Source organism: Ectopseudomonas composti (genome assembly GCF_001567565.1).
GTDB classification, from domain to species: Bacteria; Pseudomonadota; Gammaproteobacteria; order Pseudomonadales; family Pseudomonadaceae; genus Aquipseudomonas; species Aquipseudomonas composti_A.
Window position 1 is genome coordinate 54,431 of sequence record NZ_LSSW01000026.1, and the last position, 55,338, is coordinate 109,768.

Below are 55,338 nucleotides of genomic sequence, written 5' to 3' on the forward strand. Positions count from 1 at the left end.
CATCAGCAATGCAGCAATTGTCCGCTCAGTCGTGAGCAGTTCAGCCATTGTCCGGCGGCAGTCGACCTGCATCGGGTGATCGAAGACTTTCATGGCCTGCCAGCATTCAAGAAAGCCAGTGTCTGGGTGCGCACGCCCGAGCGCGAATACACCAAGCATGTCGGTCTGGAAGAAGGCCTGCGTGCGCTGCTTGGGGTGATCATGGCCACCAGTGCCTGTCCGGTGCTGGCGCGTCTGAAACCCATGGCGCAGAACCATCTGCCTTTTGCCAGCAACCAGGAGTTCATCCTGCGCGCGGTATCGCTGTACCTGGCGCGGCAGTACTTCAACATGCGTGAGGGGCGTCTGGCCGATTGGGAGTTGAAGGGGCTGGTGCGCCTGTTCCAGCAGTTGAAGCTGGTCAATCAGGCCTTCTGGCAGCGCATCCATGACACCTGCGAGGGCGACTCCAACCTCAAGGCCTTCCTCACCTTCTTTTCGATGTCGTCGAGCATGACGGTCTCGCTGGAGACCCAGCTGCAGAAGATCCGCCCGCTGGTCATGAGCGCGGGCGAGTCGTTCGAATAGGGCCGAAGGCCGCTGAAGCGCCTCCCGCGGACAGAGCCAACGTGGCTACTGTGCGGGAGGGGCTTTAGCCGCGCCGCTATCTCAAGCGCTTTTATCCGCCTTTTTCAGGCGCACGGCGAGCACATCGCAGGGCGCGCCGTGCAGCACGTCATTGGCGGTGGAGCCCAGCAGCAGCGCCAGACCGTGGCGGCCATGGCTGCCGACCACGATCAGGTCGCAACCTTGCTCTTCGGCGAGGCGGTGGATTTCCTGGCGGGGTTGGCCATAAGCCAGGTGGCGTTGGTCTGCGGTCAGCTCCGGGTATTTGCCGGTGAAGCTGTCCAGGCGCTCGCGGGCCTGTTCGAACTGCTGCTGTTGCAGCATCGACAGATCCATCGGCACGTCACCGCCAAAGGCCATGGCCATCGGTTCGACGATATGCACCAGGGACATCTTGGCACCGCTGGCCTGAGCCAGCTTCTGCGCGCGTACCACTACGGGGTCGCATTCCTCGGTCAGGTCGACAGCGACCAGAATGTGCTGGTAGGGCATGGTGAACTCCTCCTCAAGGGGGCAAATGGCTCTGTACCAAGTATGGCCCCATTGTGCGGGATAGGGCGACTGGTCATGAATGGGCAAAGAAAAGCCCGGTGCAAGCACCGGGCGAGGGTTGGCCAGGCAGGCCGGAATCTGATGCATCAATGCTGGCTTGCCGCGTACTGGGCGGCAACGCCCTCCAGACCGTCGATGATGCTGTCGGAATACTTGCTGATCAGGAAGGGTACGGTGTTCTCGTTGTAGTTGCGCAGGGATTTCTCGATGTAACGCCACTTGGTGCCGATGGCGTTGAGGGCCGCGCGGATCTCCGGGGTGTTCTGCTCGGCGTTGCTGAGGTTGTCCAGCTTGCTGGCAAACTCGCCAGCCAGTTCGTCGATGGCGCGCTCCTCGCCGCCACCAAAGAAGCTGGCGCCGACCGAGGCGCTGCGTGAAGCATAGTCCAGCGCGATGCTCTGCATCAGCAGGCTTTGCTCACGGCTCTTCTGGGTCAGCGGCGGTACGCTGAAGCCGCTTTCTTGCTGAATTGTCTGATACAGCTGCTGACTGACGGCCATGATGCGCTGGTTGTTTTCGGCCAGGTCGGCTACCGGCTGCAGGTCGGTATAGCCCTGGCTGCGCATGGCCTCCATCAGTGTCTGAAGCCCGTTTCGGTAGCTCTGCCAGTTGCTCAGTAGCTGCGCTCGCAGGGCTTTGCTCGCATCGCCGGGCATTTCGCCGAGACCGTCCAGGTAGGCTTGGCCCTCCTGCAGTGATTCGCCAATCATCCGGGCGTAGCGCTGATCGCCTTCCATACCGTTGTACATGTAGAAGTCGCCCAGGCTCTTTTGTGTGGCCAGACTCAACTGGTGCAGGCGCAGCAGGTCGTCGGCCGGCGCGGCGTGGAGCAGGGTAGGGGGCAGGAATGTGAAGAAGAAAACGAGCAGGGCGCTCAGGGGAAATGCAAGCGAACGGCGGCTCGACATTGGCGACTCCGTGTGGCCCGTCGTGGGGCTCGATTTGTTTTTGTATTGCCTTCAGGTGGCGCTATGCCAGCTGAAAGTGAGACGACTGTACCCGGAGCCTTGCAGTTTGGCTAGGTACCCGGTGGTGTCTGCAACCGGCATGAAAACGCCCGCAATGGCTCGACATTGACGCTATTTATCGGAATCGGCTGAAGGCCGCGAATGACCAGGCTTGCAGAATTCGTCGAGAAATCGACGAAAACAGCCCAATTGACAAGCGCTAGCTTTTCCCTGAAGGTGTGCACACCCAAATCAAACGGGCGTATGAATTGAGCGTTTGCCTGGTCAGGCGCGCCACTACAGCCCGAATATCGCGTCGGTGGGTATGTCGTACCGATTGGAGCTATGCTCGACGGCTGTGCCGTGAGCTGGCCTGCCGGTTGGCTCCGATGTGTACTGTTCAGCTTCCATACCGTGGAGATCAGTTGATGATTTACGAAGGTAAAGCCATCACGGTTAAGGCTCTTGAGAGCGGCATCGTCGAATTGAATTTCGACCTCAAGGGTGAGTCCGTCAACAAATTCAACCGTCTTACCTTGGCCGAACTGCGCGCCAGCGTGGACGCAATCAAGGCTGACGGTTCGATCAAGGGCGTGATTGTCACCAGTGGCAAGGACGTGTTCATCGTCGGTGCCGATATCACCGAGTTCGTGGACAACTTCAAACTGCCCGATGCAGAGCTGGTGGCTGGCAACCTGGAAGCCAACAAGATCTTCAGTGATTTCGAAGACCTCGCCGTACCGACCGTCGTCGCCATCAACGGCATTGCCCTGGGTGGCGGTTTCGAGATGTGCCTGGCCGGCGACTACCGCGTCATGAGCGAGACCGCCAAGATCGGTCTGCCGGAAGTCAAGCTGGGCATCTACCCGGGCTTCGGCGGTACCGTGCGCTTGCCGCGTGTGATCGGTACCGACAACGCGGTCGAGTGGATCGCCTCCGGCAAGGAAAACCGCGCCGAAGACGCGCTGAAAGTCGGCGCCGTCGATGCTGTGGTCGCGCCCGCCAAGCTCAAGGACGCTGCGCTGGACCTGGTCAAGCGCGCTATCTCCGGCGAGCTGGACTACAAGGCCAAGCGTCAGCCCAAGCTGGAAAAGCTCAAGCTCAACGCCATCGAGCAGATGATGTGCTTCGAGACCGCCAAGGGCTTCGTCGCAGGCCAGGCCGGCCCGAACTACCCGGCGCCGGTCGAGGCGATCAAGAGCATTCAGAAAGCGGCCAACTTCGGCCGTGACAAGGCCCTGGAAGTCGAAGCCGCCGGCTTCGTCAAACTGGCCAAGACCTCGGTTGCCGAGAGCCTGATCGGTCTGTTCCTCAACGATCAGGAACTGAAGAAGAAGGCCAAGCACCACGACGAAATCGCCCGCGACGTGAAACTGGCTGCCGTGCTCGGCGCCGGCATCATGGGCGGCGGTATCGCCTACCAGTCGGCCTCCAAGGGCACCCCGATCCTGATGAAGGATATCCGTGAAGAGGGTATCCAGATGGGCCTGAACGAGGCGTCCAAGCTGCTCGGCAAGCGCGTCGAGAAGGGCCGTATGACCCCGGCGAAGATGGCCGAGGCGCTCAACGCCATTCGTCCGACCATGTCCTACGGTGATTTCGGCAACGTCGACATCGTCGTCGAAGCCGTGGTCGAGAACCCCAAGGTCAAGCAGATCGTGCTGGCCGAAGTGGAAGCCGTGGTGCGTGAAGACGCCATTCTGGCCTCCAATACCTCGACCATCTCCATCAGCCTGCTGGCCCAGGCGCTCAAGCGTCCGGAAAACTTCGTCGGCATGCACTTCTTCAACCCGGTGCACATGATGCCGCTGGTCGAAGTCATCCGTGGCGAGAAGTCCAGCGAAGTGGCCGTGGCCACCACCGTTGCCTACGCCAAGAAAATGGGCAAGAACCCGATCGTGGTCAACGACTGCCCGGGCTTTCTGGTCAACCGCGTGCTGTTCCCGTACTTCGGCGGCTTCTCCAAGCTGCTGGGCTTCGGTGTCGACTTCGTGCGCATCGACAAGGTGATGGAGAAGTTCGGTTGGCCCATGGGCCCGGCTTATCTGTCCGACGTGGTCGGCATCGACACTGGCCACCACGGCCGTGACGTGATGGCTGAAGGTTTCCCGGATCGTATGGCTGTCGAGGGCAAGACCGCCGTCGACGTGATGTACGAAGCCGACCGCCTAGGCCAGAAGAATGGCAAGGGCTTCTACGCCTACGAGACCGACAAGCGCGGCAAGCCGAAGAAGGTCTCCGACCCGGCTGCCTACGAGCTGCTCAAGTCCATCGTGGTCGAAGAGCGTGAAGTCACCGACGAGGACATCATCAACTTCATGATGATCCCGCTGTGCATGGAAACCGTTCGTTGCCTGGAAGACGGCATCGTCGATACCGCAGCCGAGGCCGACATGGGCCTGATCTACGGTATTGGCTTCCCTCCCTTCCGTGGCGGTGCGCTGCGTTACATCGATTCGATCGGTGTCGCTGAATTCGTCGCCCTGGCAGACAAATATGCCGAGCTGGGCGCCCTGTACCACCCGACCGCAAAACTTCGCGAAATGGCCGCCAAGGGCCAGAAGTTCTTCGGTTAACCGTGCAGCGAACAGAGCGAGAGTAGAAATATGAGCCTGAATCCTAGAGATGCAGTGATCGTCGACTTCGGTCGTACCCCGATGGGTCGTTCCAAGGGCGGCATGCACCGTAATACCCGCGCCGAGACCATGTCCGCGCACCTGATCAGCAAGCTGCTGGAGCGTAACGCCAAGGTCGATCCGGCCGAGGTCGAGGACGTGATCTGGGGCTGCGTCAACCAGACCCTGGAGCAGGGCTGGAACATCGCGCGCATGGCGTCGCTGATGACCCAGATTCCGCACACCAGTGCCGGCCAGACCGTCAGCCGTCTGTGCGGTTCGTCCATGAGCGCGCTGCACACTGCCGTGCAGGCGATCCAGACCGGCAACGGCGACGTGTTCGTTGTCGGCGGTGTGGAGCACATGGGCCACGTCGGCATGATGCATGGCGTCGACCCGAACCCGCACCTGTCGCTGTACGCCGCCAAGGCGTCCGGCATGATGGGCCTGACCGCTGAAATGCTCGGCAAGATGCATGGCATCAGCCGCGAGGCGCAGGACGACTTTGGCGAGCGTTCGCACCGTCTGGCGCACAAGGCCACCGTCGAAGGCAAGTTCAAGGATGAAATCATCCCGATGCAAGGCTACGACGAGAACGGTTTCCTCAAGATGTACGATTTCGACGAAACCATTCGTCCGGAAACTACCCTCGAGAGCCTGGCTGCGCTGAAACCTGCCTTCAACCCGAAAGGTGGCACCGTGACTGCCGGTACGTCCTCGCAGATCACTGACGGTGCTTCCTGCATGATCGTCATGAGCGCCCAGCGTGCTCAGGACCTGGGCATCCAGCCGATGGCCGTGGTTCGCGCCATGGCCGTTGCCGGTGTCGACCCGGCGATCATGGGATACGGCCCGGTACCGTCCACTCAGAAAGCGCTCAAGCGTGCCGGTCTGAGCATGGCTGACATCGATTTCGTCGAGCTCAACGAAGCCTTCGCGGCCCAGGCCCTGCCGGTGCTGAAGGATCTGAAGCTGCTCGACAAGATGGAAGAGAAGGTGAATCTGCACGGCGGCGCTATCGCCTTGGGGCACCCCTTCGGTTGTTCCGGGGCCCGTATCTCCGGTACCCTGCTCAACGTCATGAAACAGAACGGCGGCACCCTGGGTGTCTCCACCATGTGCGTGGGCCTTGGCCAAGGCATCACCACCGTCTTCGAGCGCGTTTAAGCGCAAGGCGAGAGAAACCGGGGCCCAGTGCCCCGGTTTTGCTTTTTACGGCTTTTTATTTCGGGAACCGCTCATGCAGTTGCAGCCAGGACTCTATCGCCACTACAAAGGCCCGCAGTACCGTGTATTCGGTGTGGCGCGTCATTCCGAGAACGAGGAAGAAGTGGTGGTCTACCAGGCGCTGTACGGCGAGTTCGGCCTCTGGGCGCGGCCTCTCAGCATGTTCTGTGAAGAGGTCGAGGTGGACGGCAAGCGCGTTCCACGCTTTGCTTTGATTCAGGCTGAAGTCAGCCCTATCGGCGGTTCTTGAGTCTGACTGCGCAGTCCCTGCGCTTGACCTTCGCTTGGTCGCCACTATATATAGCGGGGCCTTAGAACCTGTTCACGATCTGTTGCGCGTCGGCGCTACTGCGTTAAAAACAAGCTCGGAATGCTCATTTACCACTCGTAAACTCCGCTTCCTCGCTTGTTTTTGCCTTGTATCACTCTAGCTCACGAGCTCGTGAGCAGGCTCATATGGCTCCCAGCCTTCTATATTTCGCAATTCAGGAATTTTCTGATCCATGGGCAAATCGCTGGTCATCGTGGAATCCCCGGCCAAGGCCAAGACCATCAACAAGTACCTGGGCAACCAGTACGTGGTGAAGTCGAGCATCGGCCACATCCGTGACCTGCCTACCAGCGGCTCGGCAAGCGCCACCAAGGAGCCTGCCAAGCGTGGCAAGGCTGCTGCTGGTGAGGCGCCTGCACTGTCGCCCAAGGAAAAGGCCAAACGTCAGCTGTTCGCCCGCATGGGCGTCGACCCCGAGCACGGCTGGAAAGCCAAGTACGAGATCCTGCCCGGCAAGGAAAAGGTCATCGACGAACTGCGTCGTCTGGCCAAGGATGCCGACACCATCTATCTCGCAACCGACTTGGATCGCGAGGGGGAAGCCATTGCCTGGCACCTGCGCGAGTCCATCGGCGGCGATGACACCCGCTACAAGCGCGTGGTGTTCAACGAGATCACCAAGAAGGCGATCCAGGAAGCCTTCTCCAAGCCGGGTGAGCTGGACATCAACCGTGTCAACGCCCAGCAGGCGCGCCGCTTCCTCGACCGCGTGGTGGGCTACATGGTCTCGCCGCTGCTGTGGGCCAAGATCGCGCGTGGCCTGTCTGCCGGTCGCGTGCAGTCGGTGGCGGTGAAACTGGTGGTGGCACGCGAGAAGGAAATCCGTGCCTTCGTCCCGGAAGAATACTGGGAAGTGCACGCCGATCTCGGTACCGCGAAGAACGCCAAGGTGCGCTTCGAGGTGGTGCGCGAAGACGGTTCAGCCTTCAAGCCGGTCAACGAGGCGCAGGCCATGGCCGCGCTGGAGAAGCTCAAGGCCTCCAGCTACAGCGTGGTCAAGCGCGAAGACCGTCCGACCAGCAGCAAGCCATCGGCGCCTTTCATCACCTCGACCCTGCAGCAGGCCGCGAGCAATCGCCTCGGCTTCGGCGTGAAGAAGACCATGATGATGGCTCAGCGTCTCTACGAGGCTGGCTACATCACCTATATGCGTACCGACTCGACCAACCTGTCGAACGATGCCGTGGAGATGGTGCGCGGCTTCATCGGCAGCGAGTACGGCGACAAGTACCTGCCAGGCAAACCGAATCAGTATTCGAGCAAGGAAGGCGCTCAGGAGGCGCACGAAGCGATTCGTCCTTCCGACGTCAACCTGCGCCCGACCCAGCTGTCCGGTATGGAGCGCGATGCCGAGCGCCTGTACGACCTGATCTGGCGCCAGTTCGTGGCCTGCCAGATGCCGCCGGCCGAATATCTGTCCACCAGCGTCACCGTGGCCGCTGGCAGTTTCGAGCTGCGCGCCAAGGGCCGCATCCTCAAATTCGACGGTTATACCCGTGTGCTGCCGCAGCAGAGCAAGCCGGGTGAGGACGACGTCCTGCCGGAAATGAAGGAAGGCGAAGGCCTCAAGCTGATCCAGCTCGACCCCAGCCAGCATTTCACCAAGCCGCCGGCGCGTTACTCCGAAGCCAGCCTGGTCAAAGAGCTGGAAAAACGCGGTATCGGCCGTCCGTCCACCTATGCGGCGATCATTTCCACCATTCAGGATCGTGGCTACGTGACGGTGCATAACCGCCGCTTCTATGCCGAGAAGATGGGCGATATCGTCACCGAGCGTCTCGACGAGAGCTTCGCCAACCTGATGGATTATGGTTTCACGGCTGGCATGGAAGAGCGTCTGGACGACGTGGCGCAGGGTGAGCGTGAGTGGAAGCATCTGCTCGACGAGTTCTACGGCGACTTCAAGAAGAAGCTCGAGGCGGCCGAAGCCGGCGAGGGCGGCATGCGTGCCAACCAGCCGACCCTGACCGATATTCCGTGCCGCGAGTGCGGCCGGCCGATGATGATTCGTACCGCTTCCACCGGCGTGTTCCTCGGCTGCTCCGGCTATGCGCTGCCGCCGAAGGAGCGCTGCAAGGCCACCATCAACCTGGTGCCGGGCGACGAGATCGCTGCAGACGACGAGGGCGAGTCCGAATCGCGGGTTCTGCTTGGCAAGCACCGTTGCCCGATCTGTTCCACGGCCATGGATGCCTACCTGCTGGATGAAACCCGCAAGCTGCACATCTGTGGCAACAACCCGGACTGCACGGGCTACGAGATCGAGCAGGGCCAGTACCGCATCAAGGGCTACGAAGGGCCGAGCCTGGAGTGCGACAAGTGCGGCAGCGAGATGCAGCTCAAGACCGGCCGTTTCGGCAAGTTCTTCGGCTGTACCAATGCCAGTTGCAAGAACACCCGCAAGTTGCTCAAGAACGGCGAAGCCGCGCCGCCGAAAATGGACAAGGTGGAGATGCCGGAGCTCAAGTGCGAGAAGGTGGACGACACCTACGTGCTGCGCGACGGCGCCTCGGGTCTGTTCCTCGCTGCCAGCCAGTTCCCGAAGAACCGTGAGACCCGTGCGCCGCTGGTGCTGGAAATTGTCCCGCACAAGCATGAGATCGACCCCAAGTACCACTTCCTCTGCGAGGCTCCGCAGAAGGATCCGGACGGTCGCCCTGCGGTGATTCGCTACAGCCGCAAGACCAAGGAGCAATACGTGCAGTCCGAGGTCGACGGCAAGCCGACCGGCTGGCGTGCGTTCTACGATGGTGGCAAGTGGAAGGTCGAGGACAAGCGCTAGCGCTGGCTCACGATCAGCTGCGTGTCGCTCTGGCGTCGTAAGCGGCGCTCTGAATGCCTGGACGAGATGCGCGTCAGCTCCCGCTGGCGCGCGTATCATGGCTCGATCTGTAGTGGAGGGCGCCGCAATGGCCAAAGAAATCTATACCCGCACCAATCAGAAGATCTTCTTCGCCGGTATCGCTCTGGATAACTGGCGCAAGGCCGAGGCTTGCTCGGCGTTCAATGTGCAGGCGCTGGTACAGGCCGAGCGCGAGGCCGCGCTGTTTCACCTGTACGGTGGGCTTCTCGGCTTGTGCCATGAGATTGCCGGCTACTACCGCATGAGCGACGCCGCGCCCTCGCGTGTCGAGTCGTTCGTTCAGCAGGTCGTGCTCGATGGCGCGCCCAGTCCCGAGCTGGCTGAACTGGTCGAGTTGGCGCAGCAGCGTGAAACCTGGCTGGCTGAGCTGCTCGCTGCCTATGCCGCGTTGTTCCAGCCGCCGCGCGAGGCGCCCAAGGCCAAGGTCGATCCGTCCATGCCCCTGATCACGGCTGTCAGCGTCGGCGAGGAGCCTGTCGAGTTGAGCCTGGACGACGTGGATGCCTGGCGGCAGCAGCTCAAGGCTGTGGTGCTGCGCTTTCGTGAAGGCCTCAGCGAGTGCTGATTGCGCATATCTGGACAAGTGGACTGGGGATGATCCCGTTCGACTGTTACAATGTCATGTTTTCGCATCGAGACTGAACCATGCCCACATCCTTTCTGGAAATCGTCGAACTGCCCGATGGGCGTATTGCCCTGCGTCGTGCAGAGGATGAAGAGGCGTTGGTGACCTTGGATTTCTCCGCTGATGCCAAAGCCTTTCTGCAGGGGCAGCACATCGAAGTCGCCAAGGCCATGCTCAATGTTGGCGTGCAGATGGCCGGTCGAATGGCTGAGGGCGATTTCAGTAGCGAAGAAGAAGAAGGCCCGCGCGTCTTGCACTGAAGTGGTTACGGCTTAACGAAAACGGGGCTCCATTGGAGCCCCGTTTTCGTTTGCGGATCTTCAGCCCAGGCTGATATTCAGGCTTTGTGCGGCGCCGGCATGGGCGGCCTGGGCGAGACGCTGGCGCGTGCTGCGCTCAACCGGGTGTAGCCAGCTGATGACGGTGTGGCTGCGCCCCAGCTTGAGTGCTTCCTCGGCCAGTTCCAGCGCGCTTTGCCCTTGTCGCGGATGCAGCAGCAGGATGCGTTCACGGTTCAGCCCGGCATCGCGCAGCCAGCTTTGCGTGAGGCTGGCCGGAGGTGCCACCAGCGTCAGCCAGCGTGCATCCTGATTCTGGCTCAGTTCACGCAGGATCGGGGCCAGCAAGTGCAGGCAGTGGCCGGCCGCTCCACGCAGAGCCAGTTCGCTGAAAGCCTGATCATCCTCGTTGGTGGAGATGTCATCGGTAACCAGTGGGGCGCTTGGCGCTCCAGCAAGGAAGGCGTCGAAAAGGGCAAGTTGTGGGCGTTCGAACGATTGCTGCACGTACATGGTGTCTCCTCAGCGGCGGATTACACCGACGCTCAAACCTTCGATGACCAGATCCTGGTGTTCCAGGTCCACTTCGATCGGGGCGAACTCAGGGTTCTCGGCAATCAGCCAGACCTTGTTGCCTTCGCGCTTGAAACGTTTGACCGTCACTTCATCGTCGATGCGGGCAACGACGATCTGGCCGTTGCGGGCTTCGCGGGTGGTGTGCACGGCGAGCAGATCGCCGTCGAAGATGCCGATGTCTTTCATGCTCATGCCGCGCACGCGCAGCAGGTAGTCGGCTTTGGGCTGAAAGAACGCCGGGTTGATCTGGCAGGATTCCTCGACGTGTTGCTGGGCGAGGATCGGTGCACCAGCGGCTACGCGGCCGATGACCGGGAGGCCTTCATCCTCGTTTGCGGCGCCTGCCTCGAAGCCCGGAATGCGGATGCCGCGCGAGGCGCCCGGGGTCATCTCGATGGCGCCCTTGCGGGCGAGGGCCTTGAGGTGTTCTTCTGCCGCATTGGGTGATTTGAAACCCAGCTCCTGAGCGATTTCCGCGCGGGTAGGGGGGTAGCCGTTGTCTTCCAGGCAGCGTTTGATGAAGGCGAGAATCTCGGCTTGGCGTGGCGTCAGTTTCAGCATGGCTGGGCTCTGTCTTTTTATACAGTGACTGGGATTATATACAGTAAGTCGGGCTTGGCAACGGTCTATTTGCAGGCGCCGGTCTTTCCGCTTGTTACCCGTGTTGGCTAATCTGCGTCTCTGCTTGTTGTAAGCTGTGACCGGCCGGCCAAAAGACGGCTCATGCGGCTTGACAATGCAGTGGGCTGAAACGTATGTTTCAAACAAGTGTTTGTCAGGTGATAACTCATGGCTCAGTCGGAAACCGTTGAACGCATTCTCGATGCTGCGGAACAGCTGTTCGCGGAAAAAGGCTTCGCCGAGACATCACTGCGTCTGATCACCAGCAAGGCCGGCGTCAATCTGGCCGCGGTCAACTATCACTTCGGTTCGAAGAAGGCGCTGATTCAGGCGGTCTTCTCGCGTTTTCTCGGGCCATTTTGCGCCAGCCTGGAAAAAGAACTCGATCGTCGTCAGGCCAAATCCGAAACCCAGGTTTCCCTGGAAGAGTTGCTTGAACTTCTGGTCGAGCAGGCGCTGGCCGTGAAGCCGCGCAGCGGTAACGACCTGTCGATCTTCATGCGTCTGCTCGGTTTGGCTTTCAGTCAGAGCCAGGGCCACCTGCGCAAATACCTGGAAGAGGTCTACGGCAAGGTCTTTCGTCGCTACATGCTGTTGGTGCATGACGCCGCGCCGCGCATTCCTCCGCTTGAGCTGTTCTGGCGCGTGCACTTCATGCTCGGCGCCGCGGCGTTCAGCATGTCCGGTATCAAGGCGCTGCGAGCGATGGCCGAGACCGATTTCGGCGTCAATACCTCGATCGAGCAGGTGATGCGCATGATGGTGCCATTCCTCGCCGCCGGCATGCGTTCTGAGAGCGGGGTCAACGATCCGGCGCTGGCCGGTGCGCAACTCAAGCCGCGGACCAAGACGCCAAGCGCTGCCCCCAAGGCATGACCCGGCAGTAGGTGGGCTTGGCTTCGCCCTTCGGCTAAGCTAGCGGCCCATGTCCGATCTCGATTTATTGCATATCTCCATTGCCGATCAGGCGCTGTACGGCTTCAGCGCCGGGCGACTGGTGTTGCGTTTGTCCGTATCCACCGCGCGCAATGGAGTGGGCGAGCGCAATGGCTCGGGCTGCACGCCGCGGGGGCTGCACCAGGTGCGCGCGAAGATCGGCGCCGGTTTGCCGCTGGCGGCCGTGTTGCGCGGGCGGCGCTGGACCGGTGAAGTATGGTCGTCGCAGCTTCACCAGCAGTTTCCTGGCCGCGACTGGATTCTTACTCGCATTCTCTGGTTGAGCGGTCTCGAACCAGGGCGCAATCGCCTGGGCGAGGTCGACACCTTCCGTCGCTACATCTATTTGCACGGCACCCCGGATACGGAACCCATGGGCGAGCCGTTGTCCCATGGCTGCATCCGTTTGCGCAACGCCGACATGCTGGCGCTCTTCGAGCGCGTGCCCTCATATTGCAGGGTGCGTATCGACGAGGCGTCTTGCCCGCAGTGGGCTGCCAACCTGGCTTTCAAATAAGGAATATGTTCATGCAAGGCTCTTTGATGATGGACGTCGCCGGCACCTGGCTGACCGCCGAGGATCGCCAGATGCTGCGCCAGCCCGAGGTGGGCGGCCTGATCATTTTTGCCCGCAACATCGAATCGCCGCGTCAGGTGCGCGAGCTGTGTCAGAGCATTCGCGCCGTGCGCCCGGACCTGCTGTTGGCGGTGGACCAGGAAGGTGGTCGGGTGCAGCGTCTGCGCCAGGGCTTTCTGCGGCTGCCGGCGATGCGCGCGATTGCCGACAACCGCAACGCCGACGAACTGGCTGAGCACTGTGGCTGGCTGATGGCGACCGAGGTGCTGGCGGTCGGGCTGGATCTGAGCTTCGCACCGGTGCTGGATCTTGATCACCAGCGCAGTGCGGTGGTCGGTAGTCGGGCGTTCGAAGGCGATCCGCTGCGCGCCACCACACTGGCAGCTGCCTTCATCCGTGGCATGCATCAGGCCGGCATGGCCGCCACTGGCAAGCACTTCCCAGGGCACGGTTGGGCGGAAGCGGATTCCCACGTGGCCATCCCGGTCGACGAGCGCAGCCTCGATGACATCCGTGCCTGTGACATGCAGCCGTTCAAGCGGCTGGCTGGTGAACTCGATGCCGTGATGCCGGCACATGTCATCTATCCGCAGGTCGATGAGCAGCCGGCGGGTTTTTCGCGCCGCTGGTTGCAGGACATCCTGCGTGGTGAGCTGGGCTTCGACGGCGTGATCTTCAGCGACGACCTGTCCATGGCCGGTGCGCACGTGGTCGGCGATGCCGGCAAGCGTATCGAAGCTGCACTTGCCGCAGGCTGTGACATGGGCTTGGTATGCAATGACCGCGGCTCGGCTGAACTGGCCCTCAGCGCACTGCAGCGCTTGCAGGTCATGCCGGCCCCGCGCCTGCAGCGCATGCGCGGGCGTGGCCATGCCTGTACCGATTATCGCCAGGCGCCGCGCTGGTCGACGGCAGTGGCTGCGCTGAGGACGGCGCAGTTGCTCGACTGAGGTTCGACTTATGACCGTTCACGCGCTCATCGGAGGTACGGGGCTGGCCAATCTGGAAGGCCTCGCGATTCGTCAGAGGCTGACGCTGGATACGCCTTATGGTGCGCCGTCGGCCGATATCCTGCGTGGCGAGTATGCCGGGCGCGAGGTGCTGTTTCTCGCCCGTCATGGTCAGCCGCATCGCATTGCGCCGCATCAGGTCAACTACCGCGCCAACCTGTGGGCGCTGAAGCATGCCGGGGCTCGCGCGATCGTCGCGGTCAATGCCGTGGGCGGCATTCATGCGGCGATGGGCGCGGGCCACTTCTGCGTGCCGCATCAACTGATCGATTACACCGCCGGGCGGGCGCACACCTTCTTCGAGGGCGAACTGGATCAGGTGACGCACGTCGATTTCAGTCACCCCTACGATGCGGCATTGCGCGAGCGCCTGATCGCGGCGTTGCGTGCTGAAGGGGCTGCCTTCAGCAGTCATGGCGTGTACGGCTGTACGCAGGGGCCACGCCTTGAGACGGCGGCGGAAATCGTGCGGATGGAGCGCGACGGCTGCGACCTGGTCGGCATGACCGCCATGCCCGAGGCGGCGCTGGCGCGCGAGCTGGCGTTGCCCTATGCCTGTCTGGCGCTGGTGGTCAATCCAGCTGCGGGCAAGGCGCCGGGACTGATCACCATGGCGGAGATCGAGCGCGTACTGGAGCAGGGGATGGGGACGGTCAAGGCCGTGTTGGCGCGTGTGTTGAGTGACTAGCTTCTCTGCGCCAATGAAAAGGGCCGCTTAGCGGCCCTTTTGCGTCCTGTCCTCAAAGCGGGCTGATGCGCACCAGTGCACCGAGGCTGCCGTGATCGAGATAGGTCAGGCTGTTGTCCTTCAGGCGCTGGGCGACTTTCATGTGTTCGCTGCTTTGCAGCAGACCGTCGGCGCTGAAGCTGTTGATCCACAGTTCCAGGTCCAGATCGGCGAAGCGATCCTGGGTGAAGGTGAGGGTGCCCTCTACCGGGTAGTGGCCGAGGTGGTCATCGCCGCTGGTGACGGCCACGCGACTGGCTGAGGAGCCCAGTGTCTGGCTCCAGGCCTTGTGCAGCAGAAGCTGGTAGCCGTTGCTGGGATTGAGCTTGGCGGCCTCGCTATCGAGGCTGGTGGCGCGCTCGCTGCCGGCGATCGGCAGTGCGGTGCCGGCCCAGTCATCGGGGGCGATCTTCGGTGCGACCACCGGCTCACCGGCCTGGCGGAATACCAGCAGTTCCACCTGATACAGGCGTTCGGCGAAGGCGTTCGGTGCGAGCAGGCAGAGCAGCAGGGCGATCAGGTGCAATGGGCGCATTTGAGAATCCTTCAGGTGGTGGGCGCAAGGCGCTCGAGCAGGGCTTCCAGGGTGTTGAAGCGCTCTTCCGCGCGCTCCATGGGCACCTGGATCTTGAAGACGGTGGCGCCTTCGAACTTGTAGCGTTTGGGCTGGGCCTGGATCAGCTTGATCAGCGTCAGCGGGTCGACGCAGGTGTCGCTGGCGAACTCGATGCGACCGCCCTGTGGCCCGGCGTCGACCTTGGTGATGCCCAGCTTCTCCGCCTGCAGTTTGAGCAGGGTCAGGCGCATCAGATGCTTGCTCGGCTCCGGCAGCAGGCCAAAGCGGTCGATCATCTCCACCTGCAGTTCCTTCAGGCCGTCTTCGTCGGTGGCCGAGGCGATGCGTTTGTAGAGAATCAGTCGCGCATGCACGTCGGGCAGGTAGGCTTCGGGAATCAGTGCCGGCACGCGCAGGTTGATTTCCGGGCCGCCACCCAGCGGTTGATCGAGATTGGGTTGCTCGCCTTTCTGGATGGCCTTGACCGCGCGCTCGAGCATTTCCATGTACAGGGTGAAGCCGACGGCCTGGATCTGCCCGCTCTGGCCATCGCCGAGCAGTTCGCCGGCGCCGCGAATTTCCAGGTCATGGGTGGCCAGGACGAAGCCGGCGCCCAGGTCCTGGGCATTGGCGATGGCCTCCAGGCGCTTCTCGGCGTCCGGCGTCATCTGCTTGCGTGGTGGGGTGAGCAGATAGGCGTAGGCCTGGTGGTGGCTACGACCGACACGACCGCGCAGCTGGTGCAGTTGCGCCAGGCCGAACTTGTCGGCGCGATCGATGATGATGGTATTGGCGCTGGGTACGTCGATACCGGTCTCGATGATGGTCGAGGCCACCAGGACGTTGAAGCGCTTGTGGTAGAAGTCGCTCATCACCTGCTCGAGATCGCGCTCGCGCATCTGCCCGTGGCCGATACCGATGCGTGCCTCGGGCACCAGCTCGGCCAGGTCAGCGGCGCACTTCTCGATGGTCTTCACGTCATTGTGCAGGTAGTACACCTGGCCGCCGCGCAGCAGCTCGCGCAGCAGTGCTTCCTTGATGGTCGGCTTGTTGGCCTCCATGACGAAGGTGCGCACCGACAGGCGTCGCGCCGGTGGTGTGGCGATGATCGACAGGTCGCGCATGCCGGCCACGGCCATGTTCAGGGTGCGCGGGATCGGCGTGGCGGTCAGGGTGAGGATGTCCACCTCGCTGCGCAGCGCCTTGAGCTGCTCCTTCTGGCGCACGCCGAAGCGGTGTTCCTCGTCGATGATGACCAGGCCCAGATTCTGAAACTTGACGTCGTCCTGCAGCAGCTTGTGGGTGCCGATGACGATATCCACCTTGCCTTCGGCCAATTGCTGCACGGCCTCGTCGACTTCCTTGGCGCTCTTGAAGCGGCTCATCACCTCGACCTTCACCGGCCAGTCGGCGAAGCGGTCGCGGAAGCTGTTGTAGTGCTGCTGGGCGAGCAGGGTGGTGGGTACCAGCACTGCCACCTGCTTGCCGCTGTGCACAGCGATGAAGGCGGCGCGCATGGCCACTTCGGTCTTGCCGAAGCCGACGTCGCCACAGACCAGGCGATCCATTGGCCTGCCGGCCAGCATGTCGGCACGCACGGCGTCGATGGCGGTCTGCTGGTCCGGCGTTTCCTCGAAGGGGAAGCCGGCGCTGAAGGTGGCGTAATCCAGGGCTGGGTCCTGGAAGGCGAAGCCTTCGCGGGCGGCGCGGCGGGCGTAGATATCGAGCAACTCGGCGGCGACGTCGCGTACCTGTTCGGCGGCTTTGCGCTTGGCTTTCTGCCAGACTTCCGAGCCCAGGCGGTGCAAGGGCGCGAGCGCATCGTCACTGCCGGTGTAGCGGGCGATCAGATGCAGGCTGGCCACCGGCACGTAGAGCTTGGCTTCGTCGGCGTACTGCAGGGCGAGGAACTCGGCGGCCTGGCCGTCGAACTCCATTGTCACCAGGCCCAGGTAGCGGCCCACGCCATGATCGATGTGCACCACTGGTGCGCCTTCGCGCAGCTCGGTGAGGTTCTTGATCACGTTGTCGCCAGCGTCGCGACCTTTCTCGCGACGACGGCGCTGCATCACCCGTTGGCCAAACAGCGGGCTTTCGGCAATCAGCGCCAGGTCGTCGAGCAGCAGCCCTTCGTCCAGTGGCGCGATGCAGATGTTCAGGCGTTCGCCGCTGGCGACGAAGGCCGGCCAGCCGTCGACTTCCTTGGGCTTGAGCTTGAGGCGGGCGAGTAGTTCCAGCAGCACCTCGCGGCGACCGGCCGACTCGGCGCAGAACAGCACGCGGCCCTGATACTCCTCGATGAAACGGCGCAGGGCAGCCAGCGGCTCGCCGGCCTTGGCCTGGATTGCCAGGTCGGGCAGGGCGCGCGCGTCGAAGCGGGTCTGGCCGACGCCGGGCTCGATGTCGTCCTGATTGACCACCACGCGTGGCCAGTTCTTCAGGCGCGCGAAGCAGTCTTCGACCGGCAGGAAGATGTCGGCTGGCGGCAGCAGCGGGCGTTCGGGGTCGACGCGGCGGTCTTCGTAGCGGTTGCGCGCATCCTGCCAGAACTGCTCGGCGGCCTTCTCGATACCCGGCAGGGAGAACACCTGGGTATCGCTCGGCAGGTAGTCGAACAGGGTGCCGGTTTCTTCGAAGAACAGTGGCAGGTAGTACTCGATACCGGCCGGGGTGATGCCGCTGGACAGATCCTGATAGATCGGGCAACGGCGAAAATCCACGTCGAAGCGCTCGCGGAAACGGCCGCGGAAATCGGTGACGGCTTTCTTTTCCAGCGGAAACTCACGCGCCGGCAGCAGGCGGATCGACTCGACCTTGTCCACCGAGCGCTGGGTTTCCGGGTCGAAGGTGCGCAGGGTCTCGATTTCGTCGTCGAACAGGTCGATGCGATAGGGCGTCTCGCTGCCCATGGGGAATAGGTCGATCAGCGCGCCACGTACGGCGAACTCACCGTGCTCGTACACGGTATCGACGCAGCGGTAGCCGGCAGCTTCAAGGCGTGTGCGCATCTGATCCACGTCCAGCTTCTGGCCGACATCCAGCACCAGGCTGCTGCCGAGCAGAAAGCTTTTCGGTGCCAGGCGGTGTAGGGCGGTGGCGATCGGCACTACCAGAATGCCGCGGCTCAGTTGCGGCAGTCGATAAAGGGCGGCGATACGCTGGGAGATGATGTCCTGGTGCGGCGAAAAAACGTCGTAGGGCAGGGTTTCCCAGTCGGGGAAATGCAGTACGGGCAGATCCGGGGCGAAGAAAGTCAGTTCTTCCTGCAGGCGCTCGGCGTTCTGGCTGCCCTCGGTCAGCACCAGGGTGAAGCGTCCGGCATTGCTGGCCGCTTCTGCTATCGCCAGGGACAGGGCGGCGCCGGGCAGATTGCCCCACTGCTGTTTGCCAGCGCTGGACGGCAGGGAAGGGAGTCTGAGTACGGACGCGGTCTTTGCGGACACAGGCGGCTCACGATCATGACGAAAGGCCCGGAATTGTAGCGGGGCTTGGTGGTCAATGTCAGTCGCGACAGGCGCGCATTGCTCATGCAGGCGCGCACCGTCATAATGTAGCCCCTTTTTTCAGCCCCTACATGTGGAAGGTATTGCCCGTGACTCAGAAGCCCGACCAGTGTCTCGGTGAATGGATCGATCGTGAAGCCCTTGCGGAAGCAATGATTCCGCTGATTGGTCAGCTCTACCGCAACAACAATGTGGTGACCTCGATCTATGGCCGTGGCCTGATCAACCGTTCTGTCATCGACATCCTCAAGGCTCACCGTTTTGCCCGTCACCGTCTGGCCGACGAGGCGGAACTGTCGGTGCACGACACCTTCCCCATGCTCAAGGCCATGAGCGAGCTCAAACTGGGCGCCGCTTCCGTGGACCTGGGCAAGCTGGTTGCCAAGTTCAAGGCCGAAGGCGCTGGCCGCAGCGTCGAGCAGTTCGTCAAGGACGAGCTGGACGATGTGGTCGGCAAGCAGAACGGTTCCGGCCGTGAAGGCACTGATGTGGTTCTGTACGGTTTCGGCCGCATCGGCCGCCTGCTGGCGCGCATCCTGATCGAGAAGACTGGCGGTGGTGATGGTCTGCGTCTGCGCGCCATCGTCGTGCGCAAGGGTGCCAGCAACGACCTGGTCAAGCGTGCCAGCCTGCTGCGTCGTGACTCGGTACACGGCAAGTTCAACGGCACCATCACCATCGATGAAGAGAACAACACCCTGACGGCCAACGGCAACCTGATCCAGGTGATCTACGCCAAGGACCCGAAGGAAGTCGACTACACCCAGTACGGCATCAAGAACGCGCTGCTGGTGGACAACACCGGCGTGTGGCGTGATGCCGAGGGCCTGGGTCAGCACCTGACCTGCCCGGGTGTCGATCGTGTAGTGCTCACCGCTCCCGGCAAGGGCGCTCTGAAGAACATCGTGCACGGCATCAACCACGGCGAAATCAGCGCCGAGGACAAGATCATCTCCGCTGCTTCCTGCACCACCAACGCCATCGTGCCGGTGCTCAAGGCGGTCAATGATCAGTACGGCATCGTCAACGGTCACGTCGAGACCGTGCACTCCTACACCAACGACCAGAACCTGATCGACAACTTCCACAAAGGCAGTCGTCGCGGCCGTAGCGCTGCGTTGAACATGGTCATCACCGAAACTGGCGCTGCTACCGCTGCCGCCAAGGCGCTGCCGGTGCTCAAGGGCAAACTGACCGGTAATGCCATTCGCGTGCCGACGCCGAACGTGTCCATGGCCATTCTCAATCTGAATCTGGAGAAGGCCACTACCCGCGAAGAAATCAACGAGTACCTGCGCCAGATGGCCATGCACTCGGATCTGCAGAAGCAGATCGACTTCGTTAGCTCGCAGGAAGTGGTTTCCACCGACTTCGTCGGTTCGCGCCACGCCGGCGTGGTGGATGCCGAAGCGACCATCGCCAACGATAACCGCGTCGTGCTGTATGTCTGGTACGACAACGAGTTCGGTTACAGCTGCCAGGTGGTGCGCGTGATGGAAGACATGGCCGGGGTCAACCCGCCAGCATTCCCGCGTTAAGCATCAGGGTTGCAAGAAAAACGGGAGCTTCGGCTCCCGTTTTTTGTGCCTGGAAAGCGGCTCGCTGAAGTTAGCTCAGGTTGATATGGGTCAGCATCGACTTTGTTGCTGGCTGTTACCGAAAAGCCAAAAAAAGCAAGTGCTTGGGTGGTCAGTGACAGGGGGGGTCTTTATAATTAAGCGGATTTTTTACCCAGGTTTGGCGCCTTCCTCCACGCCCATGTCGTATCGGCGTGGTCGGGTCTATTAGACTTTTGGTAGCGCCGCCTGTCCTATAAGAAGCTTTCTAAATCAGTGGTTAGGCAAACCTATGATCAAACTAAAGCATGGGCTTGATTTGCCCATAACGGGTGCGCCGACACAGCGTATCGAGGCCGCCAGGCCCGTACGTAGTGTTGCCGTCATCGGCTTCGACTATCACGGGATGAAGCCGACGATGGAAGTGCAGGTCGGTGATCGGGTCAAGCTCGGTCAATTGCTGTTTACCGACAAGAAAACACCCGGCGTGCGCTACACCGCCCCCGCTGCAGGCGTGATCAGCGCCATTCACCGTGGCGAGAAGCGTGTCCTGCAGTCCGTGGTCATCGACATCGATGGCGACGAGCAGGAAACCTTCGCCCAGTACGCTGCCGATCAGCTCGAAGCACTGAGTGACGAGCAGGTTCGCGAGAACCTGCAGCAGTCCGGTCTGTGGACCGCTCTGCGCACCCGTCCGTTCAGCAAGGTGCCGGCGCTCGATGCCGTACCCAGTTCGATCTTCGTCACTGCCGTCGATACGCACCCTCTTGCTGCGGATCCTGCGGTGATCATCGGCGAATACGCCGCTGATTTCGAGAATGGCCTGAAGGTTCTCGGCAACCTGGCCAAGGTCTTCCTGTGCAAGGCCGAAGGCGCCAATCTGCCTGGCGAGAAGCTGGCCAAGGTGCAGAGCGAAGCCTTCGCCGGTCCGCACCCGGCCGGTCTGCCGGGTACTCACATTCACTTCCTCGACCCGGTTAGCATCGGCAAGAGCGTATGGCAGATCGGTTATCAGGACGTGATCGCCGTAGGCAAGCTGTTCACCACCGGTCAGCTGTTCGTCGAGCGCGTGGTGGCACTGGCTGGCCCGGTTGCCGAGCAACCGCGTCTGCTGCGTACCCGTCTGGGTGCCAGCCTGGAGGAACTCACCGCCGGTGAGCTCAAACCCGGCTTCAATCGCGTGATCTCCGGTTCGGTATTCGGCGGTCGCACCGCTCAGGGCGCATTCGCCTTCCTCGGCCGCTACCACAATCAGGTGTCCTGCCTGGGCGAAGGTAACGACCGCGAGATGATGCATTACCTGCGCGCAGGCGTTAACAAGCACTCGGTACTGAACATCTTCGTATCCAAGTTGGCCGGCGCCAAGCTGTTCAACTTCACCACCACCACCAACGGCAGCCCGCGCGCCATGGTGCCGGTGGGTAACTACGAAGCTGTGATGCCGCTGGACATCCTGCCGACGCAACTGCTGCGCTACCTGATCGTCGGCGACACCGAGATGGCCCAGAAACTGGGTTGCCTGGAACTCGATGAGGAAGATCTGGCGCTGTGCACCTATGTCTGTGCCGGCAAGTATGAATATGGCCCGATCCTGCGGGACAACCTCACCCGCATCGAGAAGGAGGGTTAATCCGTGGGCATTCGTGCATTCCTCGACAAGATCGAGCACAACTTCGAAAAGGGCGGCAAGTACGAGAAGTGGTACGCGCTCTACGAAGCCATCGATACCTTCTTCTATCGTCCTGGCAGCGTGACCAAAACCACCGCTCACGTGCGTGATGGCATCGACCTCAAGCGCATGATGATCACCGTGTGGCTGTGTACCTTCCCGGCGATGTTCTTCGGTATGTGGAACACCGGCTACCAGGCCAACCTGATCTTCGCCCAGAGCCCCGAGCTGCTGGCGAGCCAGGAAGGCTGGCGCTTCGCTCTGATCGGCTCGCTGGCCGGTTTCGATCCGAACAGCCTGTGGGACAACTTCATTCAGGGTGCGGCTTACTTCCTGCCCGTCTACGCGGTGACCTTCATCGTTGGCGGTTTCTGGGAAGTGCTGTTCGCCTCGATCCGCCGTCACGAAGTCAACGAAGGCTTCTTCGTTACCTCCGTGCTGTTCGCCCTGATCCTGCCGCCAAGCATTCCGCTGTGGCAGGTCGCTCTGGGCATCAGCTTCGGCGTGGTGATCGGCAAGGAGGTGTTCGGTGGTACCGGCAAGAACTTCCTCAACCCGGCGCTGACTGGTCGTGCCTTCCTGTTCTTCGCTTATCCGGCGCAGATGTCCGGTGATGCGGTGTGGACGGCGGTCGACGGTTTCGCTGGCGCCACCTCGCTGAGCCTGGCGGCCAGTGGCGGCATCGAGAACGTGATCAACAACGGCATCACCTGGATGGACGCTTTCGTCGGCACCATTCACGGCTCGATGGGCGAAACCAGCACCCTGGCCATCGCCATCGGCGGTCTGGTTCTGTTGCTGACCCGTATTGCTTCCTGGCGCATCGTCGTCGGCGTGATGCTGGGCATGATCGGCCTGAGCCTGCTGCTCAATCTGATCGGCTCCACCACCAATCCGATGTTCGCCATGCCCTGGTACTGGCACTTGGTAGTTGGCGGCTTCGCTTTCGGCATGTTCTTCATGGCCACCGACCCAGTGTCGGCCTCCATGACCAACACCGGCAAATGGATCTTCGGCGCTCTAATCGGCGTGATGGTCGTGCTGATCCGTGTGGTCAACCCGGCCTTCCCCGAGGGCATGATGCTGGCGATCCTGTTCGCCAACCTGTTTGCACCGCTGATCGACCACTTCGTCGTTCAGGCCAATATCAAGCGGAGGCTGGCACGTAATGTCTAGTCAAAAAGAATCCACCGTCCGCACGCTGACGGTGGCGGTGCTGGTGTGTCTGGTGTGCTCGGTGTTCGTCGCCGGCGCAGCCATCGCACTGAAGCCGACTCAGGTTGAAAACCGCCTGCTGGACAAGCAGCGCAGCATCCTGGCGATCGCAGGTCTGGCCCAGCCGGGCATGTCCTCGGCCCAGGTCAAGCAGGTGTTCGACGGTACCATCACCGCCAAGCTGGTGGACCTGGAAACCGGCAAGTTCTCCGACGCCTTCGACCCGATCACCTTCGACCCGCTCAAGGCGGCCAAGGATCCCAAGCTGTCCACCGCATTGAGCAGCAGCGAGGACATCGCCGGGATCAAGCGCCAGGAGCGTTACACCACCGTTTACATGGTGGAGAAGGACGGTCAGCTGCAAACCCTGATCCTGCCAGTGCGTGGTTACGGCCTGTGGTCGACCCTGCACGGCTTCATCGCAGTCAAGGGCGACCTCAACACCGTGGTCGGTATGGGCTTCTACCAGCACGGCGAAACGCCGGGCCTGGGTGGTGAAGTCGACAACCCGAAATGGAAAGGTCAGTGGCCGGGCAAGACCCTGTTCGACGAGAACGGCAAGCTCGCCGTGCAAGTCGTCAAGGGTGGTGTCGATCCGCAGAGCCCGCAAGCGACCCATCAGGTCGATGCGCTCGCCGGTGCCACGCTCACCAGCAATGGGGTGGATCATCTGCTGAAGTTCTGGCTCGGCCAGAACGGCTTCGGTCCGTTTATCGCTAACCTGCGCGCAGGGGAGGCATGATCATGTCGCAGCCGACTATTAAAGAAGTCCTGCTTAATCCGATCTTCAACAACAACCCGATTGGCCTGCAGATCCTCGGGATCTGCTCGGCCCTGGCGGTGACCTCGAACCTGCAGACTGCCTTGGTGATGTCCGCCGCGCTGACGCTGGTGACCGGTTTCTCCAACCTGTTCATCTCCATGATCCGCAGCCAGATTCCAGGCTCGATCCGCATGATCGTGCAGATGGTGATCATCGCCTCGTTGGTGATCGTGGTCGATCAGGTGCTCAAGGCCTACGCCTTCAGTCTGTCCAAGCAGCTATCGGTGTTCGTCGGCCTGATCATCACCAACTGCATCGTGATGGGGCGTGCCGAGGCGTTCGCCATGCAGAACCCGCCGGTGCTGTCGTTCTTCGACGGTATTGGTAACGGTCTGGGCTACAGCGCCATGCTGATCGCCCTGGGCGTGATCCGCGAACTGTTCGGTGCCGGCAAGCTGATGGGCTACGAGGTCTTCTCCGTGGTCAACGACGGTGGCTGGTACCAGCCCAACGGCATGCTGCTGCTGCCGCCTTCGGCGTTCTTCCTGATCGGCCTGTTCATCTGGGCCATCCGTAGCTGGAAGAGGGACCAGGTCGAGGCCAATGCCTACAAGATGGCGCCTCAGGTATCCAGCAAGGAGGCCTATTAATGGAACATTACATCAGCCTGTTCGTCCGTGCGGTGTTCGTCGAGAACATGGCGCTGGCGTTCTTCCTCGGCATGTGTACCTTCATCGCCATCTCCAAGAAGGTGGAAACCGCCATCGGCCTGGGTATCGCCGTGGTCGTGGTACTGGGTATCACCATGCCGGTGAACAACCTGATCTACGCCAACATCCTCAAGGATGGTGCCCTGGCCTGGGCCGGCATGCCTGAGGTGGACCTGTCCTTCCTCGGCCTGCTGACCTTCATCGGCGTGATCGCGGCAATCGTGCAGATCCTGGAAATGACCCTGGATAAGTACGTGCCCTCGCTGTACAACGCCCTCGGTGTGTTCCTGCCGCTGATCACCGTGAACTGCGCCATCATGGGTGGCTCGCTGTTCATGGTCGAGCGTGACTACAACCTGGCCGAAAGCACCGTCTACGGTGTCGGTGCGGGTGTGTCCTGGGCGCTGGCCATCGCCGCGCTGGCCGGTATCCGCGAGAAGCTCAAGTACAGCGATGTACCGGCTGGTCTGCAGGGTCTGGGCATCACCTTCATCACCATCGGTCTGATGTCGTTGGGCTTCATGTCCTTCTCCGGCGTGCAGCTGTAAGGAAAGGATGAACAGATGAATTACGAAATTTTCCTCGCCATCGGCATGTTCACCGCCATCGTGCTCGCGCTGGTGCTGATCATCCTCGCCGCGCGCGCCAAGCTGGTTTCCAGCGGTGACGTGAGCATCGAGATCAACGGCGAAAAAACCATCGTGGTACCGGCTGGCGGGAAGCTGCTGCAGACCCTGGCCGACAACAACATCTTCCTGTCTTCCGCCTGCGGCGGCGGCGGCACCTGCGCGCAGTGCAAGTGCGTCGTCGAGGCTGGCGGCGGCGAGATGCTGTCGACCGAAGAGTCGCACTTCACCAAGCGCGAAGCCCGCGAGGGCTGGCGCCTGTCCTGCCAGACTCCGGTCAAGCAGGACATGAAGATCGAAGTCCCGGAAGAGGTCTTCGGCGTCAAGAAGTGGGAATGCACCGTCGAGTCCAACCCCAACGTCGCTACCTTCATCAAGGAGCTGACGCTGAAGCTGCCGGAGGGCGAGAACGTCGACTTCCGCGCCGGTGGTTACGTGCAGCTCGAGTGCCCGCCGCACACCGTCAACTACAAGGACTTCGATATCCAGGAGGAGTATCGCGGCGACTGGGACAAGTTCAACCAGTGGAAGTACGTATCCAAGGTCGAGGAGACCGTGATCCGTGCCTATTCCATGGCCAACTACCCGGAAGAGCGCGGTCTGGTGAAGTTCAACATCCGTATCGCCTCGCCGCCCCCCGGCAAGGACGATCTGCCGCCGGGCAAGATGTCTTCCTACGTGTTCAGCCTCAAGCCGGGCGACAAGATCACCGTGTACGGACCCTTCGGTGAGTTCTTCGCCAAGGACACCGATGCCGAGATGGTCTTCATCGGCGGTGGTGCCGGCATGGCGCCGATGCGCTCGCACATCTTCGACCAGCTCAAGCGCCTGAAGTCCACGCGCAAGATCAGCTTCTGGTACGGCGCGCGTTCCATGCGCGAGTCGTTCTACAACGAAGAGTACGATCAGCTGGCCGCAGAGAACCCGAACTTCCAGTGGCATTTGGCGCTGTCCGATCCGCAGCCCGAAGACAACTGGACCGGCCTCAAGGGCTTCATCCACAACGTGCTGTACGAGAACTACCTGAAGGACCACCCGGCTCCGGAAGATTGCGAGTTCTACATGTGCGGCCCGCCCATGATGAACGCCGCCGTGATCAAGATGCTGACCGACCTGGGTGTCGAGCCGGAGAACATCCTCCTCGACGACTTCGGCGGCTAAGCATGAGGTCTGCGGTACTCCAGCCCGTTATCGCTGTCGCCCTGGCGGCAGCCCTAACGGGCTGCTTGCATTCTGAACGGATCGAAGAGTTCGGTGGCCCGACCATGGGCAGCACCTATTCGATCAAATACGTCCGCAGTGAAGGTGTCGCGCCGCAAGCCGAACTCAAGGCCGCGACCGAGGCGATCCTCGCCGAGATCGATCTGCAGATGTCCACCTATCGCGATGATTCGCTGATCGAGCAGTTCAACCAGGCTCCCGCCGGTACCTGCCAGTCGATGCCCAAGGGCGTGCTGGATCTGGTACGCGCCGGCAATCGTCTGCACCAGGAGAGCCAGGGCTACTTCGACCTGACGCTGGAGCCGTTGCTCGACCTCTGGGGCTTCGGGCCCAAAGGGCAGGGCGAAGCGGTGCCGGATGCCGAGCGTCTGGCGCAAGTGCGTCAGCGGGTCGGTCAGCAGCACCTGAAGATCGAAGGCGAGCAACTGTGCAAGGATGTCGACGTGGAAGTCGACTTCAACAGCATCGCTGCCGGTTATGCCGTCGACCGGATCGTCGCACGCCTGGGCGAACTGGGCGTCACCAGCTACCTGATCGAAGCCACCGGCGAGCTCAAGGCCGCAGGCTTCAAGCCCGATGGCAGCCATTGGCGCATTGGTCTCGAAGCGCCGCGCGATGATCAGCGTGTCGCTCAGCGCATTCTGCAACTCGATGGTTACGGTATTTCCACCTCGGGTGACTATCGCAACTACTTCGAAGAGAACGGCCAGCGCTACTCGCACACGCTCGATCCGTTGACTGGCAAACCGGTCAATCACAAGCTGGCAGCTGTCACGGTGGCAGATCCATCGACCTTGCGCGCCGATGGCTTGTCTACCCTATTGATGGTACTTGGACCGGATGCCGGCATGGCGTTCGCCGAGCGCAACGGTATCGCGGCGTTTTTCGTGACGCGTGAGGGCAAGGGCTTCGTCACACACGGCACGACCGCATTCGAGCAGCTATTCGCTGCAGGAGATGAGCAATGACTTTTCTGGTTGTATTTCTGGCTATGATTCTGGTCGTCGGCATGATGGCCGTCGGCGTGATCATGGGGCGTAAGCCCATCGCGGGTTCCTGCGGTGGTATCGCCAATCTGGGTATCGAGAAGGAATGCTCGATCTGCGGCGGTAGTCGTGAAAAGTGCGAAGAGGTCAATCGCGACACCAGCGAATCGCCAAACACCGATCTGGCTTACGACGCGAGCAAACGCTGAACCAGGCGGTACGGCAGGTTGTTGGAATACCCGGCGGGTATCCACTGCAATGCCGATGGCGCGGCGCCTGGCTCGGACTCGTGCATGAGCCTGTTTCTGCTGCAGCAATGGCAACGCACGACTGCATGGATGCAGGGGCAAAGCCGAGATAGTTTTTCAACAGCCTGATAGATTGATAGCCGACGCCGTTATCCGGCGTCGGCCCTGCCGAGGGTGCGCCACAAGCGCTCCGGCCTGATCCGAGGAGTAAACATGGCGGTCTACAACTATGACGTAGTGGTGCTGGGCTCGGGCCCGGCAGGCGAGGGCGCGGCGATGAACGCGGCCAAGGCCGGGCGCAAGGTGGCTGTCGTCGACAACCGCCCACTGGTCGGCGGTAACTGCACTCACCTGGGGACCATTCCCTCCAAGGCACTGCGTCATTCGGTGCGGCAGATCATGCAGTTCAACACCAACCCGATGTTCCGCCAGATTGGCGAGCCGCGCTGGTTCTCCTTCCCAGACGTGCTGAAGAGCGCCGAGAAGGTCATCGCCAAGCAGGTCACGTCGCGCACCGGTTATTACGCGCGTAACCGCATCGACACCTATTTCGGTAGCGCGAGCTTCTCCGACGAGCACACCGTCGAGGTGGTCTGCATCAACGGCGCTGTCGAGAAGCTGGTGGCCAAGGACGTGGTGATCGCCACGGGTTCGCGGCCCTATCGCCCGGCCGATGTCGATTTCCGCCACCCGCGTATCTACGACAGCGACACCATTCTCAGCCTCGGCCACACCCCGCGCCGCCTGATCATCTACGGAGCCGGAGTCATCGGCTGTGAGTACGCGTCGATCTTCAGTGGTCTGGGCGTGCTGGTGGACCTGATCGACAATCGCGATCAGTTGCTCAGCTTCCTCGACTCGGAAATTTCCGATGCGCTCTCCTACCACCTGCGCAACAACAACGTGCTAATTCGTCACAACGAAGAGTACGAGCGCATCGAGGGGCTGGAGAACGGCGTGATCCTGCACCTGAAATCGGGCAAGAAGATCAAGGCCGACGCCTTGCTGTGGTGCAACGGGCGTACCGGTAACACCGACCAGCTGGGGCTGGAGAACATCGGCATCAAGGTCAACAGCCGTGGCCAGATTCAGGTCGACGAGCGCTATCGCACCGAAGCCAGCAACATCTACGCGGCTGGTGATGTGATCGGTTGGCCGAGCCTGGCCAGTGCCGCATCCGACCAGGGCCGTTCCGCCGCTGGCAGCATCGTCGATAACGGTAGCTGGCGTTTTGTCGATGATGTCCCGACCGGCATCTACACCATTCCGGAGATCAGCTCGATCGGCAAGAACGAGCGTGAGCTGACTCAGGCCAAGGTGCCTTACGAAGTGGGCAAGGCCTTCTTCAAGGGGATGGCCCGCGCGCAGATCTCGGTAGAGCCGGTGGGCATGCTGAAGATCCTGTTCCACCGTGAAACCCTGGAAGTACTGGGTGTGCACTGCTTCGGTTACCAGGCTTCGGAGATCGTCCACATCGGTCAGGCGATCATGAACCAGAAGGGCGAAGCCAATACCATCAAGTACTTCATCAACACCACGTTCAACTACCCGACCATGGCCGAGGCCTATCGGGTGGCGGCGTTCGATGGTCTCAACCGGCTTTTTTGAGCGGCTCCGGCCGGCGGCCTGAGCCGGTCGGAGAGGCAGGCTGGGAGCAGGCTTGCGAATGGCGCTGGCCGAATCGGGAAAGCTTCTAGCGTCTCAGGCGGCAGCAAACGACAAAACCGGCCATTGGCCGGTTTTTGTTTTTGGGGTCGCATGGCGCGCTCCCGCGCCCAGCAGGGTTCGCCGCGCGCACGGCTGGATGTGAACCGGGGTTTAGTGTGTACGCATCGTATTCGAGTGTTCGCGGCTAAAGCCCCTCCCACAAGCAGACCGTTGCTTAGCGAGCTGTGACCTGGAGCGCAGCCGGGCTAACAGGTTTGCGGCGTAGGAGCGAATTCATTCGCGATGCTTGTGCGCTCCGTGTTGACCCGGATCGCGGCTGAAGCCGCTCCTACGGAAGGCTCAGCCGCGCAGCGTCTTCACTGCCACGCCGGGAAAATCGGTGATGATGCTGTCGACACTGAAGTCGGCCAGGCGCCGCATCAGCGCCGGTTCGTTCACCGTCCATACCGAGACATGCAGGCCTTGCTTCTGTGCCTTGAGCAGGCGCTCAGGAGTGCACAGCGTCCAGTTCAGCGCCAGCAGGTGGCAGCCGTAATGCGCTGCAACCTTCAGTGGGTCGAGCCAGGCGTACTCGGCGACCAGCCCTACCTGCAGCTGTGGGGTCAGTTCGCGTGCCGCCTTGAGCACCTCGCGTGAGCTTGAGGTGATGGTGATGCGCTCCTGCAGGCCATGATGCGCTGCCAGTTCGGCAATGGCCAGTACGGTGCGCGCTGCACGAATCTTCGAAGCGCTTTTCACCTCCAGCTGCCAATGCTCGAAATTGCATTGTTCGAACAGCTCTGCCAGGCGCGGAATAGGGCAGGGGCGCACCCAACCCGGACCACCCTTGCGCGCGTCGTATTGGCTCAGGTCGGCAGCGTCGTGCTCGACCACCTTGCCGCGCAGGCCTGTGGTGCGCTTGAGGGTCGGATCATGGATCACCATCAGTTCACCATCGCGTGACAGGTGCAGGTCCAGCTCGCAACGATTGACGCCATGCTCCAGGCAGCGCTGAAAGCTGGCGAGGGTGTTTTCCGGGGCTTCGCCCTTGGCGCCGCGGTGGCCGTAGATGAGAGTCACTGTTGCTCCTTGACGGTGTCGAGGTGGTGCGGCCGATGATGGCGCACGCTGTTGATCACGTGATCGTATTCGAAATAGACGCTGAACTCACGGTAGTCCCAACGGGTGATGGGCGGTTGGCCGATAGGTTTGTGTTCTTCGTCAGCCAGGCCGAAGCGCTCCAGCACCGAGCGCTTCGATTGGCCGAGCTGTGGCAGGTTGCGGCTATCGATCTCGGCACCCTGGTCGCCCAGGGGGATGGTCAGGGTGTCGGCGAACAGGGGCGGGGTGACGAGCAGGGTGAGCAGCAGAGCGAAACGATGCATGGCGGTTCCTTGGCGGCGTTCATTCGCGGGCCTGGCGACGTTCCAGAGCCTGTTTCTGCAGGATATGCCGGGCCAGCAATTGGCGCTGTGCGTCGGTCAACGCTTCGAACTCGGTACCAATTTCATACTGGCCATCTTTGCGTGGGCTGCAGTGCACGACTTGCGCACGTAGCAGAAGCCCCAGGGCTTGTGGCATCAGCACCATCTTGATTGCCAGGTGACTGCCCGGTTCCACGGCCTGGCTGTGGTTGAAACTGATGCCGCCTTCGGACATTGACACCTGACGCGGCGCGCCGATGTCACGCAGCAGGCTTTGCGCCACGGCCTGGCCGAGCAGGTCGATGCGCTTGTTGATCACCTTCAGGTAGTTGGCCAGGGTGCGATCACGCTCGCTGATGTGGCGCAGCAGGTGTTGCGACTCGAAGTCCATCAGATGCAGGTCGCTGAGCAGGTTGAACAGCGGTGAAGCATCGTGAAGCTCTTCGCTGGAGTGGGCCGCAGCACCGGATAACAGGCTGAATTCCAGTGCTATCGTATCCTCGATACGATAGTATTCCCGGCGATCATCTACATCGTTTGTCGACATGGCGAACCCATGGCAGCGGTGGTGGTCAGAGAACTCGTTGACGATCCGGCACGTAGCGGGCTCGAACTTGTTCTGAGTGTAAGGCCGCCAGCCAGGGCCTGCCACAAGGACGTTCCTTTTTCCCCCTGACTCTTCCCCGACATGTTCAGACCACTGTTCGTATTCATCGGTACGCGCTACACGCGGGCCAAGCGCCGCAACCATTTCGTTTCCTTCATTTCCCTGACGTCCATGCTCGGCCTCACCCTGGGGGTGATGGTGATGATCCTGGTGCTGTCGGTCATGAACGGTTTCGACCATGAGATGCGCACCCGCGTACTGGGCATGATTCCGCATGCCACGGTCGAGTCGCCCACGCCGGTCAGCGACTGGCAGGCCCTTGCTCGCCAGGTCAAGCGTCATCCGCGCGTCGAGGCACTGGCGCCCTTCACCCAGATGCAGGGCTTGCTGACGCACGATGGCAAGGTACAGAAAGTGCTGATCAATGCCATCGACCCCGAGCAGGAGCGCAAGGTGTCGATCATCGATGGCTTCTTCCAGCAGGGCAGCCTCGACAGCCTGCAGCCAGGGGATTTCGCCATGGTCATCGGCGACAAGGCGGCAGCCAAGCTGGGCCTCAAGCTCGGTGACAAGGTCACCTTCGTCGCGCCCGAGGTCACCGTGACCCCGGCCGGCATGTTCCCGCGCCTGAAGCGTTTCACCGTTACCGGCATCTTCCACGTTGGCGCCGGCGAGATCGACGGCGCACTGGCGCTGGCCAATATCAGCGACCTGGCGCGCCTGCAGCGCTGGAAACCGGATCAGGTGCAGGGCCTGCGCCTGAAATTCGATGACTTGTTCCAGGCGCCGCGTAGCGCCTGGGAAATCGCCCAGAGCCTCGGTGGTGATTTCTACGCCCGCGACTGGACCCGTACCCACGGCAATCTGTATCAGGCCATTCGCATGGAGAAGACCATGATCGGCCTGCTGCTGCTGCTGATCGTCGCGGTGGCCGCATTCAACATCATCTCGACGCTGGTGATGGTGGTCACCGACAAGAAGGGCGACATCGCCATCTTGCGCACCCTCGGCGCCACGCCGCGGCAGATCATGGCCATCTTCATGGTGCAGGGCACCGTGATTGGCGTGGTCGGCACCTTCATCGGCGCGCTGCTGGGCATTGTTGCTGCACTGAACATCAGCAGCCTGATCGCCGGTATCGAGCACCTGCTGGGCATCAAGTTTCTCAACGCCGATGTCTATTTCATCGATTACCTGCCTTCGCAACTGCAGAGCGCCGACGTGGTGATGGTCTGCACCGCGGCGTTGCTGCTGAGCTTCTTCGCTACCCTGTATCCGGCCTGGCGTGCCGCGCGTACCCAGCCTGCCGAGGCCCTGCGCTATGAGTGAGTCCATGAATCAGAACGCCATGAAACAGCACAATGCCGTGCTCAGCTGCCGCAACCTGAGCAAGCGTTACGACGAGGGTCCCGAGTCGGTGGTGGTGCTCGATGGGCTCGAACTGGAACTCTTACCGGGCGAGCGCGTGGCGATCGTCGGCAGTTCCGGCTCTGGCAAAAGCACCCTGCTGAACATGCTCGGCGGCCTGGATACGCCAAGCGAGGGCAGCGTCTGGCTGGCCGGCGAGCAACTGTCGGCACTGAGCGAGACTGCGCGCGGGCTTTTGCGCAACCGCGCATTGGGCTTCGTCTACCAGTTTCACCACCTGCTGGCCGAGTTCACCGCGCTGGAGAACGTCTGCATGCCGCTGCTGATTGGCAAGACGTCGATTGCCGAGGCGCGTCAACGCGCGACTGCGTTGCTCGAACGCGTTGGCCTGGGGCATCGATTGAGTCATAAACCGTCCGAGCTGTCCGGTGGCGAGCGTCAGCGTGTGGCAATTGCCCGCGCCCTGGTCAACCGGCCCGGCCTGGTACTGCTCGACGAGCCAACCGGCAACCTCGATCAGCACACCGCCGAAGGCATTCAGGAGTTGATGCGTGAACTCAGCCGCGACTCCAATACCGCGTTTCTGGTGGTGACCCACGACATGCAGCTGGCACGCCAGATGGATCGCGTGCTCAGCCTGCAGGACGGCAAACTGGTGACCCTCTGATGTTTCGTCCGCTGAGTATCTTCATCGGCGCTCGCTACACACGGGCCAAGCGCCGCAACCATTTCATCTCCTTCATCTCGCTGACATCGATGATCGGCCTGGCGCTCGGCGTGCTGGCGATGATCGTGGTGCTGTCGGTCATGAATGGCTTCCAGAAGGAGATGAGCTCACGCATCCTCGGCATGGTGCCGCACGCCATGCTCTACGGTACCGAGCCGGTCGTCGACTGGCGTGCGTTGGCGGCCAAGGCCATGGCCAATCCGCAGGTGCAGGCCGCCGCGCCCTATGCCGAGCTGGAGGGTATGCTCTCGCATCGCGGGCTGATGCAGCCGATCCAGATCCACGGCATCGACCCGGCAGAAGAAGACAAGGTGTCGATTCTGCCCGAGCACATCCGCCAGGGCAGCCTGAGCAATCTGCAGCCCGGCGAATTCGGCGTGGTGATCGGCGACATCACCGCGCGGCGCTTCGGCTTGCAGGTGGGCGACAAGCTGACCTTGATCATCCCTGAGCTGAGCAGCGCTCCCGGCGGTGTCACCCCGCGCATGCAGCGCCTGAACGTTGCGGCGATATTCAAGGTCGGCGCCGAGCTGGACAGCTCGCTGGCCCTGATCAACGTCGCCGACGCAGCCGCCATGCAGCGTCTGCCGGAAGGCACGGTGCCGGGTATTCGCCTGGCGCTGAAAGATCTGTACCAGGCGCCGCAGGTATCCAAGGCACTGGCTGCCGAGTTGGGCGCGGGTTACCGCGCCGACGACTGGACCCACACCCAGGGCAGCCTGTTCAGTGCGATGAAAATGGAGAAGACCATGATCGGTCTGCTCCTGCTGCTGATCGTCGCGGTGGCGGCGTTCAACATCATCGCCACCCTGATCATGGTGGTCGCCGACAAGAGCGGTGATATCGCCATTCTGCGCACCTTGGGCGCCACGCCGCGACAGATCATGGCCATTTTCATGGTGCAGGGCTCGGTCATCGGCCTGGTCGGCACGCTGATCGGCACGGTGCTGGGCGTGCTGGCAGCGCTCAATGTCAGTGCGCTGGTGGCCTGGCTGGAGTCGTTCGCCGGGCAGCAGGTGTTGAGCTCCGATGTGTACTTCATCAGCAGCCTGCCATCTGACCTGCAGTGGCTGGACGTGGCGCTGATCTGCTCGGCAGCGCTGATCTTGAGCTTCCTTGCCACGCTCTATCCTTCATGGCGGGCAGCCCAGGTGCAGCCGGCCGAAGCGCTGCGCTACGAGTGACAAAAAAGCCGTCGGATTCGACGGCTTTTTTCGTTCTAGCCTTGCTGTGTCTGGCGGCGGCGTTCCTGGCGTTTGCGCCAGCTGCGCTGCACCCACCAGCGCCAGTACAACATGGTCAGCACGTAGCCGAGTGCGGCGAGAATCAGGCCGGATACGAACGAGCCCAGCAGCAGCGGCTTCCACAGCAACGACAGCTCGGCGGTGATCCACTCCAGGCTGAGGTGGCTGGGCATGCGCACGGCGGGTGAGTTGCTCAGCCAGGCGCCGAATTTGTAGGTGCAGTAGAACACCGGTGGCATGGTGATCGGGTTGGTCAGCCAGACTAGGCCAATGGAGATCGGCAAGTTGGCGCGCAACGGGATGGCCACCGCGGCGGCGGCCAGCATCTGCATGGGCATGGGGATCATCGCCCAGAACAGGCCGATGGCCATGCCACGGGCTACCGAGTGACGGTTTAGATGCCAGAGATTGGGGTCGTGAATCAGTTTGCCGAGAAAGCGCAGGGACTTGTTACCCTTGATGCTGTCAGGGTTTGGCATGTAGCGCTTGAATAAACGACGCGGCATGAAGAGTCTCTGGGCAGGCAAAAAGCGCCGATATTATGCACGGAATCACCATCGCCAGCGCTTTCATATTGTGACCAGAGGTGAGTATTGGATCTGCTCACCAGCAGGGAGGAGTCATGCGGACAGGGATGTTGGCGCTGGCCTTGGGCCTGCTCACTTTGCGCTTTCTGCCAAGCCTGCCGCCGACGTGGCTGCTCCTGGCGGCCGCCTGCATCGGCCTGGCATTGCTGTTCTCACGGCTCTTTGCGCTGGGTTTGTTTGTGCTGGGATTGGCCTGGGCCTGCAGTTCGGCGCAATCGGCGCTGGATGATCGTCTCGATCCGCAGCTCGATGGCCGTACGCTGTGGCTGGAGGGACGGGTGGTCGGGCTGCCGGAGGTGTCCGCTGGTGTAGTGCGCTTTCAGTTCGAAGAGGCGCACTCGCGGCGCGCCGAGTTGCCGAAAAGAATGCGCCTGGCCTGGTACGGCGGGCCCATGGTGCAGGGCGGCGAGCGCTGGCGTGTCGCGGTCAACCTGAAGCGCCCGCATGGGCTGGTGAACCCTCAGAGCTTCGATTACGAAGCCTGGTTGCTGGCTCAGCGCATTGGCGCCACGGGGACGATCAAGTCGGGTGAGCGTCTGGCCGCGGCGACGGGATTCGGCAGTTGGCGCGACAGTCTGCGTCAGCATCTGCTGGCCGTGCCGGCATTCCAGCGCCAAGGCGCCATTGCCGCGCTGGTACTTGGGGATGGATCCGGTCTGAGTACGAATGACTGGCGTCTGCTGCAGCACACCGGAACGGTCCATCTGATGGTCATTTCCGGGCAGCACATCGCGCTGCTGGCAGGTTTTCTCTATGGGCTGGTGGCATTGCTGGCCAGAGTCGGCGCCTGGCCAGCGCGCCTGCCCTGGTTGCCCTGCGCCTGTGCGCTGGCCTTGAGCGGGGCCTTGGTCTACGGACTGCTGGCTGGTTTCGAGGTGCCGGTGCGCCGAGCCTGCGTGATGGTCGCGCTGGTACTGCTTTGGCGCATGCGCTTTCGTCATCTGGGCGCCTGGTGGCCACTGCTGTTGGCCTTGCTCGTGGTGCTGCTGCTGGAGCCGCTGGCATCCTTGCAGCCGGGTTTCTGGTTGTCGTTCTCGGCGGTGGCGATTCTTGCCCTGGTGTTCGGCGGCCGGCTCGGCGCCTGGGGTTGGTGGCGTGGGCTGACGCGTGCGCAGTGGACCATGGCGATTGGCCTGTTACCGATGATGCTGATTCTGGGTTTGCCGGTGAGCAGCAGCGGACCGCTGGCCAATCTTATTGCCGTACCCTGGGTTGGAGTGGTTGTGGTGCCGCTGGCGCTGCTGGGGACGCTACTGTTGCCCGTGCCGCTGGTGGGCGAGGGGCTTCTGTGGCTGGCCGGCGGTGCGCTGTACCTGCTCTTCGAGTTGCTGGCTGTCATCGCCACTTGGCTGCCCGCCTGGTTACCGAGCAACCTGCCGCTGTGGGCCTGGTTGTTGGCCGCGTCGGGAGCGTTGTTGCTTCTGCTGCCGGCCGGGGTACCGCTGCGCCTGCCAGGCATTGCGCTGCTGTTGCCTGCATTGTTCCTGCCCGCGCAGCAACTCGATGATGAGCGGGCCGATGTCTGGGTGCTGGACGTAGGGCAGGGACTGGCAGTGCTGGTGCGCACCCGCGAACATGCCTTGTTGTACGACGCGGGACCACGCTTCGGTGATTTCGACACCGGTGAGCGCATCGTCCTGCCTTCCTTGCGCGCACTCAATCTGCGGCGCCTCGACCTGATGCTGCTCAGCCACGCCGACAATGATCACGCTGGCGGTGCAGCTGCGATCAAGGCTGCAATGCCGGTCGCCCGGGTGATCAGCGGAGAGCCGCAGCGACTGGAAGCGACGCTTGGCGCCGAAGCCTGCGAGTCGGCGCCGTCCTGGCAGTGGAATGGCGTGATGTTTCGCGTGTGGCAGTGGGAGCAGGGCAGAACCGGCAACCAGCGCTCCTGCGTGCTGCAGGTCGATGCGGCGGGCGAGCGGCTGTTACTGACCGGGGATATCGACGTCCAGGCCGAGCGTGCCCTGCTGCAGGGCGATCTCCCGCTGGCCTCGCGCTGGCTGCTGGCGCCGCATCACGGCAGTCGTACGTCATCGAGTCAGGCCTTCATCGATGCCGTCGCGGCGCAGCATGTGCTGATCACTCGCAGTCGCCACAATGCGTTCGGTCATCCCCATCCGCAGGTGCTGGCGCGCTACCAGGGTGCAGGCGTCGAAGTGCATGACACTGCATTGCGCGGCGCCCTGCATATTCGCCTGGGCGAGCAGGCCGCACCGCGTGGGTTGCGAAGCGAGCCACGTTTCTGGCGGGAAAAATGAGAACAGCAGCGGTCGGCGGGCGTTGCGCCCTATGCTAGAGTGGCGCCACTTTTTTGAGGGGGAATCTCTACCGTGTGGGAACTGGTCAAAGCTGGCGGCTGGATGATGCTGCCGATCATTCTCTGTTCCATTGTCGCGGCCGGTATCGTTGCCGAGCGCCTGTGGACCCTGCGGCCCGCCCGCGTTACCCCGGCCAATCTGCTGGCCCAGGTGTGGCGCTGGATCAAGGACAAGAAGCTCAACAACCAGAAACTCAAGGAGCTGCGTGAGCATTCGCCACTCGGGCAGATCCTCGCGGCTGGCCTGGCCAACTCCAAGCATGGTCGCGAGATCATGAAAGAGTGCATCGAAGAGGCCGCAGCACGCGTCATCCACGACCTGGAACGCTACCTCAATGCCCTTGGCACCATTGCCGGTATCGCGCCGCTACTGGGCCTGCTCGGCACCGTCCTGGGCATGATCGAGATCTTCAGCTCCTTCATGGGCTCGGGCATGGCCAATGCGCCGGTGCTCGCCGGCGGTATCTCCAAGGCGCTGATCACCACGGCTGCCGGCCTGATGGTGGCGATCCCGGCACTGTTCTTCCATCGTTACCTGCAGCGTCGTGTCGACGAGTTGGTCGTGGGCATGGAGCAGGAGGCGATCAAGCTGGTGGAGATGGTACAGGGTGATCGCGACGTCGACCTGGGCGAGGGCAAGGCGTGAAATTCCGGCGCAAACCGCGGGAGAACGTCGAGATCAACCTGGCCCCGTTGATCGACGTGGTGTTCATCCTGCTACTGTTTTTCGTGGTCACCACCACCTTCACTCGTGAAACCCAGCTCAAGGTCGACTTGCCCGAGGCTGCCAGCGGTACGCCGCCCGAGCAGACCGAGCTCAAGCAGGTCGAGGTGATGATTGGCGCCGACGGGGCTTATTCGGTGAACGGCAAGGCGCTGCTGGAGAGCAATCTGAGCAATCTGATGGCTGCGCTGCAGAAGGAATCCGCTGGCGACAACAGTCTGCCGCTGATCATCAGTGCCGATGGCAAGACGCCGCACCAGTCGGTGATCACCGCCATGGATGCTGCCGGCAAGCTGGGCTTCGCGCACCTGCGCATCACCACGGTGGAAGCACAGGAAAGTCCGTAAGTGAGCGCTGCCGATCGCCTGCTCGAGGCCTGGTATCGCGGCCACCCGGCGCTGTCGTTGCTGCGCCCGCTGGAGTGGCTGTATCGCCGCGTGGTGCAGGCCAAGCGCGCGCGTTTCCTGGCTGGCGAGGGCGATATCTATCGTGCGCCGGTGCCGGTGCTGGTGGTGGGCAACATCACCGTCGGCGGTACCGGCAAGACGCCGCTGATCCTCTTTCTAATCGAACACTGCCGCGCCCGTGGCCTGAGGGTTGGCGTGGTCAGCCGTGGCTATGGTGCTACGCCGCCGAGCCTGCCATGGCGCGTGCGGGCCGAGCAGCCAGCCGCGCAGGGCGGTGACGAGCCGCTGCTGATCGTCCAGCGCAGCGGCGTGCCGCTGATGATCGACCCGGATCGCAGCCGCGCCGTGCGTGCGTTGCTGGCCGAGGAACCATTGGACCTGATCCTCTGCGACGACGGTCTGCAGCACTACCGTCTGGCGCGTGATCTGGAGCTGGTGCTGGTCGACGCTGCGCGCGGTCTGGGTAATCGCCGCTGCCTGCCGGCTGGGCCTTTGCGCGAGCCGGCCGAGCGCCTGGACGAGGTGGATGCCGTGCTGTTCAACGGCGCCGAGGCCGATCGCACAGGCGGCTACGCCTTTCGCCTGCAACCGACTGCGCTGGTCAACCTGGCCAGTGGCGAGCGCGTCGGCCTGGATCACTTCCCGCCTGGCCAGCGCGTGCATGCCGTCGCCGGTATTGGCAACCCGCAACGTTTCTTCAATACCCTCGAAGCGCTAAACTGGCGGCCGGTTCCGCACCCCTTTGCCGACCATGCCCAGTACGATGCCGCGCGGCTCAGTTTCGAGCCGCCGCTGCCACTGCTGATGACGGAAAAGGATGCGGTGAAATGCCGGGCCTTCGCTGCCGCCGACTGGTGGTACCTAGCCGTCGACGCCGTGCCTACGCCGGCTTTCGTCGATTGGCTGGATGTGCAGCTGACCCGCCTCATACCGGGGTCTTGATGACCCCATCAAGGACTCCGCCATGGACCTTAAACTGCTCGACATCCTCGCCTGCCCGATCTGCAAGGGCCCGCTGCAGCTTTCCGAAGACAAGACCGAACTGATCAGCAAGGGGGCCGGCGTGGCTTACCCGATTCGCGATGGCATTCCGGTGATGCTGGAAAGCGAAGCGCGCACGCTGAACACCGATGAGCGTCTGGACAAGTAAATGAGCGCAGCCTTCACCGTCGTCATTCCCGCCCGTTACGCCTCCACCCGTCTGCCCGGCAAGCCGCTGCAGGACATCGCAGGCAAGCCCATGGTGCAGCACGTCTGGGAGCAAGCGAAGAAGAGTTCGGCCCAGCGCGTGGTGGTCGCCACCGATGACGCGCGCATCGTCGAAGCCTGCCAGGCCTTTGGTGCCGAGGTGCTGCTGACCCGCGAGGATCACAACTCCGGCACCGATCGCCTGGCTGAAGTCGCCACCCAGCTCGGTTTGCCGGCCGATGCCATCGTGATCAACGTGCAGGGCGACGAACCGCTGATTCCGCCTGTGATCATCGATCAGGTGGCCGCCAACCTGGCGGCCAACCCGCAGGCCGGGATCGCCACGCTGGCCGAGCCCATCGAGGACGTCGCCGCGCTGTTCAACCCCAATGTGGTCAAGGTGGTTGCCGACAAGAACGGCCTGGCCCTGACCTTCAGTCGCGCGCCGCTGGCCTGGGCTCGCGATGCCTTCGCCAAGAGCCGTGAGGTGCTGCCGCAAGGCGTGCCGTATCGTCGTCACATCGGTATCTACGCCTACCGCGCCGGCTTCCTGCATGACTTCGTCGCCTGGGGCCCGTGCTGGCTGGAAGACACCGAATGCCTGGAGCAACTGCGCGCGCTGTACAACGGCGTGCGCATCCACGTTGCCGACGCCATCGAAGCGCCGGCTGCCGGGGTGGATACCGCCGAGGACCTGGAACGGGTTCGCCACCTGCTGGGGGCCTGATGAAGGTTCTTTTCGTCTGCCTGGGCAATATCTGCCGCTCGCCCACCGCCGAGGGCGTCTTCCGCCACAAGCTGCGCGCGGCCGGCCTGGAGGATCGTGTGCAGGTCGACTCTGCCGGGACCGGCGACTGGCACGTCGGCAAAGCGCCGGACAGCCGCACGCGGCAGGCTGCGTTGCGCCGCGGCTATGACCTGTCGGCGCAGCGTGCGCGTCAGGTCGAGGTCACCGACTTTCAGCGCTTCGACCTGATCCTGGCCATGGATCAGAGCAACCTGCGCAACCTCCAGGCATTGCGCCCGGCGAATGCCCGCGCCGATCTTGACCTGTACCTGCGCCGCTATGAGCTGGCGTTGGATGAGGTGCCTGATCCTTACTACGGCGGCGAAGACGGCTTCGAGCAGGTGCTGGATCTGATCGAGCAAGCCAGCGACGCACTGCTGGTGGAAATCAAGGGGTGTCTGTGAGCCTGAATCTGCAGAATGACGTTTCGCTCAAGGCCTTCAACAGCTTTGGCGTGGATGTGCGTGCGCGGCTGTTCGCCGAAGCGCATGACGATGGTGATGTACGCGAGGCGCTGAGTCTGGCGCTGCAGCAAGGTCTTCCGTTGCTGGTGATCGGCGGCGGTAGCAACCTGCTGCTCACCCGTGATGTCGAAGCGCTGGTGCTGCGCATGGCCGGTCGCGGCATTCGTATCCTCAGTGAGGATGGCGACCAGGTGCTGGTTGAGGCCGAAGCCGGCGAGCCCTGGCATCCCTTCGTGCAGTGGAGCCTGGCGCAGGGCCTGAGCGGCCTGGAAAACCTCAGCCTGATACCCGGGACCGTCGGCGCTGCGCCTATGCAGAACATCGGCGCCTACGGGGTGGAGATCAAGGATCTGTTCGCCGGCCTGACTGCGCTGGATCGGCAGACTGGCGAGCTGCGCGACTTTGGCCTGGAGGCGTGCGCCTTCGCCTATCGCGACAGCCTGTTCAAGCGTGAAGCCGGACGCTGGCTCATCTTGCGCGTGCGTTTCCGTTTGAGCCGCCTGGCTTCGCTGCGCCTGGATTATGGTCCGGTGCGTCAGCGTCTCGTGGAAATGGGTATCGAAGCGCCGACTGCGACCGATGTCAGTCAGGCCATCTGCGCCATCCGCAGCGAAAAGCTGCCCAATCCGGTGGAGCTGGGCAATGCCGGCAGCTTCTTCAAGAACCCGGTGGTGGCGTTCGAACTGGCCGAGCGCATCCGCGCCGAGCATGCTGACCTGGTCAGCTATCCGGCGGGCGACGGCCTGGTCAAGCTGGCGGCGGGCTGGTTGATCGAGCGGGCAGGGTGGAAGGGCTTTCGCGACGGCGATGCCGGCGTGCATCGTTTGCAGGCGCTGGTGCTGGTCAACTACGGCCAGGCGACGGGGGCGCAGCTGCTGCAGCTTGCGCAGCGCATCCAGGCCGATGTGCTAGCGCGTTTTGGCGTGGAGCTGGAGATCGAGCCCAACGTTCTCTAAGGCTTGCTCGTGTAGAAGCGGGCTGTTCAGAGTCCGTGCTTGCTTCACCGCGACAAAAAGCGGACATGAAAAAGGGGATGCCTAGGCATCCCCTTTTTGCTGACCGCAGAATGATCAAACCTGAGGTTTGATCTCCTCTTTCTCGGCCTGTGCTTCTTCTTCCGGCTGCGCTTGCTCTACCGCTTCGCTCGCATTCTGCTCGCTGGCATCAGGGCTTTGCTCGGCAGCTTGCTCAGCGGCAGGGGCGGTTTCGACAGCGACGGTTTCAGCCTCTGCCGGAGCGCTTTGCTCCACGACCGGCGCAGCTTCTTCCACGGCCGGCGCTGCAGCTGCAGCTTCGGCGGCTTCGCGGGCCAGACGCTCAGCTTCGCGCTTGCGGCGACGCACTTCACGCGGATCGTTCGGCGCGCGGCCAGAGGCAGTGACCGGAGCCGCTGTGGCGGCAGGCGCTTCCTCGGCAGGCGCTGGAGCAGGCTCCTGAGCGACTTCTACAGCCGGTTCGGCTTGCACGACCGCTTCTGCGGCAGGCTCTTGCACGTCAGCAGGGGCTTCGGCAGTGGCGACAGGCTCTGCCTCGACCGCGTTCTCTGCGGCCGGAGCGGCCTCGACCACTTCACTCACGGTAGCCTCGGCTTGCGCCTCGACCGGTTGAGCGACAGGGGCTTCTTCAGCCTGAGCAACTGGTGCTTCGGTGGCCGGCGCTTCGCTGGCAACGCTTTCGCTGCTGTCGACGCTTTCTGCAACCACGGCGGCAGCAGTGGCTACGGCAGCCGGAGCCGCGGCTGGCGCTTCGTTACCTGCAGCTTCGCTGTTCTCGGCGCTTTCGATCAGGTTGCCATCGGCATCACGCTGACGTTCGCGACGGTTGCTGCGACGGCGCTGGCCACGCGAACGGCGGCGCGGACGCTCGCCATCGTTGTTGTCCTGCTCATCGTCCTGCAGTTGCTCCTCATTCGGCAGGGCTTCGTCCTGCACGGCTTCGGCCTGCTCGGCGCGTGGCTGACGCTCTTCGCGCGGCGGACGCTGACGCTCCTGGCGCTCGCCACGTGGCTGGCGCTCGGCGCGCTCTTCACGTTGCTCGTTAGCGGCAGCATCCAGCGGTTCGCGCAGTTCACGTACGCGCTCTTCACGCGGTGCACGCTCTTCGCGCGGCTTGCGCTCGCGGCGGTTTTCCTGGCCTTCACGCGGCTCGCGTGGGGCGCGTTCTTCGCGCGGAGCACGCTCTTCGCGAGGCTGGCGCTCTTCGCGCGGTTCACGAGGCTGACGTTCTTCACGCGGGGCGCGTTCTTCACGAGGCTTGCGCTCTTCGTCGCGACGACCACCACGATTGCGGCTCTGCTGGCGACCATTGCGGCGCTCTTCGCGCGGCGGACGCTCGCTGCTCTTCTTCTCGACGACTGCTGGCTGGGCTTCTTCTTCCTTGCCGGCGAACAGGCTGACCAGCGACTTGACCAGGCCCTTGAACAGGCTCGGCTCAGGCGCCTTGGTCGGGGCCAGTGGTGCCGGTTGCGGCTCGGCGGCGACCGGTGCGCTGCTGCGCGGTGCGGCCTTGATCGCGGCTTCCTGGCGAACCAGGGTGCGCGTGGCGGCCGCCGGCTGGGCAGTCGCTTCTTCGGTTTCGGCAGTGGCGGCGATTTCGTAGCTGGTCTGGCCACTCAACGCTTCCGGGCTGTCGTCACGCAGGCGCTGGACTTCGAAGTGCGGGGTTTCCAGGTGATCGTTCGGCAGGATCACGATACGCGCACGGGTGCGCAGTTCGATCTTGGTGATCGAGTTGCGTTTCTCGTTGAGCAGGAAGGCAGCGACCGGGATCGGTACCTGGGCACGCACTTCGGCGGTGCGATCCTTCAGCGCTTCTTCTTCGATCAGGCGCAGGATGGCCAGCGACAGGGATTCGACGTCGCGGATGATGCCTTGGCCGTTGCAGCGCGGGCAGACGATGCCGCTGGTCTCGCCGAGCGACGGACGCAGGCGCTGACGGGACATTTCCAGCAGGCCGAAGCGCGAGATGCGACCGACCTGAACGCGGGCACGGTCGGCTTCCAGGGCTTCACGCACCTTCTCTTCGACGGCGCGCTGGTTCTTCGCCGGGGTCATGTCGATGAAGTCGATGACGATCAGGCCGCCGATGTCACGCAGACGCAGTTGGCGGGCGATTTCCTCGGCCGCTTCCAGGTTGGTCTGCAGGGCGGTTTCTTCGATGTCGCTGCCTTTGGTGGCGCGCGCCGAGTTGATGTCGATGGAAACCAGGGCTTCGGTCGGGTCGATGACGATGGAGCCGCCGGACGGCAGCTTCACTTCACGCTGGAAGGCGGTTTCGATCTGGCTTTCGATCTGGAAGCGGTTGAACAGCGGCACGCTGTCTTCGTACAGCTTGATCTTGCTGGCGTACTGCGGCATCACCTGCTGGATGAAGCTCAGGGCTTCTTCCTGGGCTTCGACGCTGTCGACCAGCACTTCGCCGATGTCCTGGCGCAGGTAGTCGCGGATGGCGCGGATGATGACGTTGGATTCCTGGTAGATCAGGAACGGGGCAGGGCGGCTGGTGGAGGCTTCCTTGATGGCGCTCCACAGTTGCAGCAGGTAATCGAGGTCCCACTGCATTTCTTCGCTGGAGCGGCCCAGGCCGGCAGTGCGCACGATTAGGCCCATGTCGGCCGGCGCGTTGAGGCCATTCAGCGCTTCACGCAGTTCGTTGCGCTCTTCGCCTTCGATGCGGCGGCTGATGCCACCAGCACGCGGGTTGTTCGGCATCAGCACCAGATAACGACCGGCCAGGCTGATGAAAGTGGTCAGGGCAGCGCCCTTGTTGCCGCGCTCCTCTTTCTCGACCTGGACGATGACTTCCTGGCCTTCCTTGAGCACGTCCTTGATGTTGACGCGGCCGCCTTCGGGGGCTTTGGAGAAGTATTCGCGGGAGATTTCTTTGAGTGGGAGGAAGCCGTGGCGTTCGGAACCGAAATCGACGAAAGCGGCTTCAAGGCTGGGTTCAACGCGGGTGATGCGGCCTTTGTAGATGTTGGCCTTTTTCTGTTCGCGGGCGCCGGACTCGATGTCCAGGTCGTAGAGTTTTTGGCCATCTACTAGGGCAACACGCAACTCTTCAGGCTGAGTTGCGTTAATTAGCATTCTTTTCATGTGGTACCAATGGGTTCCGGGCTAGCGGAAGCCACGTTAGGCACACACGACTCTCAGGGTCGGTGTCAGGCGCGTCAGAAACGGTCGTAAATCGTTCCTCTGTCTAGCGACGGTCAGCCAATATCGGCTGCGGTCGCGACGGACGTCTCCTGCTTGCTGTGGTGACAGAAAGCACTCAGTCAGGAGGAGGAATCAACTGGCGGTAGCGGACGAGATAAGGCGTCTTTGATCAAGCGATGTGCTACGCAGTCCTACAGTTGTACATCTCCACCCTACACGTATCGCTGAAAATCGGGTGCCGCGCGCGGATTCCGCAGCGGTTGTCATTTACCGCGACCGCCCGGCGGGCGAATCGCGCATCATACTCAAGGCTTTATTTCCGAAGTCTTCGTGGCCTTTTGCGGCCTTTCTAACCTGAAGAATCCGTCGGACGGCCTCACGTCCCAATAGGTTTGCGCGGGCAGGGGATGGCAAGTTTGGCAATCATCCGCAAGCCAGTCCGCTTTTGGCGGCGTTCGCGACTATAGCAGCAATGATTAAGTGCTTCAATTCCATAAAAAATTGTTATGATTGCGCGATGACTACTCCTGCCTCTCCAACCTCCGGCGTTCAGCTGATCGAGGTTGCACCGGAACTCGCCGGCCAACGCATCGACAACTTCCTCAGGACACAGCTCAAGGGCGTGCCCAAGACCCTGATTTACCGCATTCTGCGCAAGGGTGAAGTGCGTGTTAACAAGGGGCGCATCAAGCCCGAGTACAAGCTTCAGGCCGGCGACATCGTGCGCGTGCCGCCGCTACGCCTGGCTGAGCGCGATGAGCCCGAACCGCTCGCGCAGGGGCTGCTCGAGCGCCTCGAAGCGGCCATCGTCTTCGAGGACAAGGCGCTGATCGTGCTGAACAAACCGGCTGGCATCGCCGTGCACGGCGGCAGTGGCCTGAACTACGGGGTGATCGAGGCGTTCCGCCAGTTGCGCCCCGATGCCAAGGATCTGGAACTGGTGCACCGTCTGGACCGCGATACGTCGGGCCTGCTGATGATCGCCAAGAAACGCAGCATGCTGCGTCATCTGCATGAAGCGCTGCGCGGTGATGGTGTCGACAAGCGTTACATGGCGCTGGTGCGCGGCCATTGGGCGACGGCCAAGAAGCAGGTCAATGCGCCGCTGCAGAAGAGCAACCTGCGCTCCGGTGAGCGCATGGTCGAGGTCGATGATCAGGGTAAGGAGGCGCTGACGCTGTTCCGTGTGCTGCGCCGCTTCGGCGAGTTCGCCACCCTGGTCGAGGCCAAGCCGATAACCGGGCGTACCCATCAGATTCGTGTGCATGCCAAGCATGCCGGGCACTCCATTGCGGGTGACTCCAAGTACGGCGATGACGAATTCACCCGTGAGATTCGCGAGCTGGGCGGCAAGCGTCTGTTCCTGCATGCCTATGAGCTGCATGTGCCGCTGCCCGATGGTGGTGTGCTGAAGCTCGAGGCGCCGGTGGACGATATGTGGGCCAGGACCCTGGAGCGCTTGAGTGCCTGACTATCAGCTGCTGATCTTCGATTGGGATGGCACGCTGGTTGACTCCATCGGCCGCATCGTCGAGGCCATGCATCGCGCTGCTGACGTGGCGGGTGTGCCGCGCTGCAGTGATGGTGCAGTGCGCGGCATCATCGGTCTGGAGCTGGGCGTGGCGATTCGTACGCTCTATCCGGAACTCGACGAAGCGCCGCGCATCGAAACCATCCGTCGTGCCTACAGTGAGCAGTATCTGGCGCTGGAGACCGAGCCGTCACCGCTGTTCGAAGGCGTGCGCGAGTCGCTCGAAGTCTTTCGTGAGCAGGGCTATCGTCTTGCGGTAGCGACCGGCAAGGGGCGCAAAGGGCTGCATCGGGTGCTGGCTGACAAGGGTTGGCTGGATTACTTCGATATCACCCGTTGCGCTGACGAGACGGCGAGCAAGCCGGATCCTTTGATGCTGCACGAGATTCTCGCGCATTGCCGCATGCTGCCCGAGCAGGCATTGATGGTGGGGGATTCCACCTTCGATCTGCTGATGGCGCGCAACGCCGGTATGGATGCGGTAGCGGTCGGCTTTGGTGCGCAGCCGCTGTCGGTGCTGCGCGAGTGTTCGCCGCGTTTGGCGATCAACGAATTCAATGAGCTGCGTGCGTGGCTGGAAGGCCGTCACGCGCAGCATCTAACCGGGGAGAGAGAACATGTCGGATGAGTGGAAGTCATCGTCTTCGTCGGGCGAGGATGCCAAAAGCTGGAAGCTGCTGGAGAAGGCGCTGCTGTCCAGTGTTCAGGAGCAGCGTCGTTCGCGCCGCTGGGGCATTTTCTTCAAGCTGTTGACCTTTATCTATCTGTTCGGTGCGCTGGCGCTGGTGCTGCCGATGCTCGACCTGAAGTCGGCCTCGACCACTACCGCGCATACGGCGCTGATCGAAATTCGCGGCATGATCGCCGATCGCGAGGAGGCCAGTGCCGACAAGGTGGTGAGCAGTCTGCGTGCGGCTTTCGAGGACACCAACACCAAAGGTGTGATTCTGCGCATCAACAGTCCGGGTGGCAGTCCGGTGCAGTCCGGTTACATCTATGACGAGATTCGTCGTTTGCGCGCCGAGTATCCGCAGACCAAGGTCTATGCGGTGATCAGTGACCTGGGCGCTTCCGGTGCTTATTACATCGCCAGTGCGGCCGATGAGATCTATGCCGACAAGGCCAGTCTGGTTGGCTCCATAGGTGTCACGGCCGCCAGCTTCGGTTTTGTCGATACCATGCAGAAGCTCGGTGTCGAGCGTCGTGTCTATACCTCCGGCGAGCACAAGGCCTTCCTCGATCCGTTCCAGCCGCAGAAGGAAGAGGAAACCCGCTTCTGGAAGACCGTGCTGGACACCACTCATCGCCAGTTCATCGATAGTGTGAAGAAGGGGCGCGGTGATCGTCTCAAGGCTGACGAGCATCCCGAGTTGTTTTCAGGTCTGGTCTGGTCCGGTGAGCAGGCGCTGCAGTTGGGCTTGATCGACGCGCTGGGTAGCGCCAGCTATGTGGCGCGTGAGGTGATCGGCGAGAAGGAAATGGTCGATTACACGCAGCGTGACACGCCGTTCGATCGTTTCGCCAAGCGCCTGGGTACCAGTGTGGCGGATCGCATTGCGCTGTGGATGGGCTTTCAGGGGCCAACGCTGCGCTGATGTCCAGACAAGGCCCGCGCAGCGGGCCTTGTTCGTTGATGGCTCAGGGAATCTCGACGCCTTCGTTCAGCAGCATGTCCACCAGGCGAATCAGTGGTAGGCCGACCAGGCTGGTCGCGTCCTCGCCTTCGGTGCTGCGGAACAGGCTGATGCCCAAACCTTCGGACTTGAAGCTGCCGGCGCAGTCGAATGGCTGCTCGCGCAGCAGGTAGCGCAGGATCTGCGTGTCGCTCAGCGGGCGAAAATGCACGGTGAAGGGCACGCAATCTACCTGGCAGTTGCCGTTACTGGCGTTGAACAGCGCCAGGCCGGTCAGGAAGGTAACGCTGCTGCCGCTGGCGGCGCGCAGTTGCTGCTGGGCTCTCGGCAGGTCGTGGGGTTTGCCGAGTATCTGTCCGTCGCCGAGCACCGCAACCTGGTCCGAGCCGATGATCAGGTGGTCGGGGTGGCTGGCGGCCAGGGCGCGGGCTTTTTCTTCGGCCAGGCGTTTGACCAGGTCGATGGCAGCTTCGCCGCTCTGGCGGGTTTCGTCGATGCTCGGCGATTGCCAGGTGAAGGGTAGTTGCAGGCGTTCGAGCAGCTCGCGGCGGTAGGGTGAGCTGGAGGCGAGCAGCAGCGCGGACATGTTCTCTTCCTTTATATGGGTAGGCGGGCAATTCTACTGATCGCCAGTGCTTGAGGGCACCTCTAAACGTAGGCGACGACTGCGGGGTGCAGGAGTAGGGCGAAGCAGGAGGCCCGAGCCGAGGCGGCCAGCGCTATGCCGATGGTGGCTCTACAAGGCAGGCGAAAAGGCGCAGTTTACCTGTTGTAGATGAGCCTTTGATTCGCTTCGCTCACCCCCTTTCGGGGTCGTGCTAAGGCGCGTTCAATCCTCGGTTGCGGGCCTGTTTTTAACGCCGCGATGGCAGCGCGGGTAGTTTTTTGAGCGGCCCTTGAAGACAGGCTGAATTTCCTTTGACACGGACAGGGTGCATCCCTAGAATGCTGCGCCTATGTTGAATGGGCCGATTCCACCTCACGTTGATCCGCGCAAGCTCGCCGACCGCGAAGCTACCCTCGAAGGGCAGCTCGATCTGGCCAGCCTGCCGCGTCTCTGCGACCCGCTTGCCGATACGGCAGGTCAGGTGCAGGCGAAGTTTCACTTCGCCCGTGATGAGCAGAAAACTGTGGTTATCCGCAGTGAGCTCGAGGTTGAGGTCAAAATGGTCTGCCAGCGTTGTCTGGAGCTGGTCGCGCTACCCATCCGCAGCGAATGTGAATACGCCGTGGTCCGGGTTGGAGCGAACACTCAGTCCTTGCCGAAGGGCTACGACGTGCTGGAAGTGGGTGAAGAGCCGCTGGAGCTGTTTGGTCTGGTCGAGGATGAATTACTTCTCGCCCTGCCGATCGTTCCTGCTCATGCCCCAGGTGATTGCCAGCAGCCGGACGGTCTCGATGAGCCCGAGCCGGGCGAGGACGAGGTATCGCGGTCCAACCCGTTCAGTGTATTGGCGCAGTTAAAGCGTGACCCAAACGTTTAGGAGTTAATGAGTTATGGCTGTTCAGCAGAACAAAAAATCCCGTTCCGCCCGCGACATGCGTCGTTCGCACGACGCTCTCGAGGCCAGCACCCTGTCCGTAGAGAAGAGCACCGGTGAAGTTCACCTGCGCCACCACGTTTCTCCGGAAGGCGTTTACCGCGGTCGCAAAGTGATCGACAAGGGCGCTGACGAGTAATCCTTGTCCGCCTCGATCATCGCGATTGATGCAATGGGTGGGGACTTCGGTCCCCACTGCATTGTCCCGGCCTGCATTTCTGCGTTGGCCGAATTCCCCTCGCTGCACCTGGCCCTCGTCGGTCAAGCTCCCCTCATCGAAGAACAGCTCGCTCGCCAGTCCGGCGTCGATCGCTCGCGTCTGCAGGTTCATCACGCCAGTGAAGTGATCGGCATGGACGAACGTCCGGCCCAGGCGCTGCGTGGCAAGCCAGATGCTTCGATGCGCGTGGCGCTGGAGTTGGTGCGTCAGCGTCAGGCGCATGCCTGTGTCAGTGCGGGCAATACCGGCGCGCTGATGGCGCTCTCGCGTTATGTGCTGAAGACGCTGCCGGGCATCGATCGGCCGGCGATGGTCAGCCCGATTCCCACCGAGCGCGGTCACTGCTACCTGCTGGACCTGGGCGCCAATGTCGATTGCAGCGCCGAGCATCTCTATCAGTTCGCGATCATGGGCGCCGTGGCGGCCGAGACGCTGGGTGTGTCTTGGCCACGCGTCGCCTTGCTCAATGTCGGCACCGAAGACATCAAGGGCAATCAGCAGGTCAAGCTGGCGGCCAACATGCTGCAGCAGGCTCATGGGCTGAACTTCATTGGCTACATAGAGGGCGATGGCATGTATCGCGGCGAAGCCGATGTCGTGGTATGCGACGGTTTCGTGGGCAATATCCTGCTCAAATCCAGCGAGGGCCTGGCCAAAATGATCACCGGGCGGGTCGAGACGCTGTTCAGCGACGGGTTGTTCGCTCAGGCGATTGGTGCCCTGGCGATGCCGCTCTTGCGTCGCCTCAAGGCCGACCTGGCGCCGGCGAGGCACAATGGCGCGAGCTTCCTCGGTCTGCAGGGCATCGTGGTCAAGAGCCATGGCGCGGCAGGGCAGGAGAGTTTTCAGAGTGCCATTCGCTGCGCGTTGCGCGAAGTGCAGGAAAATCTGCCGCAGCGACTGCATGGTCGCCTTGAGGATCTGTTGCTGTAAACTCGTCACGTTTTCAGGGCGCTGGCTGCGACGGAATGTGACCGCGGCACGCTGCCTGTCATCCAACTGTCAGTTTGCTGCGCCAGGCTCGCCTGGCGCTGGTTTTTCGACTCAAGGGACTTATTCATGTCTGCATCCCTCGCATTCGTCTTCCCCGGTCAGGGTTCGCAAGCCCTGGCCATGCTCGCCGATCACGGCGCCCAGCAGAAGCTGGTGCTCGATACGTTTGGCGAAGCTTCCGAAGCGCTCGGCTACGACCTCTGGGCGCTGACCCAGCAGGGCCCGGAAGAGCAACTGAACCAGACCGACAAGACCCAGCCGGCCATTCTCACTGCCTCCATCGCCCTGTGGCGTCTGTGGCAGGCCGAGGCTGGTGCCAAGCCGGCGTTCGTCGCAGGTCACAGCCTGGGTGAATACTCCGCGCTGGTCGCCGCTGGCAGCATCGCTTTCGCCGATGCCGTCAAGCTGGTTGAGCGTCGCGGTCAATTGATGCAGCAGGCCGTTCCGGCCGGGCAGGGCGGCATGGCCGCCATTCTCGGCCTGGAAGACGCCGACGTGCTGGCCGCCTGCGCCGAAGCGGCGCAGGGCGATGTGGTCAGTGCGGTGAACTTCAACGCACCTGGTCAGGTAGTGATCGCCGGTAGCGCCGCTGCTGTCGAGCGCGCCATCGAGGTGTGCAAGGCCCGTGGCGCCAAGCGTGCCATGGCGCTGCCGGTCAGCGTGCCGTCGCATTGCGCGCTGATGAAGCCGGCTGCCGAGCGTTTTGCCGAGTCGGTGGAAGCGCTGAGCTGGCAGGCACCGCAGATTCCGCTGGTGCAGAACGTCAGCGCGGCCGTGGTATCTGATCTGGCTACGCTGAAAGCCGACCTGCTGGCGCAGCTGTACAGCCCGGTGCGCTGGGTCGAGTCCATGGTGCGTCTGTCCGAGCAAGGCGTGACCGAGCTGGTCGAGTGCGGCCCGGGCAAGGTGCTGAGCGGTCTGAACAAGCGCTGCGTCAAAGGCATCAACACTTACAACCTGGATACCCCCGATGCTTTCGCCGCTGCTCGCGCTGCGTTGGCTTGAGAAAGGAGAACGAACATGAGTCTGCAAGGTAAGGTCGCGCTGGTTACTGGCGCCAGCCGTGGTATCGGTCAGGCAATTGCCCTGGAACTGGGTCGTCAGGGCGCTATCGTGATTGGCACCGCTACCAGTGCCTCGGGTGCCGAGCGCATTGCCGAAACCCTCAAGGCCAATGGCGTCGAAGGCGCCGGTCTGGTGCTCGACGTGAGCAACGACGAATCGGTTGCTACCACCCTCGAACACATTCAGCAACATCTTGGTCAGCCGCTGATCCTGGTCAATAACGCCGGTATCACCCGCGATAATCTGATGCTGCGCATGAAGGATGACGAGTGGCATGATGTCATCAATACCAACCTGAACAGCCTCTACCGTCTGTCCAAGGCTGTGCTGCGTGGCATGACCAAAGCGCGTTTCGGGCGCATCATCAACATCGGCTCCGTCGTTGGGGCCATGGGTAATGCTGGTCAGGTCAACTACGCTGCTGCCAAGGCCGGCCTGGAAGGCTTCAGTCGCGCTCTGGCGCGTGAAGTGGGTTCGCGCGGTATCACGGTCAACTCGGTGGCGCCTGGTTTCATCGACACCGATATGACCCGTGAGCTGCCGGAAGGCCAGCGCGATGCGTTGCTGACGCAGATTCCGCTGGGTCGTCTGGGTCAGGCTGAAGAGATCGCCAAGGTGGTCGGTTTCCTGGCTTCCGATGGCGCTGGTTACGTCACTGGGGCTACTATCCCGGTGAACGGCGGTATGTACATGAGCTAAAAAGGGCGCCTCTGAATGTTCGGAGGCACTCGAATGTGACGCGAGCCATCAGAAAACTGTCATAGTGGCTGTCTAAAATCCGTTATAAAGCTGCAACAGGTTTATAGACAGATCGTTGAAGTGTTCCTGGGGGCTCCCCGGCATTCAGCTTGAAATGCTAAAAACCCTTTCTATACACTTGGCCGCTACCAGCTGCCTGGATTTGTCCAATAGGAGTGAAAACAAGGTATGAGCACCATCGAAGAACGCGTCAAGAAAATCGTTGCTGAGCAACTTGGCGTCAAGGAAGAGGAAGTCACCAACAGCGCTTCCTTCGTTGAAGACCTGGGTGCCGACTCTCTTGACACCGTTGAGCTGGTGATGGCTCTCGAGGAAGAATTCGAGACCGAGATCCCGGACGAGCAAGCTGAGAAGATCACCACCGTTCAGGAAGCGATCGACTACGTGACTGCCCACGCGCAATAAGTCACCGTCAGCTTTCTGACTGAGAAAAGCCGCACTGCCCTAATCAGGCGTGCGGCTTTTCTTTACGTGCAGGGCGCATGTCGCGCCTGAGTAGAACAAGAGGAGATTGCTGTGTCGCGTAGACGCGTCGTGGTTACCGGTATGGGCATGTTGTCGCCGCTGGGTAACGATGTGCCGAGCAGCTGGCAGGGCATTTTGGCCGGGCGCAGTGGCATCGGTCTGATCGAGCATATGGACCTGTCCGCCTACTCCACCCGTTTTGGCGGATCGCTCAAGGGCTTCAACGTCGAGGAATATCTGTCCGCCAAAGAGGCGCGCAAGCTCGACCTGTTCATCCAGTATGGTCTTGCTGCCAGCTTCCAGGCTGTGCGTGATTCCGGGCTGGAAATCACCGACGCCAATCGTGAGCGGATCGGTGTGGTCATGGGCTCCGGCATCGGCGGCCTGACCAATATCGAGAACAACTGCAAATCGTTGCATGAGCAGGGGCCGCGACGTATTTCGCCGTTCTTCGTGCCTGGCTCGATCATCAACATGATTTCCGGCTTCCTGTCGATCCACCTGGGTCTGCAGGGGCCGAACTATGCCATCGCCACGGCGTGCACCACCGGCACGCATTGCATTGGCATGGCCGCGCGCAACATTGCCTACGGCGAAGCCGATGTGATGGTTGCAGGCGGCGCCGAGATGGCAGCCTGCGGCCTGGGTATGGGCGGCTTCGGTGCCGCGCGCGCGCTGTCGACGCGCAACGACGAGCCGACCAAGGCCAGCCGTCCGTGGGACAAAGGCCGCGACGGCTTCGTGCTGTCCGACGGCTCCGGTGCCCTGGTGCTGGAAGAGCTGGAGCACGCCAAGGCGCGTGGCGCCACCATCTACGCCGAGCTGATCGGCTTTGGCATGAGTGGCGATGCCTTCCACATGACTTCGCCACCCGAAGATGGTGCGGGGGCAGCGCGCTGCATGTCGGCGGCCCTGCGTGATGCAGGCATCAATGCCGATCAGGTGCAGTACATCAACGCGCACGGCACCTCGACCTCTGCCGGTGACAAAGCTGAAGTCGCAGCGGTGAAAAGCGTGTTCGGTGATCACGCCCACAAGCTGTCGGTCAGCTCGACCAAGTCCATGACCGGTCACCTGCTCGGTGCTGCGGGCGCGGTGGAAGCGATCTTCTGCGTGCTGGCGCTGCGTGATCAGGTCGCACCGCCGACCATCAACCTGGACGAGCCGGACGAAGGCTGCGACCTGGACTTCGTGGCGCACCAGGCCAAAGCCATGCCGATCGAAATCGCCCTGTCGAACTCCTTCGGTTTTGGTGGCACCAACGGCTCGCTGCTGTTCCGTCGGTACCACGGCTGATGCTGAGCTGGGTCAACGGCGCGCCCGGCGAGCAGTTGTCGGTTCGTGACCGTGGCCTGGCTTACGGCGATGGTCTGTTCGAGACCATCGCTGTGCGTGGCGGGCGCATCCCGCTACTGGCGCGGCATATGACGCGCCTGGCCGATGGTTGTCGGCGGTTGTCCATCCCCCTCGATCTGCTCCTCATGGAGCGTGAGCTGCAGGCGTTCGCCCAGCAGGTGGGTGAGGGTGTGGCCAAACTCATCGTCACCCGCGGCGAGGGGCAGCGCGGCTATGCGCCACCACAACCCTGTCAGCCACTGCGCATCCTGCAGGCCGCAGCGGCGCCGCAGTACCCCGTTGCCCATGCCGAACAGGGCGTGCGTCTATTTCCCTGTGCCACTCGTTTGGCCGAGCAGCCGGCGCTGGCCGGGCTCAAGCATATCAATCGACTGGAGCAGGTGTTGGCGCGCGCCGAGTGGCAGGACGCCGACTGCGCCGAGGGCCTGATGCGGGACAGCAGTGGGCGGGTCATCGAGGGCGTTTACAGCAATCTGTTTCTCGTCGTCGACGCTGGGCTGGTGACGGCCGATCTGTCGCGCTGCGGCGTGGCCGGGGTGATGCGAGCCGAGATCCTGCAGCAGGCGCGGGTGCTCGGGTTAT

55 protein-coding genes (2 of these 55 only partly in view) are annotated in these 55,338 nt (G+C 62.3%); 43 read left to right on the plus strand and 12 right to left on the minus strand.

Annotation, left to right across the window (positions count from 1 at the left end; translation table 11 throughout):
• Positions 1-567, plus strand: partial view of a DUF6901 family protein gene (locus PCLY_RS14200; RefSeq protein ID WP_061240302.1) — the 3' portion only. Its footprint begins 120 nt before the window's first position; 567 of the gene's 687 nt are visible here — the last part of the coding sequence; its start codon lies off the left edge, out of view; its stop codon occupies positions 565-567.
• A gap of 81 nt (positions 568-648) precedes the next feature.
• Here the strand turns inward: PCLY_RS14200 and PCLY_RS14205 are convergent, their stop codons facing one another.
• Both PCLY_RS14205 and PCLY_RS14210 read right to left on the minus strand, forming a co-directional pair.
• Positions 649-1,098, minus strand: a complete 450-nt coding sequence (locus PCLY_RS14205) for a universal stress protein (RefSeq protein ID WP_061240303.1) — start codon at positions 1,096-1,098, stop codon at positions 649-651.
• Between the two features lie 146 nt (positions 1,099-1,244).
• Positions 1,245-2,066 carry a hypothetical protein gene (locus PCLY_RS14210; RefSeq protein ID WP_061240304.1) on the minus strand — a complete coding sequence of 274 codons (822 nt, stop codon included), beginning with the start codon at positions 2,064-2,066 and terminating at the stop codon, positions 1,245-1,247.
• Between the two features lie 467 nt (positions 2,067-2,533).
• On the opposite strand from PCLY_RS14210, the gene fadB reads away from it, so the two are divergent.
• From fadB to PCLY_RS14240, 6 genes are all read left to right on the plus strand, one after another.
• Positions 2,534-4,681 carry a fatty acid oxidation complex subunit alpha FadB gene (gene fadB / locus PCLY_RS14215; RefSeq protein ID WP_061240305.1) on the plus strand — a complete coding sequence of 716 codons (2,148 nt, stop codon included), beginning with the start codon at positions 2,534-2,536 and terminating at the stop codon, positions 4,679-4,681.
• Between the two features lie 30 nt (positions 4,682-4,711).
• Positions 4,712-5,887 carry an acetyl-CoA C-acyltransferase FadA gene (gene fadA / locus PCLY_RS14220; protein ID WP_061240306.1) on the plus strand — a complete coding sequence of 392 codons (1,176 nt, stop codon included), beginning with the start codon at positions 4,712-4,714 and terminating at the stop codon, positions 5,885-5,887.
• 73 nt (positions 5,888-5,960) lie between these two features.
• Positions 5,961-6,197, plus strand: a complete 237-nt coding sequence (locus PCLY_RS14225; RefSeq protein ID WP_061240307.1) for a DUF1653 domain-containing protein — start codon at positions 5,961-5,963, stop codon at positions 6,195-6,197.
• A 253-nt stretch (positions 6,198-6,450) separates the two neighbouring features.
• A complete protein-coding gene (gene topA, locus PCLY_RS14230; protein ID WP_061240308.1) occupies positions 6,451-9,060 on the plus strand; it encodes a type I DNA topoisomerase in 2,610 nt (869 codons plus the stop codon).
• Positions 9,061-9,187: 127 nt separating this feature from the next.
• A complete protein-coding gene (locus tag PCLY_RS14235; protein ID WP_061240309.1) occupies positions 9,188-9,706 on the plus strand; it encodes a DUF6586 family protein in 519 nt (172 codons plus the stop codon).
• Positions 9,707-9,786: 80 nt separating this feature from the next.
• Positions 9,787-10,026 (plus strand): hypothetical protein, encoded by a 240-nt coding sequence (locus tag PCLY_RS14240; protein ID WP_024307543.1) that lies wholly within the window; start codon positions 9,787-9,789, stop codon positions 10,024-10,026.
• A gap of 60 nt (positions 10,027-10,086) precedes the next feature.
• Here the strand turns inward: PCLY_RS14240 and sulA are convergent, their stop codons facing one another.
• Positions 10,087-10,557, minus strand: coding sequence for an SOS-induced cell division inhibitor SulA (gene sulA / locus PCLY_RS14245; RefSeq protein ID WP_061240310.1), 471 nt, complete (start codon positions 10,555-10,557; stop codon positions 10,087-10,089).
• Between the two features lie 9 nt (positions 10,558-10,566).
• Complete coding sequence (gene lexA / locus PCLY_RS14250) at positions 10,567-11,181, minus strand: transcriptional repressor LexA (RefSeq protein WP_013714775.1); 615 nt, start codon at positions 11,179-11,181, stop codon at positions 10,567-10,569.
• Positions 11,182-11,409: 228 nt separating this feature from the next.
• On the opposite strand from lexA, the gene PCLY_RS14255 reads away from it, so the two are divergent.
• From PCLY_RS14255 to PCLY_RS14270, 4 genes are read left to right on the plus strand one after another with little or no spacing between them, the layout of a single operon-like run.
• Positions 11,410-12,117, plus strand: a complete 708-nt coding sequence (locus PCLY_RS14255) for a TetR/AcrR family transcriptional regulator (RefSeq protein ID WP_061240311.1) — start codon at positions 11,410-11,412, stop codon at positions 12,115-12,117.
• Between the two features lie 49 nt (positions 12,118-12,166).
• Positions 12,167-12,694, plus strand: a complete 528-nt coding sequence (locus PCLY_RS14260; protein WP_061240312.1) for a L,D-transpeptidase — start codon at positions 12,167-12,169, stop codon at positions 12,692-12,694.
• A gap of 11 nt (positions 12,695-12,705) precedes the next feature.
• Positions 12,706-13,704, plus strand: coding sequence for a beta-N-acetylhexosaminidase (nagZ, locus tag PCLY_RS14265; protein WP_061240313.1), 999 nt, complete (start codon positions 12,706-12,708; stop codon positions 13,702-13,704).
• Between the two features lie 10 nt (positions 13,705-13,714).
• The gene (locus tag PCLY_RS14270; protein WP_061240314.1) at positions 13,715-14,452 is read left to right on the plus strand and encodes an S-methyl-5'-thioinosine phosphorylase; all 738 of its coding nucleotides are present in this window, start codon (positions 13,715-13,717) and stop codon (positions 14,450-14,452) included.
• A gap of 52 nt (positions 14,453-14,504) precedes the next feature.
• Here PCLY_RS14270 and PCLY_RS14275 read toward each other — a convergent pair whose 3' ends face one another.
• Together PCLY_RS14275 and mfd are read right to left on the minus strand one after the other, a co-directional pair.
• The gene (locus PCLY_RS14275; protein WP_061240315.1) at positions 14,505-15,026 is read right to left on the minus strand and encodes a CsiV family protein; all 522 of its coding nucleotides are present in this window, start codon (positions 15,024-15,026) and stop codon (positions 14,505-14,507) included.
• Between the two features lie 11 nt (positions 15,027-15,037).
• Positions 15,038-18,490, minus strand: coding sequence for a transcription-repair coupling factor (gene mfd / locus PCLY_RS14280; protein WP_061240316.1), 3,453 nt, complete (start codon positions 18,488-18,490; stop codon positions 15,038-15,040).
• A gap of 131 nt (positions 18,491-18,621) precedes the next feature.
• Between mfd and PCLY_RS14285 the strand changes: the two genes are divergently transcribed.
• The 10 genes from PCLY_RS14285 (at position 18,622) to sthA (ending at position 29,152) form a co-directional block, all read left to right on the plus strand.
• On the plus strand, positions 18,622-20,088 hold the full coding sequence (locus PCLY_RS14285; RefSeq protein ID WP_061240317.1) for a glyceraldehyde-3-phosphate dehydrogenase: 1,467 nt from the start codon (positions 18,622-18,624) through the stop codon (positions 20,086-20,088).
• A 310-nt stretch (positions 20,089-20,398) separates the two neighbouring features.
• On the plus strand, positions 20,399-21,736 hold the full coding sequence (locus tag PCLY_RS14290; RefSeq protein WP_061240318.1) for a Na(+)-translocating NADH-quinone reductase subunit A: 1,338 nt from the start codon (positions 20,399-20,401) through the stop codon (positions 21,734-21,736).
• Positions 21,737-21,739: 3 nt separating this feature from the next.
• Positions 21,740-22,951, plus strand: coding sequence for an NADH:ubiquinone reductase (Na(+)-transporting) subunit B (locus PCLY_RS14295; RefSeq protein ID WP_061240319.1), 1,212 nt, complete (start codon positions 21,740-21,742; stop codon positions 22,949-22,951).
• A complete protein-coding gene (locus PCLY_RS14300) occupies positions 22,944-23,732 on the plus strand; it encodes a Na(+)-translocating NADH-quinone reductase subunit C (RefSeq protein ID WP_061240320.1) in 789 nt (262 codons plus the stop codon). Before PCLY_RS14295 ends, PCLY_RS14300 begins: the two co-directional genes overlap by 8 nt.
• The gene (locus tag PCLY_RS14305) at positions 23,729-24,403 is read left to right on the plus strand and encodes an NADH:ubiquinone reductase (Na(+)-transporting) subunit D (RefSeq protein ID WP_197432188.1); all 675 of its coding nucleotides are present in this window, start codon (positions 23,729-23,731) and stop codon (positions 24,401-24,403) included. Before PCLY_RS14300 ends, PCLY_RS14305 begins: the two co-directional genes overlap by 4 nt.
• Positions 24,403-25,011, plus strand: coding sequence for an NADH:ubiquinone reductase (Na(+)-transporting) subunit E (nqrE, locus tag PCLY_RS14310; RefSeq protein ID WP_061240322.1), 609 nt, complete (start codon positions 24,403-24,405; stop codon positions 25,009-25,011). The genes PCLY_RS14305 and nqrE overlap by 1 nt, the downstream gene beginning before the upstream one ends.
• Positions 25,012-25,026: 15 nt before the next feature.
• A complete protein-coding gene (gene nqrF / locus PCLY_RS14315) occupies positions 25,027-26,250 on the plus strand; it encodes an NADH:ubiquinone reductase (Na(+)-transporting) subunit F (RefSeq protein ID WP_061240323.1) in 1,224 nt (407 codons plus the stop codon).
• Positions 26,251-26,354: 104 nt separating this feature from the next.
• Positions 26,355-27,278 carry an FAD:protein FMN transferase gene (locus PCLY_RS14320; protein ID WP_061240324.1) on the plus strand — a complete coding sequence of 308 codons (924 nt, stop codon included), beginning with the start codon at positions 26,355-26,357 and terminating at the stop codon, positions 27,276-27,278.
• Positions 27,275-27,505 carry a (Na+)-NQR maturation NqrM gene (gene nqrM, locus PCLY_RS14325; protein ID WP_061240325.1) on the plus strand — a complete coding sequence of 77 codons (231 nt, stop codon included), beginning with the start codon at positions 27,275-27,277 and terminating at the stop codon, positions 27,503-27,505. Before PCLY_RS14320 ends, nqrM begins: the two co-directional genes overlap by 4 nt.
• A gap of 252 nt (positions 27,506-27,757) precedes the next feature.
• On the plus strand, positions 27,758-29,152 hold the full coding sequence (sthA, locus tag PCLY_RS14330) for a Si-specific NAD(P)(+) transhydrogenase (RefSeq protein ID WP_061240326.1): 1,395 nt from the start codon (positions 27,758-27,760) through the stop codon (positions 29,150-29,152).
• A 399-nt stretch (positions 29,153-29,551) separates the two neighbouring features.
• Here sthA and PCLY_RS14335 read toward each other — a convergent pair whose 3' ends face one another.
• From PCLY_RS14335 to PCLY_RS14345, 3 genes are read right to left on the minus strand one after another with little or no spacing between them, the layout of a single operon-like run.
• A complete protein-coding gene (locus tag PCLY_RS14335; RefSeq protein WP_061240327.1) occupies positions 29,552-30,271 on the minus strand; it encodes a glycerophosphodiester phosphodiesterase in 720 nt (239 codons plus the stop codon).
• A complete protein-coding gene (locus PCLY_RS14340) occupies positions 30,268-30,576 on the minus strand; it encodes a hypothetical protein (RefSeq protein WP_061240328.1) in 309 nt (102 codons plus the stop codon). Before PCLY_RS14340 ends, PCLY_RS14335 begins: the two co-directional genes overlap by 4 nt.
• A gap of 19 nt (positions 30,577-30,595) precedes the next feature.
• The gene (locus PCLY_RS14345) at positions 30,596-31,162 is read right to left on the minus strand and encodes a PilZ domain-containing protein (RefSeq protein WP_061240329.1); all 567 of its coding nucleotides are present in this window, start codon (positions 31,160-31,162) and stop codon (positions 30,596-30,598) included.
• Between the two features lie 141 nt (positions 31,163-31,303).
• On the opposite strand from PCLY_RS14345, the gene PCLY_RS14350 reads away from it, so the two are divergent.
• From PCLY_RS14350 to PCLY_RS14360, 3 genes are read left to right on the plus strand one after another with little or no spacing between them, the layout of a single operon-like run.
• Complete coding sequence (locus tag PCLY_RS14350) at positions 31,304-32,551, plus strand: lipoprotein-releasing ABC transporter permease subunit (protein WP_061240330.1); 1,248 nt, start codon at positions 31,304-31,306, stop codon at positions 32,549-32,551.
• A gap of 4 nt (positions 32,552-32,555) precedes the next feature.
• On the plus strand, positions 32,556-33,257 hold the full coding sequence (gene lolD, locus PCLY_RS14355; RefSeq protein WP_061240331.1) for a lipoprotein-releasing ABC transporter ATP-binding protein LolD: 702 nt from the start codon (positions 32,556-32,558) through the stop codon (positions 33,255-33,257).
• Positions 33,257-34,501, plus strand: a complete 1,245-nt coding sequence (locus PCLY_RS14360; RefSeq protein WP_061240332.1) for a lipoprotein-releasing ABC transporter permease subunit — start codon at positions 33,257-33,259, stop codon at positions 34,499-34,501. Before lolD ends, PCLY_RS14360 begins: the two co-directional genes overlap by 1 nt.
• Positions 34,502-34,536: 35 nt before the next feature.
• Here PCLY_RS14360 and PCLY_RS14365 read toward each other — a convergent pair whose 3' ends face one another.
• A complete protein-coding gene (locus PCLY_RS14365) occupies positions 34,537-35,067 on the minus strand; it encodes a DUF2062 domain-containing protein (RefSeq protein ID WP_061240333.1) in 531 nt (176 codons plus the stop codon).
• A gap of 116 nt (positions 35,068-35,183) precedes the next feature.
• On the opposite strand from PCLY_RS14365, the gene PCLY_RS14370 reads away from it, so the two are divergent.
• The 8 genes from PCLY_RS14370 to murB all read left to right on the plus strand — a co-directional run bounded on the left by PCLY_RS14370 (position 35,184) and on the right by murB (position 41,994).
• Positions 35,184-37,409 (plus strand): DNA internalization-related competence protein ComEC/Rec2, encoded by a 2,226-nt coding sequence (locus tag PCLY_RS14370; RefSeq protein WP_197432189.1) that lies wholly within the window; start codon positions 35,184-35,186, stop codon positions 37,407-37,409.
• Positions 37,410-37,481: 72 nt separating this feature from the next.
• Positions 37,482-38,114, plus strand: a complete 633-nt coding sequence (locus PCLY_RS14375; RefSeq protein ID WP_061240335.1) for a MotA/TolQ/ExbB proton channel family protein — start codon at positions 37,482-37,484, stop codon at positions 38,112-38,114.
• Entirely contained in the window at positions 38,111-38,539 is a 429-nt protein-coding gene (locus PCLY_RS14380) for an ExbD/TolR family protein (protein ID WP_061240336.1), read from the plus strand. The genes PCLY_RS14375 and PCLY_RS14380 overlap by 4 nt, the downstream gene beginning before the upstream one ends.
• On the plus strand, positions 38,540-39,541 hold the full coding sequence (gene lpxK, locus PCLY_RS14385) for a tetraacyldisaccharide 4'-kinase (protein ID WP_061240337.1): 1,002 nt from the start codon (positions 38,540-38,542) through the stop codon (positions 39,539-39,541).
• A gap of 22 nt (positions 39,542-39,563) precedes the next feature.
• Positions 39,564-39,749 carry a Trm112 family protein gene (locus PCLY_RS14390; protein WP_013714804.1) on the plus strand — a complete coding sequence of 62 codons (186 nt, stop codon included), beginning with the start codon at positions 39,564-39,566 and terminating at the stop codon, positions 39,747-39,749.
• A complete protein-coding gene (gene kdsB / locus PCLY_RS14395) occupies positions 39,750-40,514 on the plus strand; it encodes a 3-deoxy-manno-octulosonate cytidylyltransferase (protein ID WP_061240338.1) in 765 nt (254 codons plus the stop codon). It begins immediately after the preceding gene.
• Positions 40,514-40,978, plus strand: a complete 465-nt coding sequence (locus tag PCLY_RS14400) for a low molecular weight protein-tyrosine-phosphatase (RefSeq protein ID WP_061240339.1) — start codon at positions 40,514-40,516, stop codon at positions 40,976-40,978. The genes kdsB and PCLY_RS14400 overlap by 1 nt, the downstream gene beginning before the upstream one ends.
• Complete coding sequence (gene murB, locus PCLY_RS14405; RefSeq protein WP_061240340.1) at positions 40,975-41,994, plus strand: UDP-N-acetylmuramate dehydrogenase; 1,020 nt, start codon at positions 40,975-40,977, stop codon at positions 41,992-41,994. Before PCLY_RS14400 ends, murB begins: the two co-directional genes overlap by 4 nt.
• A 114-nt stretch (positions 41,995-42,108) precedes the next feature.
• On the opposite strand, the gene rne is transcribed toward murB, so the two are convergent.
• Complete coding sequence (gene rne / locus PCLY_RS14410) at positions 42,109-45,132, minus strand: ribonuclease E (protein ID WP_061240341.1); 3,024 nt, start codon at positions 45,130-45,132, stop codon at positions 42,109-42,111.
• 577 nt (positions 45,133-45,709) lie between these two features.
• Between rne and rluC the strand changes: the two genes are divergently transcribed.
• From rluC to sppA, 3 genes are read left to right on the plus strand one after another with little or no spacing between them, the layout of a single operon-like run.
• Complete coding sequence (gene rluC, locus PCLY_RS14415) at positions 45,710-46,663, plus strand: 23S rRNA pseudouridine(955/2504/2580) synthase RluC (RefSeq protein WP_061240342.1); 954 nt, start codon at positions 45,710-45,712, stop codon at positions 46,661-46,663.
• Positions 46,656-47,351 carry an HAD-IA family hydrolase gene (locus tag PCLY_RS14420; RefSeq protein WP_061240343.1) on the plus strand — a complete coding sequence of 232 codons (696 nt, stop codon included), beginning with the start codon at positions 46,656-46,658 and terminating at the stop codon, positions 47,349-47,351. Before rluC ends, PCLY_RS14420 begins: the two co-directional genes overlap by 8 nt.
• On the plus strand, positions 47,341-48,318 hold the full coding sequence (gene sppA / locus PCLY_RS14425) for a signal peptide peptidase SppA (protein ID WP_061240344.1): 978 nt from the start codon (positions 47,341-47,343) through the stop codon (positions 48,316-48,318). Before PCLY_RS14420 ends, sppA begins: the two co-directional genes overlap by 11 nt.
• A gap of 43 nt (positions 48,319-48,361) precedes the next feature.
• On the opposite strand, the gene PCLY_RS14430 is transcribed toward sppA, so the two are convergent.
• Positions 48,362-48,943: a Maf family protein gene (locus PCLY_RS14430; RefSeq protein ID WP_061240345.1), complete on the minus strand. Its 582-nt coding sequence runs from the start codon at positions 48,941-48,943 to the stop codon at positions 48,362-48,364.
• Positions 48,944-49,313: 370 nt separating this feature from the next.
• Between PCLY_RS14430 and PCLY_RS14435 the strand changes: the two genes are divergently transcribed.
• The 8 genes from PCLY_RS14435 to pabC all read left to right on the plus strand — a co-directional run.
• Positions 49,314-49,841 carry a YceD family protein gene (locus PCLY_RS14435; RefSeq protein ID WP_061240346.1) on the plus strand — a complete coding sequence of 176 codons (528 nt, stop codon included), beginning with the start codon at positions 49,314-49,316 and terminating at the stop codon, positions 49,839-49,841.
• A 13-nt stretch (positions 49,842-49,854) separates the two neighbouring features.
• Entirely contained in the window at positions 49,855-50,037 is a 183-nt protein-coding gene (rpmF, locus tag PCLY_RS14440; RefSeq protein ID WP_003245185.1) for a 50S ribosomal protein L32, read from the plus strand.
• Positions 50,038-50,040: 3 nt separating this feature from the next.
• Entirely contained in the window at positions 50,041-51,051 is a 1,011-nt protein-coding gene (plsX, locus tag PCLY_RS14445) for a phosphate acyltransferase PlsX (protein ID WP_082768082.1), read from the plus strand.
• Between the two features lie 126 nt (positions 51,052-51,177).
• Positions 51,178-52,116 (plus strand): ACP S-malonyltransferase, encoded by a 939-nt coding sequence (gene fabD, locus PCLY_RS14450; protein ID WP_061240347.1) that lies wholly within the window; start codon positions 51,178-51,180, stop codon positions 52,114-52,116.
• A gap of 15 nt (positions 52,117-52,131) precedes the next feature.
• On the plus strand, positions 52,132-52,875 hold the full coding sequence (fabG, locus tag PCLY_RS14455) for a 3-oxoacyl-ACP reductase FabG (protein ID WP_003245179.1): 744 nt from the start codon (positions 52,132-52,134) through the stop codon (positions 52,873-52,875).
• A 228-nt stretch (positions 52,876-53,103) separates the two neighbouring features.
• Positions 53,104-53,340, plus strand: a complete 237-nt coding sequence (gene acpP / locus PCLY_RS14460) for an acyl carrier protein (RefSeq protein ID WP_003245177.1) — start codon at positions 53,104-53,106, stop codon at positions 53,338-53,340.
• Between the two features lie 111 nt (positions 53,341-53,451).
• The gene (gene fabF / locus PCLY_RS14465; RefSeq protein ID WP_061240348.1) at positions 53,452-54,696 is read left to right on the plus strand and encodes a beta-ketoacyl-ACP synthase II; all 1,245 of its coding nucleotides are present in this window, start codon (positions 53,452-53,454) and stop codon (positions 54,694-54,696) included.
• Positions 54,696-55,338, plus strand: the 5' portion of a protein-coding gene (gene pabC, locus PCLY_RS14470; protein ID WP_061240349.1) for an aminodeoxychorismate lyase. 173 nt of this gene lie beyond the right edge of the window; the window shows 643 of its 816 coding nt (coding positions 1-643); it begins with the start codon at positions 54,696-54,698; the stop codon falls past the right edge of the window. Before fabF ends, pabC begins: the two co-directional genes overlap by 1 nt.

What these genes read in the sequence shown, in the direction of transcription:
- sppA (WP_061240344.1), top strand. Translation starts at nt 47,341, where the DNA reads ATGTCGGATGAGTGGAAGTCATCGTCTTCGTCGGGCGAGGATGCCAAA.
- fadB (WP_061240305.1), top strand. Translation starts at nt 2,534, where the DNA reads ATGATTTACGAAGGTAAAGCCATCACGGTTAAGGCTCTTGAGAGCGGC.
- PCLY_RS14300 (WP_061240320.1), top strand. Translation starts at nt 22,944, where the DNA reads ATGTCTAGTCAAAAAGAATCCACCGTCCGCACGCTGACGGTGGCGGTG.
- fadA (WP_061240306.1), top strand. Translation starts at nt 4,712, where the DNA reads ATGAGCCTGAATCCTAGAGATGCAGTGATCGTCGACTTCGGTCGTACC.
- PCLY_RS14225 (WP_061240307.1), top strand. Translation starts at nt 5,961, where the DNA reads ATGCAGTTGCAGCCAGGACTCTATCGCCACTACAAAGGCCCGCAGTAC.
- PCLY_RS14275 (WP_061240315.1), bottom strand. Translation starts at nt 15,026, where the DNA reads ATGCGCCCATTGCACCTGATCGCCCTGCTGCTCTGCCTGCTCGCACCG.
- PCLY_RS14345 (WP_061240329.1), bottom strand. Translation starts at nt 31,162, where the DNA reads ATGTCGACAAACGATGTAGATGATCGCCGGGAATACTATCGTATCGAG.
- PCLY_RS14210 (WP_061240304.1), bottom strand. Translation starts at nt 2,066, where the DNA reads ATGTCGAGCCGCCGTTCGCTTGCATTTCCCCTGAGCGCCCTGCTCGTT.
- rpmF (WP_003245185.1), top strand. Translation starts at nt 49,855, where the DNA reads ATGGCTGTTCAGCAGAACAAAAAATCCCGTTCCGCCCGCGACATGCGT.
- fabD (WP_061240347.1), top strand. Translation starts at nt 51,178, where the DNA reads ATGTCTGCATCCCTCGCATTCGTCTTCCCCGGTCAGGGTTCGCAAGCC.
- PCLY_RS14290 (WP_061240318.1), top strand. Translation starts at nt 20,399, where the DNA reads ATGATCAAACTAAAGCATGGGCTTGATTTGCCCATAACGGGTGCGCCG.
- nqrF (WP_061240323.1), top strand. Translation starts at nt 25,027, where the DNA reads ATGAATTACGAAATTTTCCTCGCCATCGGCATGTTCACCGCCATCGTG.
- PCLY_RS14370 (WP_197432189.1), top strand. Translation starts at nt 35,184, where the DNA reads ATGCGGACAGGGATGTTGGCGCTGGCCTTGGGCCTGCTCACTTTGCGC.
- rne (WP_061240341.1), bottom strand. Translation starts at nt 45,132, where the DNA reads ATGAAAAGAATGCTAATTAACGCAACTCAGCCTGAAGAGTTGCGTGTT.
- PCLY_RS14365 (WP_061240333.1), bottom strand. Translation starts at nt 35,067, where the DNA reads ATGCCGCGTCGTTTATTCAAGCGCTACATGCCAAACCCTGACAGCATC.
- kdsB (WP_061240338.1), top strand. Translation starts at nt 39,750, where the DNA reads ATGAGCGCAGCCTTCACCGTCGTCATTCCCGCCCGTTACGCCTCCACC.
- sulA (WP_061240310.1), bottom strand. Translation starts at nt 10,557, where the DNA reads ATGTACGTGCAGCAATCGTTCGAACGCCCACAACTTGCCCTTTTCGAC.
- nqrM (WP_061240325.1), top strand. Translation starts at nt 27,275, where the DNA reads ATGACTTTTCTGGTTGTATTTCTGGCTATGATTCTGGTCGTCGGCATG.
- PCLY_RS14390 (WP_013714804.1), top strand. Translation starts at nt 39,564, where the DNA reads ATGGACCTTAAACTGCTCGACATCCTCGCCTGCCCGATCTGCAAGGGC.
- sthA (WP_061240326.1), top strand. Translation starts at nt 27,758, where the DNA reads ATGGCGGTCTACAACTATGACGTAGTGGTGCTGGGCTCGGGCCCGGCA.
- PCLY_RS14305 (WP_197432188.1), top strand. Translation starts at nt 23,729, where the DNA reads ATGATCATGTCGCAGCCGACTATTAAAGAAGTCCTGCTTAATCCGATC.
- PCLY_RS14235 (WP_061240309.1), top strand. Translation starts at nt 9,188, where the DNA reads ATGGCCAAAGAAATCTATACCCGCACCAATCAGAAGATCTTCTTCGCC.
- PCLY_RS14255 (WP_061240311.1), top strand. Translation starts at nt 11,410, where the DNA reads ATGGCTCAGTCGGAAACCGTTGAACGCATTCTCGATGCTGCGGAACAG.
- topA (WP_061240308.1), top strand. Translation starts at nt 6,451, where the DNA reads ATGGGCAAATCGCTGGTCATCGTGGAATCCCCGGCCAAGGCCAAGACC.
- lexA (WP_013714775.1), bottom strand. Translation starts at nt 11,181, where the DNA reads ATGCTGAAACTGACGCCACGCCAAGCCGAGATTCTCGCCTTCATCAAA.
- PCLY_RS14430 (WP_061240345.1), bottom strand. Translation starts at nt 48,943, where the DNA reads ATGTCCGCGCTGCTGCTCGCCTCCAGCTCACCCTACCGCCGCGAGCTG.
- PCLY_RS14205 (WP_061240303.1), bottom strand. Translation starts at nt 1,098, where the DNA reads ATGCCCTACCAGCACATTCTGGTCGCTGTCGACCTGACCGAGGAATGC.
- PCLY_RS14340 (WP_061240328.1), bottom strand. Translation starts at nt 30,576, where the DNA reads ATGCATCGTTTCGCTCTGCTGCTCACCCTGCTCGTCACCCCGCCCCTG.
- rluC (WP_061240342.1), top strand. Translation starts at nt 45,710, where the DNA reads ATGACTACTCCTGCCTCTCCAACCTCCGGCGTTCAGCTGATCGAGGTT.
- lolD (WP_061240331.1), top strand. Translation starts at nt 32,556, where the DNA reads ATGAATCAGAACGCCATGAAACAGCACAATGCCGTGCTCAGCTGCCGC.
- PCLY_RS14400 (WP_061240339.1), top strand. Translation starts at nt 40,514, where the DNA reads ATGAAGGTTCTTTTCGTCTGCCTGGGCAATATCTGCCGCTCGCCCACC.
- PCLY_RS14285 (WP_061240317.1), top strand. Translation starts at nt 18,622, where the DNA reads ATGTGGAAGGTATTGCCCGTGACTCAGAAGCCCGACCAGTGTCTCGGT.
- PCLY_RS14240 (WP_024307543.1), top strand. Translation starts at nt 9,787, where the DNA reads ATGCCCACATCCTTTCTGGAAATCGTCGAACTGCCCGATGGGCGTATT.
- fabG (WP_003245179.1), top strand. Translation starts at nt 52,132, where the DNA reads ATGAGTCTGCAAGGTAAGGTCGCGCTGGTTACTGGCGCCAGCCGTGGT.
- acpP (WP_003245177.1), top strand. Translation starts at nt 53,104, where the DNA reads ATGAGCACCATCGAAGAACGCGTCAAGAAAATCGTTGCTGAGCAACTT.
- PCLY_RS14350 (WP_061240330.1), top strand. Translation starts at nt 31,304, where the DNA reads ATGTTCAGACCACTGTTCGTATTCATCGGTACGCGCTACACGCGGGCC.
- PCLY_RS14320 (WP_061240324.1), top strand. Translation starts at nt 26,355, where the DNA reads ATGGGCAGCACCTATTCGATCAAATACGTCCGCAGTGAAGGTGTCGCG.
- PCLY_RS14360 (WP_061240332.1), top strand. Translation starts at nt 33,257, where the DNA reads ATGTTTCGTCCGCTGAGTATCTTCATCGGCGCTCGCTACACACGGGCC.
- nagZ (WP_061240313.1), top strand. Translation starts at nt 12,706, where the DNA reads ATGCAAGGCTCTTTGATGATGGACGTCGCCGGCACCTGGCTGACCGCC.
- PCLY_RS14260 (WP_061240312.1), top strand. Translation starts at nt 12,167, where the DNA reads ATGTCCGATCTCGATTTATTGCATATCTCCATTGCCGATCAGGCGCTG.
- PCLY_RS14435 (WP_061240346.1), top strand. Translation starts at nt 49,314, where the DNA reads ATGTTGAATGGGCCGATTCCACCTCACGTTGATCCGCGCAAGCTCGCC.
- nqrE (WP_061240322.1), top strand. Translation starts at nt 24,403, where the DNA reads ATGGAACATTACATCAGCCTGTTCGTCCGTGCGGTGTTCGTCGAGAAC.
- PCLY_RS14270 (WP_061240314.1), top strand. Translation starts at nt 13,715, where the DNA reads ATGACCGTTCACGCGCTCATCGGAGGTACGGGGCTGGCCAATCTGGAA.